Origin of the sequence: Shewanella sp. GutDb-MelDb, from assembly GCF_002836075.1 — a bacterium.
GTDB lineage: Bacteria > Pseudomonadota > Gammaproteobacteria > Enterobacterales > Shewanellaceae > Shewanella.
On sequence record NZ_PJBM01000223.1, the window covers coordinates 1 to 57,671 of the forward strand.

The following is a 57,671-nucleotide window of genomic DNA, read 5'->3' on the forward strand; positions in this document are numbered from 1 at the left end:
CAACCAAACTGCCAGTGCACTGCGTCAACTTAATGAAATCATGGCTCAAGAGAGTGAGTTTGAAAACAAAGGTCATCTCGTTAGCAGACAGCGATTACAAGGCCAAATTAGTGCGGACCACTTAGCATTTAGCTATCCAAATTCAGAACGGCCAATACTTCATCCATTATCAATAAAAATTGAACCTGGCGAACGGATTGCAATAATAGGCCGTAATGGTTCAGGTAAAAGTACTCTCGCTAAAGTGCTGGTTGGACTTTTTCAGCCTAGCAAGGGCAGTCTCACATACGACGGCCTAGATTCAGCTCAAATACACCCAAGTGATCTACGACGTAACTTCGGTTATTTACCGCAAGATATTACTTTGTTTCACGGCACCATTCGCGACAACATCCTCTTTGGAACACGACAAGTTACCGAACATCAGCTGATTAGGGCCGTACAGTTATCTGGGGTTAACTTGTTTACTAATCTAGAATCCGAAGGGCTCGATCAACAAGTGGGTGAAGGAGGCAGAGAGCTTTCTCGTGGTCAACGACAGACCATTGCATTAGCACGAGCAACGCTGAACGATCCCCCGGTATTATTAATGGATGAACCAACGGCCAGTTTAGACGCTAGAGCTGAAAAACAGTTTATTCAAGCTATGCACAATGTCAGTAAAGACCGAACGCTATTGCTTATTACCCACAAAATGCACTTATTGAATTTGGTTGACCGCATTATCGTATTAGACCGCGGCCACATTGTTGCCGACGGTGCTAAAGCTGATGTACTTAAAAAGCTAAATGAAGGCTTGCTTGCAGGAGCGGTAAATAAATGAGTAAGCATTTAACTTCACAAGACTTAGACATGGTTGACGATGTTTATGGCGCCATGATGGCCGATGCACCGACCAGCCATCGATTAACCATATGGGCGCTTGCATCGCTCGCCGTCACATTTTTGATTTGGGCCTACTTTGCTGAGTTGGATCAAGTCACGACAGGAATGGGAAAAGTCATTCCCTCTTCTCAAATCCAGATAATACAGAGCTTAGATGGCGGCATATTGCAAGATATGTACGTGCAAGAAGGCTTTATGGTGACCAAGGGACAAGCACTTGCACGCATTGATGCAACACGCTTTAAATCTGACTTTGCCCAGCAAGAGCAAGAGGTTAATAGTTTACTATCCAATGTCATCCGTTTAAAAACCGAGTTGAACAGTATCACTATTTCTAATATCGGCACTGACTGGAGAGAGCAAGTAAAAATACAACCTCATGTGCTAATTTTTCCTGAGTTATTAGAAGATAATGAGCCGGAGCTCACTAAGAGACAACGAGAAGAGTACCAAGGTCGGATTGATAACCTGAGTAACCAGCTCGAGATCCAAGCAAGACAGATCCAACAACGAAATCAAGAGATCCAAGAGTTAGCCTCTAAAATCAGAACACTCACAACAAGCTTCCAATTAGTCTCTAGAGAACTAGAGCTGACGAGGCCACTAGCAGATAAAGGGATTGTTCCCGAAGTTGAACTGCTCAAGCTGCAGCGAGTCGTAAACGACATTCAAGGAGAGCTGTCTTCATTACGGTTATTACGCCCAAAAGTGAAGTCAACCATGGATGAGGCCATTTTGAAGCGCAGAGAAACTGTGCTTATTTTTGCTGCGGATACTCGGGCTCAGTTAAATGAGATGCAAACCAAGCTGTCGCGTATGAATGAAGCACAAGTTGGCGCACAAGACAAAGTCAGTAAAGCTGAAATCACCTCCCCTGTTAACGGCACCATTAAAACGATTCACATTAATACGCTCGGCGGTGTTGTACAGCCTGGCGTTGATATTATTGAAATTGTTCCTTCAGAAGACAAGCTGCTTATTGAAACCAAGATTATCCCCAAAGACATCGCATTCTTACATCCGGGCCTTCCGGCAGTAGTCAAAATCACCGCTTATGACTTCACTCGATATGGTGGGTTAAATGGGGTTGTAGAGCATATTAGTGCTGATACTACACAAGATGAAGAGGGCAATAGTTTCTATATTGTAAAAGTTAGAACGGAGTTTTCTAGCTTAACAAAGGACGATGGCACGGAAATGCCTATCATACCAGGGATGTTAACCTCGGTTGATGTGATTACTGGGCAGAGATCTGTTTTAGAGTACATACTTAATCCAATATTACGGGCTAAAGATACGGCGCTCAGAGAGCGTTGAAGCCTTATAAAAAACGACCTGGAGGGGTTAACATGGACAGCAGCATAATGCGGCAGGTAAGACGTAGTGCCATTGCACTCGCCGTTGGCGCACTAATATTGCCCGCGTCGGCTTATAGCCAAACGTTAGAGCAAGCAGTAGCGCACACATTAGATACAAATCCTGAAATACGGATCGCATTTAATCGCTTTAAAGCACGAGAAGAGCAAGTTAACCAAGCTGTTGCAGGTTACATGCCTACCGTCGATATTTCTGGTGGTTACGGATGGGAGCAAACTAACAGCCCATCGACTCGTCGCCGTGCAGGCCAAGGTGACGTCGATGATGACGGTGTTATTGAGCTAGAACGAGGTGAAGCCGGTTTTAGTATTAAACAAATGCTATTTGATGGTTTTTATACCAGCAGCGAAGTTGATAGATATAGCTTTGAAGCCAGTGCAGAGCAATGGGCATTATTTGCGGCAGCCGAAGATATGGCGCTTGATGTGGTTAAGGTATACACCAACTACATCCGCAGTGAACAAGTGCTCACCTTGGCTGAGAAAAACCTCGAAAGCCATAAAGATATATATGATCAGATTAAACAAAGAACCGATTCAGGATTAAGCTCAACGGCAGATCTATCTCAAATCACCGGCCGTTTAGCACGTGCGAATGCCAATGTGATTTCTGCTCGCAATAATTTCTATGATGCCAGATCACAGTTCGTTCGCATTGTGGAGCAAGAGCCTGAAGATATGATCGTTCCAGTGCCTGATGCCGATATGTTACCAAGCGACCTCAGCACCAGTGTGATGATGGCGCAAGATAATCACCCGATCCTTAAATCAGCCTCAAGTGACATTCATGCCGCTGAGAATGAAAAAGATTCGGCTCAATCAAATTATTACCCTAAGTTTACCTTAGAGCTTGATGGTAATTGGAATAACGATCTTGACGGTGAAGACGGTTACTCATTGTTATCAAGTAACAATGTTGGTGGGCATAGTAACGATCTCGTTGCCATGATCAGAGTTAAGTACAACCTATTTGCGGGTGGCCGTGATTTGGCCCGAGAAAAAGAAGCAGCCTATAAAATAGGTGAAGCAAAAGAGATCCGTCAACGTGCGCATAGACAAGTCGTTGAAGGGGTTAACTTAGCTTGGAATGCATATGAGCTATTAACACCGCAAAAAATGTATATTCGTGACCACGTTATTGCAGCTAAAGACACGCAAGTAGCCTATAGCCAACAGTTCAATTTAGGTCAACGTACATTACTGGATTTGCTCGATACCGAAAATGAATTATTTGAAGCAAGAAAGGATTATTTAGTCTCTGAATATGACCAAATAGTGTCGCAATACCGCATTCTCAATGCGACAGGGCAATTACTTGATTCATTAAGAGTGACTCGCCCAGATGTATGGCAAGGTGAACGAGATTACGAAGGAGGAGTACCGCAATGAAAACCTTAATTATAATATTGAGTTTAGCCATATTAGGTGGCTGTTCAATGCGTGATACTGTATCAATGGACACGCCGACTAAGCAGGTTTACGATTTAAATGATATCGATCATGACGGTGTCATCGTAGCAAGAGAGCGTTGCACAGAAACAGAGCTTGGGGCAACTATCGATAACTATGGTTGTGGTAAAATCAAACCCATCAATGAACGTCAAGAGTTAAAGATTTTGTTTGCCAATGACTCTTACTACATCGATCCGGTTTACTATACCCAAGTAGAAATCATTGCCAGTTTTATGCAAAAGTTTCCCAATACACAAGCGGTTATTGAGGGCCATTGTAGTAAAACGGGATCTCATGATCATAACCAAGAACTATCGCAAAACAGAGCGAATGCCGTAAGTGCATTGCTAAGCGAGCGCTTTGATATTGAATCATCTCGTTTAAGTGCTGTAGGATATAGTTTTGATCGCCCAATCGATCCGACTCATACCGCTGCTGCGCATAAAGTGAATCGTCGAGTAATAGCGGAACTCACTGGTGATGACACCACTGCCGATATGAAATGGCATATATATACCGTAGATGAAGTTGTTAATTAGGAGACGAGCTAGCGCAGTATGAATGACAGGCTTTATAAATTAAAAAAATTAAAAAAAGTCTGTCAATTCAAATTGGCGGTATTGGCTTTGTCTGTGTCTTCTCTTTATCTAGACGCGAATCCAGTACCACAACTAGACTCTGCACATATTACCCAAACAATAGAATCTCAATATGGAGAGCGGGCGGGTAAACGTATTAGAGCTTGGTTTAAAATTCTTGACGAAGCGAGGGAATTACAAGATAGCGATAAAATATTGATGGTTAATAATTTTTTTAACCTCTTTCATTTTGTCGAAGATATAAAACTTTGGGGAAATAAGAATTATTGGGCTACGCCAATGGAGTTTATTGGCGTTAGCGGCGGGGATTGCGAAGATTTTTCTATCGCAAAGTATTTCACGTTGCTCCAACTTGGTGTTTCAGAAGATAAATTACGCATTACTATGGTTAAGGCAACCAGCGTAAACCAATACCATATGGTGCTTGCCTACTATGAAACTCCCTCTTCCATCCCCCTCGTTTTAGATAACCTTGATAAATCCATAAAACCAGCAACGCAGCGCAAGGATCTAATCCCGGTATACAGTTTTAACGGTCGACAATTGTGGCTAAATAAAGAAAAAGGACGAGGCGTTCTAGCAGGATCATCATCGAAACTTGCGAAGTGGAATGACCTAAAACAACGTTTAGGTGTTGAGCGACTCAAACAACCTAAACTAAAACTGGAGTAGTTAACAAGATGACACTGTTTCGACAGATATACACACTTCTGTTTGTTCTATTTTTGCTAGTGGTAGCGAGTTTAGGGTATGTGCAGTTTACCGAAACTCAGAGCTTTCTGACCAAGCAAATGGAATCTGACCTCAACAATACCAGCAATTCGCTCGGTATCATGCTGGTACCCGATTTAGAAGCGGGCGATATTGTCGGTGCAGAAACCTTAATCAATGTCATCTTCGAAGGGGGTTATTACCAAGAGGTCAAATTAACTTGGTTAGTCGATGGCAAACAGCAAGCTTGGCAAAATCCAGTCGCTATTGAAGGTGTGCCGCAGTGGTTTATTGACCTTGACCTCTTCAAGACAATTCGACGAGAAAGCACGATTACTTCAGGATGGATCCAACTAGCAAGACTAGAGATCACCGCCCACCCAGGTTTTGGTTACCATGAACTGTGGCGCACCATGACCAATGCAATCATTGTTTTTTCCATACTTTTTTTAATTGCAATTATTTTGGCCCGTGTTGGCCTTACGTGGATTTTGAAGCCATTACATGAAATTGCGGAACATGCTAAAGAGATAGCCAATAGAAAGTTTGGCCCTGATATGGTGGTGCCTAGAACCCTTGAGCTGAAATCAGTCGTTCAAGCCTTCAATAGCATGTCTGAGCAGCTCAAACAGATCTTTACCTCTCTTGATGAGGAGGTCGGCGAGCTGAGAAAGAAAAATCTAGTTGACCAAGTCTCTACCCTCCCCAATCGTCAATACATGATGGGTAGGTTGAATGGCTGGTTAAGCGAGCCGAAGAACGGTGCGCTTATTATGGCTAAAATGGACTGGCTTGAAGAGGTCCACAGTAAATATGGTTACCAAGTAAGAGATGAGACCATCAAGCTGTTAGCTGAAAAAATGAAGCAGCATTTAGACGGCGTGACCACATCCGTCATCGCCCGTATTGCCGCCTATGAGTTTGCGTTTCTGATCACAAGCTCTGAGCATGATCAAACCAGTAAATACTTGCAGACCCTTATTCGCACCATTAACCAAGAAATGTCTAAAGCCGGTTGTAAGCCAAATGAAGGCTTCGCACTAGGGATTGCAGAACGCATAGGTCAAATGACGGTTAGCGACATTTTGGCGCAGGCTGACAATGCACTGCAAAAATCACTGCAGGAAAATAAAGTATTCCATTGGTTTGAGACAAATGAGAAACAACTGTTTACTCGCGAGCAATGGCGAGAGCACCTCAGTACCGCAATTAGCGGTGGCAAGTTTAAGTTTAAGTGGCAACCTATATTACTTAATGACAATGATTCAGTACTACAAAGAGAGCTTTATTGTCAGCTAGAGATCGGTGATAAAAAAGTGTTTGCGGGTCAGTTCATGCCTTATATTGAACTATTATCGCTGGGCACTTTACTCGATAAATGTTTAATCGAAACTATTAGTGCAAAAGACTTACTCGGCCGTAATTTTGAACCTATTGCTATCAACCTAACGTTTGAAAGTATCAATGACATTGAGTTCCATCAGTGGCTCAATAAATTGCTGCGATCATCTGCGTTGAGAGAACGTATATGTTTTGATATACCAGAAGCGGCGGTATATAGCAGCCCAGAGGCTTGTGAAGCTCTGTGTACGGTTATTAGAGACAATGGTGCACACTTTGGTATCGATCATTTTGGTCGCCAGTTTGGCTCAATGCGCTACTTACAAAGCTTAAGACCTAGCTATGTTAAGTTAGATCAATCATTTGCATATTATGATGACAGTGAGCATAGCAGTGAGCTTTGCCGTGCCTTAATCAATGTAGCCAAAGGGCTAGACATTGAGGTTATCGTCACCGGCATAGAAGAGAAACAGCAGTTAGCGCGTTTCGTCCCCTTAAAGACCAATGCTTATATGGGCTATGTATCACCACCAATAGACATTGAGCTATAGCGAGGCACCTGCATAACCAAATTGATTAAGGCCTCAACAGAGGCCTTTTGTTTGTCTACAGTAAAATTTCAATCGCTTTGAACTCTAAAATTGCTTTCCTCAAAATACCAAATGTATTGAGTATGCTGTCAATCCAGCTGCACTCAAGCCTTAACTCATGCGCATTGATTGGATGAACATGATCGTTTTTCCGATCAATACACAGCAGAAGTGGAATATTCAAGTAAATTCAACACACAAAAAAGCCCTTGAATTGCTCGAAGGGCTTTCTAGTAAAGTGGTCGGCTATCGGTTCATAAAAAATGAGGATTTGAACCTGGCTTTAATCAAAACGAAAAAAGCCTCCTGATAAATCAGGAGGCTTTTCGAAAGTGGTCGGTCGTTAAAAGTAGGATTCGAAGCCTTTAATTCTAACCAACAAAAAAGCCCCTCGATTTCTCGAAGGGCTTTCTAGTAAAGTGGTCGGTGATAGAGGATTCGAACCTCTGACCCTCTGGTCCCAAACCAGATGCGCTACCGGGCTGCGCTAATCACCGTAAACTTTTTAAAGATGGTCGGTATCTTGTAAAAAGCAGGATTCGAACCTCTGACTCTCTGGTCCGCTCTTGCTTCAAATCAGGATGCGCTATCGGGCTGCGCTCTTATTTTACTAAGAATCCGAAAATCTTTTGTCTAACTAAATATCGAGTAAACTCGTTATCTTTTAAATGTGGTCGGTGATAGAGGATTCGAACCTCTGACCCTCTGGTCCCAAACCAGATGCGCTACCGGGCTGCGCTAATCACCGAACTTTTAAAACTATTCTAACAACACGAGGAAAAATGGGGTGACTGATGGGGCTCGAACCCACGACAACCGGAATCACAATCCGGGGCTCTACCAACTGAGCTACAATCACCACTGCTATTTCCTACTAACAAAACATCCGTTTCCTATCTGGTGCACCCAGAAGGATTCGAACCCTCGGCCTCACCCTCCGGAGGGGTGCGCTCTATCCAGCTGAGCTATGGGTGCCTTGCCTTGTTAGCGACGCATATAATATGGATAAAACACCCCCCCGTCTACACTTGATTTGCATTTTTCATCTGCTTGCTCAAGATTTGAGTCGTTTGTACGGTTTTATAGCACGATTGGACAAAAATAAAGCTTTGGATATAAACATTTTTCATGTTATTTATAAAGATTAGTTAAAATCATGATCGAAATAAAAATAGCGCTTGGCGGAAATGCATGTTTAGGGAAGAAACATTGCAGTCGACAGAAACTGTGAGATTGCACAAAAGGATTGCACGCTTAAAAGTATTGGCTCTTAAATACAAGCGCGCTGAGATCACTCAAAACGCTCTGTTGGATATTTCCAACTTAGCTGCCAGTGTCAGCACACCTGAAGAGTTTTACTCATCTTTGCATCAATCCCTCAAAAAGCTCATTGCTGCTGATAATTTCTTCATCGCGACACTAAATCCTGTTACGGGAAGAATTGAAATTCCCTTTTTTGCAGATGAAAAAGATCTACATCCACAAGATTGTTACCCCAATGAAGATCTATCCCAAATGCTTTATAGCGGTTTGACGGGTTATGTGCTTAAAACCGAACAAGCACTGGTTTGCAATAACGACACTTACCAACAGCTCGTCAACTCTAACGCTATTATGCCCAGAGGCAGCAACTGTCATCTGTGGGTAGGGGTTCCAATTAGGAGCGCAGAGTGCACCACTGGGGTGCTTGTGGTGCAAAGCTATGACTCCAACATCCACTATGGCGATATAGAAGTAGAACTGATGAACTTCATTAGCCATCATATCTCTGCTGTCGTTGAACGTTTGCAATATCAAGAGCAACTTGAGCTCGCTATCGAAACTCGCACCAAAGAGCTCAGCATTGCTTACAACAAGTTGAAACTTGAAGTCTATGAAAGACGAAGAGCCGAGCGATTGCAGCAGTCTTTGTTTGAGATTGCGGACCTCGCAACATCCAATATTGATAGCCTAGAGTTTTACGAAGAGCTTCATCGGGTCATTAGTCACCTTATCCCAATCAATAATTGCTTTATCTCGTTGCTTAACGAAGAACGAAACACTTTAAGTTTCCCCTACTTTGTTTCACAGTTTGATCTACCTTCTCCTAAGCCTAGAGCCGTTAGTGACGGGTTAACTGAGTACATTTTATTAAACCATAAACCTAGATTATTAGAGCGCAGTGACATTAATGCATTAATTCAATCAGGAGAGCTCTATTGTGAAGCCCCTGAACTCAATGACACCCAAGAGATAAACCAGTGGATAGGCTTACCATTATTGATCCACGGAAAAGTCAGTGGTTCGCTCACCATTTACAGTTACAGCTATAGCCAAAACTACCAAGAAAAAGACTTAGAGCTGCTTACCTTTGTCTCGCAGCATATCGCCACAGCGATAGAGAAAAAACTCTCGTCAGAGTCATTGCAACTCAGCTACGAACAATTAGAAGAGAAGGTACATGAGCGCACTCAAGCGCTTGCTTGTGTAAATGAGGATCTTGAAGAAGAGATCCATCAGCGTAAACGCATTGAGCGACAACTGGTACATGACGCCAAACACGATAACCTCACAGGGTTACCTAATCGCGCCATGTTTATGGAGCGTTTATCGCAAACAATTAAGCATGCTCGACGCCACACTCTCGACAAGTTTGCAGTGCTGTTTATCGACATGGATAGGTTTAAGCTGTTAAACGACACTTTAGGTCATCTAGAGGGCGACCGTTTTCTAATTGAAACAGCCAAACGCCTGCACTTCTGCATTCGCAGTAACGACATGCTAGCCCGTTTAGGCGGTGATGAGTTTGTTATCTTATTGGATTCCGTTGGCAATCAGAAAGATGCTGAAGATGTCGCTGAGCGTGTATTAGTTGAGTTGTCTCACCCCTTTACCCTTTCAAACCAACAAGTCAACTCCAGTGCCAGTATCGGAGTTGCCATGAGTGACTCAAGCAATTCAGACACGAGTGAGTCGGTGCTGCGCAACGCTGATAACGCAATGTACCAAGCGAAATCAAAAGGTAAAGGTTGCTACGTGATCTTTGATCACGGTAACAATAAGCAACAAGTCCAAGAACTTGAGCTAGAAAACGAACTCAAGATGGCACTTAAAAAAGGCGAGCTACAACTTAGCTACTTACCTATAATGGAACTCGACACTGAGCGGGTCATTGCATTTGAACCAAGATTATTTTGGCATCATCCAACGCTAGGCAAAGTGAAGCAATTGCAGCTCAATAACATTGCTGAGCACTGCAATTTGCTTATAGAGTTGGATAATTACCTGCTAGCAAGCATTAATGAGGGGTTTCAAACATTAGAACAGCAATTTGGCGTCGACTTCCATTTGCAGGTTTCAATATCAAGCCAGCATTTAAATCACAAGCATGCACTGAGATCATTAAAGAATAAGATTAAGCAATGCGGCTTTGATCTGAGCAAACTAACACTCTTTTTCAATGAGAAAGCCTTCGTACAAAATACCAATAACCACATTAACGCTTTTGAAATACTCAGCAGTCTCAACGTGCAGTTAGGGATAGAAGCTTACGGCAGCGCTCATAGCGCTATAAGCAGCTTAACCTTTTTACCTATTCAGTCATTAAAGCTAGATCCAAGCTACGCAACTCACCTCGAAAGTGAACAGTACCTCAAGCTTATAAAAGCCTATTACAGCGCCGCTCGTGCGCTAGAGCTTGAAATATTCGCGGTGGGAATTTGCAGTAAAGCACACTGCCAAGTGTTATCAGAGATAGGCTTTAAGAAAGGCCAAGGTATTGCGCTGGGTAAAGTATTTGAACTTAATAGCGCAAAAAACCAAGCGTGCGCTTAACGCAGCAGAATGCGGATCTGCTGCGCGGTAAAATATAAAACATTTACTTCTTAAACATATCTCTCAGGTTAGCAATATTGCTCTTACCTTTTTGCTGTAGTTGTTCTGCACTTTGCACTGGCTTACGATTTTCCCAGATCAAGTCATCTTGTGGTAACTCCATCAAAAAACGACTGGGTTCACAACGTATCGTTTCACCAAACTGTCGGCGCTCACGACAGATCACAAACCACAGCTCTCTTTGTGCTCGCGTGATCCCTACGTAGGCTAAGCGACGTTCTTCATCGACATTACCTTCATCAATACTGCTTTGATGAGGCAAAATGCGTTCTTCTGCGCCGACCATAAATACGAATGGGAACTCCAAGCCTTTTGATGCATGTAAGGTCATCAACTGCACTTGGTCTCCACCTTCATCTTCGCTATTACGCTCCATCATGTCGCGTAACGTTAAGCGAGCCACCACCTCCTGCAGTGTCATCCCCTCATCAAGATCGTCACCTTCAAGCATTTCAGTAACCCATCGGTACAGCTCCGAAATGTTTTTCATGCGCATCTCGGCAGCTTTAGCGCTGGTACTGGTTTCGTAGAGGTAGTCTTCGTAATTGATCTTTCTGATCAACTGCTTTACCGCTTCAACGGGCTCGCCGCGCAAAGCGACCTCTCCCGTTTCAACCACAAAACGGCCAAACTGGTACAAAGAAGCCATCGCCGCTGGAGGCAGTTCATGGTTCAGATCGGCCTCAAAAATGGCGGCAAACATTGAGATCTGTTTTTTGTTAGAGAAGTTACCTAAACGCTCTAATGTGGCAGGGCCAATACCTCGTTTAGGCAGGTTAACAATCCGTAAAAAGGCATTATCGTCATCAGGATTCACCACCAAGCGCAGGTAAGCCATGATGTCTTTAATCTCAGCTCGACCAAAAAAGGATGTCCCGCCGCTAAGCTTATAAGGGATACGGTTGGTCATTAGCGCCCGCTCGAGTAAACGAGACTGATGGTTACCACGGTACAAAATAGCGTAGGCACCATACTGGGTGCGCCCAACAAACTTATGTCGGATAATCTCCGCCACAACCCGTTCGGCTTCTTGCTCCTCATTTGCCGCAATTAATACCCGAATAGGCTCACCATAAGCGAGTTCGCTAAACAGGGCTTTTTCATAAATATGCGGGTTGTTGGCGATCAGTATGTTTGCGGCACGTAAAATACGCTGACTAGAGCGGTAATTTTGCTCCAGTTTTATCAATTTTAATTTAGGGAAATCTTTGCCAAGCAACACCAGGTTCTGCGGTTTAGCCCCGCGCCACGAGTAGATTGACTGATCGTCGTCACCCACCACGGTAAAACGAGCCCGCTCACCCACGAGCAACTTCACCATCTCGTATTGACTAGTGTTAGTGTCTTGATATTCATCCACCAGCATATATTTAAACCGAGTCTGCCAGCGCGTCCTCACCTCTTCATTTTGTCTAAGCAATAAAGTAGGCAACAGAATTAAATCATCGAAATCGAGCGCGTTATACGCTTTCATGTGCTGAGCATAGCGATGGTAAAGCACCGCAAATAACTGTTGCTGCTCATCCTTAGCAATCTTGGTGGCTTGCTCTGGAATAACCAAATCCCCTTTCCAATTGGAAATAGTGGTCGCCAGCGAACGTAATAGATCTTTATCCTCATCTAACTCGTCTTGCGTCAGCTCTTTCAGCAAAGATAAAGTGTCTTGATCATCAAACAGTGAGAATCCAGGCTTTAACCCAACCACTTTATGCTCACGCTTGATGATCTCTAACCCTAGAGTATGAAACGTCGAAATCCATAGACCACGAGCTTCTTTACGCCCCATAGACTTAGAGACACGCTCTTTCATCTCGCGCGCAGCCTTATTGGTAAAGGTCACAGCGGCAATATTGCGGGCCTTATAGCCACACTTGTCGACCAGATAACCAATCTTGTTAATAATCACTCTGGTTTTGCCACTACCTGCACCAGCAAGCACTAAACAAGGGCCACTGACATAGTGGACGGCTTCATTTTGTCCGGGATTGAGCTTCATCTGTACTTAACAACCAAGGTATATGAAAGGGGGTACTAGAAAACGAATGATAGCAGAAAGCTAAGGGCTGTAGATCTTCCGAGCTTAGTTTTTGTTTGACTCTTTACCGTAAAGAATAATGATTTTAGTACACAGCTTCAGCGATGATGCTTAGCGGGCTAAACGAAAAGCTCGTAACGCATTCTAGTCGTAAAAGAATAGAAGCATTGAAACGAACCCTAAGGGCCGCGCTTATAGCTGACGATACTCGTCACTATTTTTACAGACTATAATTAATAGAACATTATCTGCCTTTTGTAGTTCAATTTTGTAAAGAGTCTTCCGCACGCTTTATATTTCTTGCCAATTCTCGGTGTGATCACTAGACTAGTGAATGAACGTTCATTCATACCCTGGTAACAACTATGCCAAACAAACGTGACTTAATTTTAAGAGCGACAGAGAAGATTATCGCTTCTAGTGGTATTCAAGGCCTGTCAATGCAACAAGTGGCTAATGAAGCGGGTGTCGCGGCGGGCACAATCTATCGCTACTTTAAAGACAAAAACGAATTGATCTTAGAGCTTAGGAAGGACGTCCTAGCGCATGTTGCAGCCTTTATATTAGAAGACCACCAGCTTGGTACATTAGAGCAAAGGTTTAAACGTATATGGTTAAAAATGCATAGTTTTGGTAAACAGCGCACTCCAACAAATTTAAGCTATGAGCAGTATGCTCATCTACCTGAAATCAATAATGAAGAGATCCGCAATATCGAAATCACCCTGTTTGCACCACTAAAGCAACTTTTTGATGAGGGCAAAGCCGCTGGCATTATGCAGCCTTTGCACCCACGCGCCTTATATGCGCTCTCTATGGAACCTGCAATGGCCATCGCTCGAACAACTCGTCGTGGACAGATCCAGTATGAAGCCCATGAAATCGAACTTGCTTGCGATCTATGCTGGAAAACGATTCTAATCCCCATTAAACCCACTCATTAAAGGAGCTATCAGGACATGAAAAAATGGACCCTGGTAATGTTAATTATCGCCATACTCGCATTTGGTTCTGTCATTGGATTTAACCTGTTTGTAAAAGGTAAAATTGCCGATGCTATTGCTAATATGCCCGAGCCAGTCGCTCCAGTGACCGCTATCACTGTTGCATCAAACACTTGGCAGTCGACCATTAATGCCATTGGCTTTGTGGAGCCCAATCAAGGGGTCACTATCGCCAATGAACTTGCAGGTGTAGTGTCAGCAATTAAATTTGAAAACGGTAGCCGTGTTGAAACAGGCCAAATGCTGATTGAGCTCGATTCTAAAGTAGAGAAAGCCAACCTTAAGAGTAAGCAAGTACAGCTGCCTGCCGCGAGAGAAGACTTTAAGCGACTCACCAAATTGTACCAACAGAACTCAGTGTCTAAACAAGACCTTGATAACAGTGAATCAAAATACTTGGCACTTGTGGCTGATAGCGAAGGCTTAAGCGCCACAATTGGCCGCCGTGAAATCAGCGCTCCCTTTGGAGGCTTGGTGGGTATTCGTAACGTCAATTTAGGTGAGTACCTACAAACAGGCACTAAAATTGTGCGTCTTGAAGATATCAGCACCATGAAAATTCGTTTCACCATTCCACAAACGCAGTTACCGCATATCGCGACAGGACAAGCTGTGCATGTTTATGTTGACGCTTATCCGACCGAACCCTTTGAAGGCATAATATCGGCAATTGAACCCGCTGTTTTTTACCAAAGTGGTTTGATTCAAGTACAGGCACAAATTCCCAATACCGATTCAAAATTGCGTAGCGGGATGTTTGCTAAAGTCGACATCCTGTTGCCTGAACTCGTTGAGCAAATCGTGCTACCACAAACGGCCATCAGCTTTACCCTTTACGGCAACTCAGTTTATGTCATTGAAGACAAAGTCGAAGACGGCGAGCAAGTTAAACGCGTTAAACAGATCAACGTGAATGTCGTTGAACGTGGCATTCATAATGCGTTAGTGACAGGCGAGATAAAGCCTGGCGATATGATCGTCACCTCAGGCCAAGTTCGCTTGAGCAACAATAGCAAAATCAGTGTGAGTGAGGATAAAGCATTAACGCCTCCCGCCACATTGCCACAGCTATAAGCGGAGGTCAGAGTCATGCGCTTTACTGATATATTTATCCGCAGACCTGTGTTGGCTGCGTCAATTAGCTTTCTAATCCTATTACTTGGCTTTTATTCGCTAAACAGTATGCAGGTTCGAGAGTACCCTGAAATGACCAATACCGTGGTCACTGTCACCACCAGTTATTACGGTGCCGATTCAAACTTGATACAAGGCTTTATTACCCAGCCGCTTGAGCAAGCTTTAGCTCAAGCTGACAACGTTGATTTCATGACCTCAGACAGTTTTCTGGGTAGCTCAAAAATCACCGTTTACATGAAACTCAACACCGACCCCAATGGGGCATTGGCAGACATTCTCGCTAAAGTTAACTCAGTACGGTCGCAGCTTCCTAAAGAAGCAGAAGACCCAACGGTTGACATGTCTACCGGCTCGCAGACATCGGTGTTATACATCTCATTTTACAGTGAGCAAATTAACTCTAGCCAAATTACCGACTATCTTGAGCGCGTGGTAAAGCCAGAATTATTCACCATTGATGGTGTCGCCAAAGTCAACCTTTATGGCGGTATTAAGTACGCCATGCGCATTTGGTTAGATCCAGCACGTATGGGGGCTTTTAGCCTATCGTCGACCGACGTAATGAACGTACTACAAGCTAACAACTATCAATCTGCAGTGGGTCAGGCAAACAATACTTTCACCCTGTTTAATGGCACCGCAGACACCCAAGTCGCCACCGTTTCCGAGTTAGAAAAACTGGTGGTCGGCAGTCAGGACGGCCTGGTTATTCGTCTTGGTGATATTGCCGATGTCAGCTTAGAAAAAAGCCATGACGTTTACCGCGCACTCGCCGATGGGCAAGAAGCGGTTGTTATTGGCTTAGACGTCACCCCAACAGCTAACCCACTGATTGTGGCTGCTGATGCGCGTGCGATGATGCCAGATATCACCCGTAACCTGCCGGTATCAATGAAGGCGCGTATCCTTTATGACTCGTCACTGGCGATTGATGAATCGATCAATGAAGTGATCAAGACGATTGGCGAAGCGGCACTAATTGTGATTGTGGTTATCACCCTCTTCTTGGGCTCATTCAGGGCGGTCATTATTCCAATAGTCACCATCCCGTTGTCACTGATTGGTGTTGCCGTCGTCATGCTGATGTTTGGCTTTACACTCAACCTAATGACACTGCTGGCGATGGTGCTGGCGATTGGCTTAGTGGTGGATGACGCCATCGTGGTCGTTGAGAATGTCGACCGGCATATCAAACTTGGCGAAACCCCCTTTAGAGCAGCGATAATAGGTACCCGTGAAATAGCAGCTCCTGTTATCTCAATGACCATTACGTTAGCCGCAGTGTATGCACCAATTGCGTTAATGGGCGGAATAACTGGCTCTCTGTTTAAAGAGTTTGCACTCACCCTTGCTGGTGCGGTATTTATCTCCGGTATTGTGGCACTCACGTTATCGCCAATGATGTGCTCTAAGATCCTCAAAGCCCACTCTGAGCCGAATAGGTTCGAGCGTGGCGTTGAGCGTTTTCTTAATGGCCTCACCAACCGCTACAGCCGCATGTTAAGTGCAGTGCTTAATCACCGTCCGGTAATCGTCGCATTTGCCATAATTGTGTTTGCGTCTTTACCAGTGATGTTTAGCTTTATTCCCTCAGAGCTGGCTCCTAACGAAGACAAAAGCGTTGTGATGATGATGGGCACAGCACCTTCAAGTGCTAACTTGGATTATATTCAGTCCAATATGTCGATAGTCACAGACATGATCACTGCCCATCCAGAAGCGGCTGCATCACTTGCCTTTGTGGGTGTGCCAAATGCGAACCAAGCATTTGGTATCGCACCGCTGGTGCCTTGGAGTGAGCGAGATAAAAGCCAGAAAGAGATGCAAAAAATACTCGGGAAAGAAGTTAAAACGGTTCCTGGTATGGCGGTTACGACCTTCCAAATGCCTGAGCTTCCTGGTGCCTCTGGTGGCTTGCCAATACAATTTGTGATCACCAGTTCAGCATCGTTTGAGAGTCTGTTTCAAATTGGTAGTGGCGTACTTGAAAAAGTGCAGCAAAGCCCACTGTTTGTTTACTCAGAAATTAACCTTAAGTTTGATTCAGGCACCATGAAAATCCACATCAAACGTGATTTAGCCGGTGCTTATGGCATCACCATGCAAGATATTGGTATTACGCTAACCACAATGATGAGTGATGGTTATGTTAACCGTATCAACCTCGACGGGCGCTCATATGAGGTTATCCCTCAAGTTGACCGAAAATATCGTGCTAACCCTGAATCACTTGCAGGTTATTACGTCACCGCGGCCGACGGGCGCTCTATTCCGTTATCCAGCTTGGTCGACATAGAGATGATCTCAGAGCCACGATCATTACCGCACTTCAACCAAATGAATGCAGTAACGGTTGGCGGCGTAGCCACCCCAGGTGTTGCTATTGGTGATGCGATTGCCTTCCTGCAAAACATTGGTGATAACGATTTACCTAAAGGTTATAGCTACGACTTCCTTGGCGAAGCCCGTCAATACGTCACCGAAGGTTCAGCGCTATATGCGACATTTGCTTTAGCACTGGCGATTATCTTTTTGGTTCTCGCTAGCCAGTTCGAAAGCCTGAGAGACCCGCTAGTGATCTTGGTTTCTGTGCCATTAGCCATCAGTGGCGCGTTAATCGCACTTGGCTGGACCCACGTTATGGGGCTATCTTCGATGAATATCTACACCCAGGTCGGGCTCATAACCTTAGTTGGCCTTATTACCAAACACGGTATTTTAATGTGTGAAGTCGCCAAAGAGGAGCAACTGCATAACGGCTTAAGTAGAGTAGATGCTATTAAGCACGCAGCCACCATTAGATTGCGTCCGATCTTAATGACCACAGCAGCAATGATAGCGGGACTCATACCATTGCTCTTTGCTGTAGGTGCAGGAGCCGTTGCCCGTTTCAATATTGGACTGGTTATTGTCTCTGGCCTTGCCATCGGGACTATTTTCACCCTGTTTGTATTGCCCGTTATCTATACCTATTTGGCAGAAAAGCACCAGCCTTTGCCAGTATTTGATGAAGAGCTACAACCGGAGTCGTAATCCATAACCGACAGCATAAGGGCCCACGACGAGATATGGTTGTGGGCCTTTTTTTTATCTGTTGCCGAAGTGCCTCTACACGGCACTCAGCAAATGGTGAATCTTTTGGCAATCGCCATCTCCTAAGGTACAATAACTGCCATACTGAACAGGCACCCTAGCGGATATTAAAGATGATCAATCCAAAGAAAATCGAAGAAGTTGCCAAGCAACTTAGCGAAAGTCTACCCAGTGGACTAAAGCAGTTTGCCGGCGAATTTGAAGAACGCAGTAAGCAAGTTTTGCAAAACCAGCTACAGAAGTTAGATGTTGTTTCGCGTGAAGAGTTTGAAGTACAGCAGCATGTATTAATCAAAACCCGTGAAAAACTAGAAGCACTGCAAGCTCAAGTGGATGCACTAGAAGCTAAACTTAACGCTGAAGACTAATCTCAATATTATTTGACCCAAAAAAGCACCCTTTAAGCGGTGCTTTTTTATATTATGGCTATCCTGTTCTCAAATAAGCATATTTTAGTTTGGCTTGCGCTGTGCAAATAGAATTAGACACCCCGCCAGTAACACTAAGTCTTTAACAATAAACTGGCCACTCCCAGTCAAAACGGGAAAACCTAAGCTGGTTTCCACAGCTGGCAGCGTAATAATAAAAGTCTGTGTCGCAGCAAACGTTAACGCCGCCATCCCAAGCCCAAAAACATAAGTCTTATCAGACCAACGCCCTAACAGCATCCCCGTCACCGCGAGTAACTCGACCACACCAATGAAGTAAGATCCATGCAGCACGCTAAAGAGTGAGTAGATCCAGCTAAACAGCGGACTCGTGCTCATTAGCCCTTCAATACCATCCGCTTCAATTTGGGTAAACTTCATCGCTCCGATCCAAACCATCACCAATAGAATGCCAGCAAGCACCAGTTTCACCGCCACTTTGTTAACTATTGTATGGTTGGCATAATATGAGGCCAGATATAACGAAACGGCTGAGATCCCCAAATACTTAATCAGTCCCTGCCCTGCGCCAATCGCTGGAAATCCCCCTAACGCGTCAATCCAAACGGGATGAGTCACTAGCATGAATAACGGCACTGTCGCTAATGCAGCATAAACATAGAGCATGATCTGGCTCCAACGCTGAGTTGGCATCATAAGCGCAACAACGACAACTAATTGCAATATACCTAAGACAGCTGCTAACCAAGGCATCGTGGGGAGATTGATTTCAAACAGTTGCTTAGTGAAGTACAGACTATCGGCCGCGGTAAAGCGAGTTATGGCAGTGAGCAACAAAAAGCTGCCTAACAAGTAACGGGATATTGTTACGCTGCTTGCAACTGACAATGATTTGAATGAAGTTAGCATGTAGGGCTCTCAATCTTTTTCAATAGTTAAGTCCAGCAATAGACCCGCGCTGGTGCAAAAGCCTTTCAAACATTTTGATATCAGTTAAAGAAGTTTAATTTACACTTCATGTAATTGAACTAGCATAGCCTGCCGTTAATCATTAATCTGCCATGCCATATAACTCCAGTCCACTCCAGTTTCACAGAGTGCTTCTGGGTAACAGACAACAGCTACCATCTTGCTCACTGAGGCCCATATTGAACCCTTTACATCGTGACGCTAAAACCAGTTCCAAACTCCTACTCATAGGCTGGGCGATGTTGATCCTTATCCCTGCGAGCCTTTATATTTTTTCAGTCACCATGTTCCCGCGCATTGAGCTCGATACTCACTTTGCACAATTACTGTATTGGATCACCAGCACTGGCACTGCACCCTATGGCATCGCCACGGGTATTGTCATTCTTATCGCTTGTTATCGCAGTCTTGCTAAGCCTCAGTTTTTACAGCTAGTACTCGCCGTTTCCATCAGCATGGCTGCCACCCTAAGCCTTAATCATTTTTTAAAACCCTTTTTTGCCGAAGCAAGACCTTATGCTGCGCTACTCGCTCAAGAATCACTGCTCAATACCGATGACTTTTATCAACACAACAAAAAAAACAAACGAGCGATGATTAGCACTGCCGTTGAACAACTGGAAGTCGCTCGCAACGATATTAACTTAAGCTCTGCCATTAAAGGACATTGGCAGCACGAGGTTGGTTATTCTTTCCCCTCGGGTCACACATTATTTGCCGTCACCTTGGCGCTAGTGGTTAGTTTCTACCTGTTATTAGCAGGGCAAACTCTATTGCCAACAGCACTCTTTAGTTGGGCGATTGCAATGGGCTTTAGCCGCATGTGGCTCGGCATGCATTGGCCACAAGATGTTCTCGCCTCAACCGTCATTGGCGGTATTATCGCTTTAAGCAGCATTGCAGTGATACAAACACTGTTGATAAGAGTGAATAGGGTGCAGAAACTATCAGCAAACGAATAGCGGGTAAGCTCCAACATCTTGAACTTAAATAGAATAAGGGTATGCTGCCTAAGACGTTATCTGACTTTTAAGAGAAACCCCAATGGCTGACATTCAATTAGACAAAATTGATCTGCATATCCTCAAACTGGTGCAGCAACATGGAAAGTTGTCTAACCAAGAACTTGCTGAGAAAGTCGGTCTATCTCCTTCGCCTTGTTCTCGCAGAGTCAAAGCGTTAGAAGAAGCGGGTTATATTGCAGGCTATGCCACCTTGCTTAGCCCTGCACATTTTGACTTAGCGCTGACCGCTTATATTCATGTGCGACTCGAAAAGCATTCAAGTGAGACTTTAGAGGGATTTGAAGCCAAAGTGGCCTCTTATGACGAAGTACAAGAGTGCTGTTTACTGACGGGTAGTGATGCCGATTACCAATTAAAAGTATTGGTTAAAGACATGTCCGCTTTTAAAGTTTTTCTGCTCGATAAACTCACCACCAATGAAAAGATTGCCGGTGTACACTCAAGCTTTGTACTTAAACAGGTCAAAAACCAAACACAGATCCCGCTCCCTCAGTCTGCTGACTAAATTAGCGCAAACCAGCCTCCAGTCTTGCCTATTGCGACTATAATCTGTGGATTCGGTCGCACTTTTCTAATAAACCAATAAATGATTAAATTGCGCCACAAGGGCGGTAAACGCTCATCAACGCAAAATAAAATCGTCAATTTGTGAGTTTTAAGGCTTTAATCTTGGTTTTATGCAAAATTAAGATTAACTCTACTTGTATTACCGACATTAACGCCTATTGATTGCGTTGACCTACGTATTTAAAACTCTATCATGCGCGCTCTTTCATTGGTTCGAGATCATTTATGAGCACTGTAAAACAGGGGCATTTCAGCTCTAGAATTGGCTTTATCATGGCCGCTGCAGGCAGCGCTGTTGGCGTGGGTAATATTTGGGGTTTTCCTACGCAGGCAGCAACTCATGGTGGTGGCGCATTTTTACTGGTATATCTCATTTTGATCTTGCTGCTTGGTTACCCGATGTTACTTGCGGAGCTGATGATTGGTCGCCACGGTCAAACCAACCCGGCAGACGCCATGGCAAAAATCGCCAACAATCCTATGGCTAAAAAGATAGGTAAAACTATCGGTTTTATCTCCATTATTACCGCCACCCTCATCTGTACTTTTTACAGCATATTGTCAGGTTGGTTTGTGAGTTTCGCCCTCGCGCCAGTGGCACAAATGGCCAATCAGCAACAGGTATCGGCTTGGTTAATGGACTTTTCGCTTTCCCGCAATCTGGTGTTTACGCTGGTCTTTATCGCCATGGTCATTTTGGTTATTCGCCAAGGCGTGCAGCAAGGGATCGAGCGCTGGTCAAAACGATTAATGCCAATGTTATTGATTATTTTAGTCGCCGGGGTGGCTTACATATTAACGCAACCGGGTGCAATGCAAGGGCTTGAAGTATTACTCGTACCTGATTTTAGCCGAATATTTGAAGCCGACGTACTGGTTGGAGCCCTTGGACAAACCTTCTTCTCGCTCACCATAGGTACCGGTGCAATGATGGTTTACGGAGCCTATTTAAACCAAAATGAGGATCTCGGCAAGCTAACCGCTTATGTCACGTTAACCGACACCAGTGTTGCATTTTTAGCGGCATTAATGGTGATCCCAGCCATGTACGTTGCACAGCACAACGGCGTACAGATATTCGCAGAAGATGGCAGTTTGCTCAATTCAGACACCTTAGTGTTTACCGTATTACCCGCGCTATTTGATACATTAGGCGGTGTAAGTCAGTATCTACTCGCCATTATTTTCTTCATGTTGATGACCATTGCAGGCCTCACCTCTGCTATCTCTATTGTTGAGGTTCCCACCAGCTACATAGTAGAGAAAACATCACTAGGCCGCGATAAAGCAACGCTATTGGTTGGTGCCCTTATCGCTGTGTTATCTATGGTGGTGGTGTTTAACTTCAACACCCTATTTGGATTGATGATCACTTTAACCACCGAGCGAGCTCAGCCGTTAATCGCCTTAGGCATCGCCATCTTCTTGGGTTGGGTTTGGAGCCGTAACAAGTTGATTAACACCATTGCAGCGCAAGATGGAGTAAAAGCTGACAGCCTGTTTTGGAAGCTATGGCCAGTGTATGTCAAGTTCGTTTGCCCGCTGTTGATTATCGTCATTATCATGCAGTTGTTTACTAAATAGCATTTGTTAAGCCAACCATGACTAAGCCGTCTTTCACTCAGTGACTTATTACTCGAAAGCGATGCAGAGTTAGCATGAAAAATCCCCACTTAGGTGGGGATTTCTATTAAGCTTTACTACCACTAACTTAACCATGTCACTGCAGCAATTTTTTATATCGCTATTTTTATACTATTTTCATTTTACAGCTATTAAAGCAGCGATTAATTTAGTGAAAAAACTATTTTTATTTTTATTAATTAGCTTTTAAGAACAAGTTTATCCCGGCCGTCTGACTCGATAACCAATAGAATAAATAATATCTTCTCCACTACACTTACTATTTTCAAAATAGCTTTTTTCTGCACAATGACCATCTCCAGTCTCCAAGCAAAACTGAAATTGAGTACTGGTTTTAATCGGCTCTTGTATAATACCTTTCGATAATTCAGACCACTTCCATTGTTTTATACTTAATTTTGCTTGTTTAGCAAAGTACTTACTATTGGATGCGATTACTTTTATATCTCTAATTTCGTAATCTGGAGTGATGACATACTCTATTGAAGCGCAGCCCTCTTTTCCTTCTCTAGCAGTTTCAATGGGGTATTGAGGAGAAAAACGTTCTAGGCTTTCCCATTTTGTTGAGACCAATTCAGCTTCAATTAACTGTACATGTTGATACTGCTCTGTGGGTGCAGTCTTACAACCGGCTAAAACAAGTATCCCTACTATTCCTGAAATATATCGATTCATGCCAAACTCCTTTTGTATTCCTAACCGCTTATTCAATAGCAGCATGATAACGTCCTTGGCTGCTAGATTGACGTATCAAAATATCACTGTTAAGTAATTGTTGCAAAATAAATTTATCACGATAACCGTAAATAAAAATATCTTTACGAAGTCTATTAGTCAGTACGCAACAACTCTTCAGCTGCCATTAAACACTCATCTCCATCTAGGAGTCCGAATTAACAAACCTTATCTTCCCCGTTGGACATGTTCGCTTTCAGATGATTTCACCGCAGTGCTGAGGGATTAATTATTATAAAATCAAGGCGGGGACAAGAACTTTAGTAAAGCGCAACATTACATCCTAACAATTATGGCTCCAATGGCCTACGCATGTGCAGATATAACTGAGCCTTACTGCAAGTCAATCTAACCTCCATCAATGAAGATAAAGGAAGAAGCTACAATCTCGACCCACTTTTCAGCAGTGAGGGTGAGTTACAAATTAAAATCTATGTAACCATAAGCAACCCAATAAGCCTGATTGGTTAATACTTTACCCATCCCTTTACATGGTATTAATAATTGAGAACATCATCACAAGACTCAAAAAAACAATAAAGGTGAGTCTGATAAGTTACTAATAATTATTTTTTAATAAACAAGATGTTCTATGGTGCTGCAATGTGGAAACTCAGATAATTTTAGACAAAAATATTATGGAAAATCAGAATCAGCGACAATCAAAAGAAGTAACCTACCCAGATAGTTATAAAATTCTATCTACCACCGATCTTAATGGTTACATCACTCATGTGAACAAGGACTTCTTACAAACATGTGGTTATGAAAAGTCTGAGCTGGTCGGTAAACCTCATAATATTATTAGACATTCTGATATGCCCAAAGCAGCATTTAAAGATCTCTGGCAAACAGTTCAAGGTGGTCGTTCTTGGATGGGGCTGGTCAAAAATAAGTGCAAAGATGGCAGCTATTATTGGGTGAATGCTTTTGTCACACCGATAAGACATCAGGGAAAAGTCACCGAATACCAATCTGTAAGAACTAAACTAGAGCCATCACTAAAGGCGAGAGCTCAAGCCTGTTACGACGCCATTAATAGTGGTAAAAAAATTAAACCTAAAAATCGTCTCTCTATTGTTCAATCTTTAGGTCTTAGTTGGGCTATCTCATTGTTGATGATCTACTTAGCCACAATATCATCTATACCCGTTAGTCTGGGGTTAGGCGCTGTTGGTCTATTCAGTTTCTTTCTACCATTAAGACGGTTAAACACACGGCTTAATCATCTGATGACCATGAGTAAAAAGGTTCATGACTGCGCGCTAAATCAGGTCATTTATACTGGATATCAAGATGAATTATCCCACATTGAATTAAGCTTAAGAATGCAAAGAGCGGAGAGCCTAGCCATTTTAGGCCGAGTTAAGAACAGCTCTGAAGAGTTACAAGAGAGTATGGTGGAACATGATAAACAGAATAATTCCAATCAAATTCATCTAGTTGAGCAATCATCAAATCTTGAGCAGGTTGTTGTCGCCATTGGGCAGATGAATGAAGCAGTAACCGACATAGCAAAGAGTACCACCAGCTCCGCCGATGAAATTTCAACTTTGGTTGAAAAGATCGAAACCACTCAATCAGCATTGAAGACAAGCCAAACAACCACCTCTGAGATCACTGGGTTGTTGTCGGAGTCACATCAGTCAATTTCAGAGCTCGAATTACAGTGTGTAAAAGTAAAGTCGGTATTGGAAGTGATTGATAGCCTAGCCCAGCAGACAAACCTGCTGGCACTCAATGCGGCAATTGAAGCAGCACGCGCGGGTGAAGCTGGACGGGGTTTTGCGGTAGTTGCCGATGAGGTTAGAAGCTTGGCTAATCACTCTCAAACATCCGCCCATGAGATCCAGTCAATCATCGATACACTAAGCAAGACAACGGCACAAGCTGTCAGTCAAATGGAACAGAGTCACGAGTTGACTGAAAAAAGTGTTGAATCAAATCAGATATTATCTGACAGCTTGCAATCTGTTAGCGATGGTCTGCATCTGATGGAAGCCAACGGCGAACAGATAGCAGTTTGTGCTGAAGAGCAATCAACTGTCATTAATCAAGTTTACGCTAATGCGATGGATCTTAAATCGAGCACGAATATGTTCATAAAAAATTGTGAACATGCAGCAAGCTGCAGCAAAGAGGTTACGGCGCAAAGTGGTAGGCTATTGGAGTTGGTAGTACAGTTTGATCACTAACAAAGAAGAAGTCGCTACTTATTACCACACCTTGATTCAGAGACAAGTATTGAAGCCTTCATCCATATTGAACGGGTGGTTTTTTCTCAACATTGAATAAAAACATCTACCTATAAAAAGGCCAGTCACTAATGTGGCTGGCCTTAATTAAACACTATTGATAAGCGCTACGATGATGACATCGTTAACTCGAAAACCTAAAAAGTTCGCGAGTTACGCCAGCACCTCTTCAAGTGCCTTGATACATAGCGCGACATTTTCACGACGGGCAGCATAGCCCATTAAACCAATGCGCCAAGCTTTGCCTGCCAAAGTGCCAAGCCCAGCCCCTATCTCTAGGTTATAGTTTTCCAATAGCTGCTTGCGTATTTTAGCGTCATCTATTCCTTCAGGAATATAGACCGCATTAAGCTGAGGTAATCGAACCGCTTCAGCAACCACAAACTTAAGGCCTAATCGCTGCAAACCATGGCGCAACACTTGATGCATATCAGCGTGTCTCTGCCACGCTTGCTCCAACCCTTCAAGCGACAACAGACGCAATGACTCATGTAATGCATACAGTGCATTAACAGGTGCCGTATGGTGATAGCTGCGTTTCCCGCCACTTTCACCAGTCCAATAGCCCATTACCAAGGTTTGATCGAGAAACCAACTCTGTACAGGCGTCGTACGGGCTTTCATTTTCTCAACTGCAGCAGGAGAAAATGACACCGGTGACAAACCAGGTACACAGGATAGACACTTTTGGCTACCTGAATAGATAGCATCAATGCCCCATTCATCGACCCGAAGCTCAACGCCACCGAGAGACGTCACCGCATCAACAATCGATAAACAATCATGTTGTTTTGCCAAAGCACATAAAGCTTTAGCGTCAGACAAGGCGCCAGTTGAGGTTTCTGCGTGTACAAAAGCAAGAAACTTAGCATCAGGATTGGCCGCAAGTGCGCTAGCAACGTCATCAACTGAGACCGCTTCGCCCCATTTATTATCAACCATTACCGCAACGCCACCGCAGCGCTCGACGTTTTGGCGCATACGCTCACCAAATACACCATTACGACAAACAATCACTTTTTCACCGCGCTCAAGCAGATTAACAAAACAGGTTTCCATGCCTGCGCTACCAGGTGCTGACACCGCTAGCGTCATCTCATTGGTAGTTTGAAATGCATATTGGATCAGCGCCTTTAACTCATCCATCATGCCAATGAATAAGGGATCAAGATGACCAATAGTGGGTTTAGCTTGTGCAGCCAAGACTTCTGGATAAACGTCTGAAGGCCCGGGTCCCATCAGCACTCTGCGCGGTGGATTAAACGTTTCAGTATAGGGTGCTATTAACATTATATTTCCTTAGAAACAAAGTACGTTGGTGTGGTTAAGATTGAACTGCCTTGCCTAAACAAAAGCCCTCCGCTGACCGCAGTTATTATTATTATTTTCTTTAAGACCATATTACAAAACGAGACTTAACTCTATAAGTCTGCGAGAGTTTTATAAAAAAAGGACGCTTTCGCGTCCTTTTTTTAACAAACCACTTCAAAATGCTAAATTCTGCATTTTGAGAAGGTTCAATTATGGTCATTATCTTCAGTCGAAAATGATAATTTCAACTACAAAATTTTATATAAAAACCGCAATCTAGGCACGGTTATCGAGAAATAACCGATACGCTGGACTCTGGGTTTCCTCTTGATAGATGAAACCAAGCTCAATTAAAAACTGCTGAAAAGCAAGATTATCACTCTCTGGCACTTCAAAGCCGGCTAACACTCTGCCATAGGCAGCACCATGGTTACGGTAATGAAATAAGCTGATGTTCCACTTACTTTGCAGTGTGGTCAAAAACTTAAACAGTGCACCTGGGTGCTCTGGGAATTCAAAGCTAAATAAACGCTCTTCGAGCGGCTCAGGAGGATGTCCGCCAACCATATAGCGCACATGCAACTTAGCCGTTTCATCCCGGGAGAGATCCTGTACCCCAAAACCTTCAGATTCGAGGTTAGCGATAATCTCATTAAGCTCGCTTTGCCCTTCGGATATGCGAATACCCGCAAAAACAACCGCCTTATTACGACTACTGAACCGATAGTTAAACTCAGTCATCACCCGCTTATCGAGTAGCTCACAAAAACGCAGGAAGATCCCTGGACGCTCAGGTACCGTTACCGCAAGAATGGCTTCTTTTTGCTCGCCAAGCTCACAGCGCTCCGATACATAACGCAGGCTATGAAAATTGACATTAGCGCCGCTTAATATGGCGCCGAGCTTCTCGCCTTTGCCATTACTACCCACATATTTTTTAAGTCCCGCTAACGACAATGCACCTGAAGGCTCAGCTATCGCACGCGTATCTTCAAAAATATCTTTTACCGCTGCGCAAATTTCATCAGAGGTCACGGTGATAACATCATCAACATACTCGCGCGCTACCCTAAAGGGCTCTGCACCAATTTGCTTCACCGCCACACCATCGGCAAACAAACCCACTTGCGGCAGTATCACTCGCTCACCCGCATCGAGTGCCGCTTTCAAGCAGGCAGAATCTTCAGGTTCAACGCCAATGATCTTCACTTGTGGCCGCACCGCTTTGTAATAAGCAGCAATACCCGCAATTAAGCCACCACCGCCCACAGGAACAAATACTACTTCAAGATCGCGCTGTTGCTGTACCATCTCCTGCGCCACTGTCCCTTGTCCGGCGATAACCGCTTCATCATCAAATGGGGCAACGTAGACGCGCCCTTCTGTTTTAGCCAGATTCTGTGCGTAAGCATTGGCTTGATCGAAAGCCTGCCCATGCAAAACAACATTGCCACCGAGTCGCCTTACCGCATCAACTTTAATATCGGGGGTGGTTTCAGGCATAACAATAACCGCGCTAATACCACGCGCAGCAGCAGACATTGCCACCCCTTGCGCATGATTACCCGCCGACGCGCATACTACGCCACACTCACACTCTTCTTTTGTGAGCTCCGCAATCTTGTTATAAGCACCACGCAGCTTAAAAGAGTGCACTGGCTGCATATCTTCACGTTTAAGAAATACTTGGCAGCCAAGACGTCCAGAGAGCTTATTTAGGCTAGAAAGCGGCGTCACTTTAGCGACATCATAAACAGAAGATAGCAATATCTTTTGCAAATAATAATGCGCTAAGTCCAATTGTGGTTTTGATGCTACAGCCAACATAAACTACCTCTTAAGCCCATTAAATCGATTAAACCAGTTTACTGGTATCACGCACAGCACCTTTGTCGGCACTGGTCGCTAATAATGCGTACGCCTTTAGCGCCATCGACACTTGTCTTACGCGTCCTATTGGCTTCCACGCATTGGCGCCTAACGCCTCCATCGCTGTGCGACGCGCGGCTAGTTCAACATCACTAATGGCCAGTTTTATTGAACGAGCAGGGATATCAATCTCAATCCTGTCACCGGTATTCACTAAAGCAATCGTGCCACCCGCTGCCGCTTCTGGTGATACATGTCCAATCGATAATCCCGATGTGCCACCAGAGAAACGACCATCGGTGATCAACGCACACTTGTCCCCTAGGCCACGAGATTTAAGGTAACTTGTTGGGTAAAGCATCTCTTGCATACCAGGCCCACCTTTAGGGCCCTCATAACGAATAACTACGACATCACCCGCAACGACTTCGCCGCCTAAGATAGCAGCAACGGCATCATCTTGGCTTTCATAGACGCGTGCGCTACCGATAAATTTGTGATTTTCCACTTCAACACCGGCGGTTTTAACAATACAGCCATCTACCGCGATGTTACCGGATAGAACAGCGAGTCCACCCTCTTGGCTAAAGGCAAATTCACGAGTACGAATACAGCCCTCTTCGCGGTCAATATCAACACTGTCCCAACGGCAACTTTGGCTAAAGGCTTTAGTCGTTGGAATACCTGCAGGACCCGCGGAGAAAAATTTATGTACTGCAGCATCTTTGCTTTGAGCGATATCATATTTTGCCAGTACTTCAGCAAGGTTTTTACCGGCAACATGATAAGCGTCATTGTGCAGTAGACCGGCACGATCGAGTTCACCCAAAATACCCATTACGCCACCGGCGCGATGCACATCTTCCATATGGTATTTCGGTGTAGACGGCGCAACCTTACACAGGTGCGGTACTAGGCGAGATAGTCGGTCGATATCAGCCATGGTGAAATCAACTTCCGCTTCACTTGCCGCGGCAACCAAATGCAATACCGTGTTGCTCGAACCGCCCATGGCGATATCAAGTGTCATGGCATTTTCAAACGCATTAAAGTTAGCAATATTACGTGGCAATGCTGACTCATCGTCATCTCGATAATAACGCGTCGCAAGATCCATAATACGGCGACCCGCTTCTAAGAACAGTTCACGACGATCAGAGTGAGTCGCCAACATTGAACCATTACCCGGCAATGACAAACCTAGCGCTTCGGTTAAGCAGTTCATTGAGTTAGCGGTAAACATGCCAGAACATGAGCCACATGTTGGGCAAGCACTTCGCTCAATTTGCTCGCTGTCGGCATCCGACACACGTTCATCGGCGCCCGCCACCATAGCATCAACTAAATCAAGCTTAATAATTTTGTCTGACAGCTTAGTCTTACCCGCTTCCATCGGGCCACCAGAGACGAAAATGACTGGAATATTCAGTCTAAGCGCCGCCATCAACATGCCAGGAGTAATTTTGTCGCAGTTAGAGATACACACTAGCGCGTCGGCGCAGTGTGCATTCACCATATACTCAACGCTGTCGGCAATCAGCTCACGTGATGGCAAGCTGTAAAGCATGCCGCCATGGCCCATTGCGATACCGTCATCAACAGCAATGGTGTTGAACTCTTTAGCAATACCGCCCGCCTCTTCGATTGCGCCAGCCACTAAAGAACCCATATTTTTAAGATGAACGTGACCCGGCACAAACTGAGTAAACGAGTTAGAGATAGCGATAATTGGTTTACCAAAATCGCCATCTTTTACACCCGTGGCGCGCCAAAGTGCACGTGCTCCGGCCATGTTACGACCTTCGGTACTGGTTGCTGAACGTAATTTTGGCATTGCTATAATCCTTATTTAAAGAAGGCTTTAGGTTCTAAAAGACCCACCCTGACCTTCTATTTTAATTCTTTAACCAAAGGCATTTGCCTCAGATTTATATAATTCGTCTTAGCTTTCCCGGCTTTCATCAGCAAAGCGTCCGGACGTTCCGTAATCCGTCAGCGAAGCGTTCACCCGGCTTCTAACCGGCTCTAAGTCTGCTTCTAACCCGCTCTTACCGTCTTCTAACCGTCTTTAAATCTGCTTCCAACCCGCTCTTAATCGGCTTCTAACCGGCTCTAAGTCTGCTTCCAACCCGTTCTTAACCGGCTTTTAATCGTCTCTTAATCTGCTTCTAACCTATTTTTTCAACGGTTCTAACCAACCCCATTTATCTTCAGTTTGACCATTAAACAGACCAAAGAAACTCGCTTGAACTATTTTAGTGATGTCACCGCGCTTACCGTTGCCCACTTCGATGCGATCAACGCTGCGTACTGGAACAATCTCTGCTGCGGTGCCCGTCATAAAAATTTCGTCAGCCAAATAGAGAAATTCGCGAGACATGTTCTCTTCCACGACTTCATAGCCATTATCTCGGGCCAGAGTGATAATGGAATCGCGGGTTAACCCCATCAGAATAGCGGCAGTAGCGGGTGGTGTGTAGATTTTATTCTTCTTCACCACAAAAATATTTGCCCCCGCAGCTTCACTGACCAGACCGTTGGTGTCTAGTGCAATACCTTCATCAAAACCGTTACGCTTAGCTTCGGTAGAAATCAGTAGTGATGACAAATAATTGCCACCCGCTTTGGCGCCAGTAGGGATGGTATTTGGCGCTAAACGATTCCAAGAGGTGATTGCAACATCAACACCGGCATCCATACTGTCTTCACCTAGATAGGCGCCCCAAGGAAAAGCTGCCACTAATACATCGCACTGCGCATCTTTGGGGGGCGTAATGCCCATGCCGACATCACCGTAAAAAGCTAACGGGCGAATATAGGCGCTGGATAAACCGTTATCTAACACCGCATCACGACACGCTTGCATCAACTCATCAAAGCAATAAGGAATAGGCATGCGATAGATTTTTGCTGAATCAAACAAACGCTGTATATGCTCGGTCAATCTAAAGCCCGCTGGCCCTGCGGGGGTATCGTAAATACGAATACCTTCAAACACCGACGTACCGTAATGCAAAGCATGCGACATGACATGCACCTTGGCATCACCCCAAGGCATCATTTCACCATTAAACCAAATTAACTCAGCTGTTTTAGCGGCCATATTCTTATCCTTTTGCAGATTCGGTAGTCTTGTTTGTTTGACTTGCCAACACTTGGCAGTCCAGTACATCAATTAACTTTTTTATTTGATTGGTTAACAAAGCAATCGCTCTGTCGCTTTGCACTGACATATCAATACTGGTGGTGTTATTTTCGTTGAGCTGCATCTGTAAACTAGTGACTTTAAAACCGCGATGACGGACGACGCGCAACACCCGCTCTAATACTTCCGGTTGCTGCTGCACATTAATTGCTACTGAGTAGTGGCTCATGTTTGCTTCTCCATCTCATCCATCATGTCTTGGTTTGACGCCCCTGGCGGGACTAATGGCCATACATTGTGCGCATCATCTATCGACACGTGCAGTAGGAATGGCCCTTCACTATTGAGCATTTCATCTAAGCCTGCTTCAACTTCGCTGGCCAAGGTAATGTTACGCCCAGGAATATCAAAGGCAGATGCCATTTTGACAAAGTCTGGGTTATCAGAAAGGTCAGTTTCGCTATAACGCTCTTCAAAGAATAGCTGCTGCCATTGCTTAACCATGCCTAACTTTTGATTATCGACTAGCAAAATTTTAACCGGTAAACGTCGGCGCTTGATGGTGGTAAGCTCTTGCACGTTCATCATAAATGAACCATCACCCGACACTGCCACCACCATAGCACTTGGTCGCGCGACTTTGGCGCCAATCGCGGCAGGCAAGCCAAAGCCCATAGTGCCAAGCCCGGAACTTGAAAGGTGATCTTCTGGGCGACGAAAATACATGTGCTGCGCCACCCACATTTGGTGCTGACCCACATCGCAAGAAACCACACTATCTTCAGGTAGTTTTTGCGCTAAACGATGCAACATTGCTGGGGCATAAATCAATTCACCTGGACGGTCATAACGCCATGGGTGTTGCTCTTTTAAATTTTTAACTGCGTCTTGCCACGCTTCAATCTGCATACTTTGACTCAATGCAGGTAGGATTTGACGCAAATCGCCTGCAATGGCCACTTCTGGCATTCTTAATTTGCCCAGCTCAGCGGCATCAATATCGAGGTGAAGCACTTTGGCATTTTCAGCAAACGAGGCTAAACGCCCTGTCACACGGTCATCAAAGCGCGCACCCACTACGATCAGTAAATCGCATTGTTGCACCGCTAGATTGGCCGCTTTGGAGCCATGCATGCCTAGCATGCCGAGGTAGCTCGGGGTGTCGTAACTGACGGCGCCGAGCCCTTTTAAGGTCGCCACCGATGGAATGCCCGTCGCGGCAATAAACTGTCTTAGCGGCTCAACTGCACTCGCCATGCCCACGCCGCCGCCCACATACAGCATGGGCCGTGAAGAGTGAGCCAGCAGTGCATTAGCAGCATCGATTTGGGTTTGAGTATGTTCTGGTTCTGGCATTACGGCTTGCAACGGCGTTTTGTAATCCACTAGCGCAATTTGAATATCTTTAGGTATATCGACTAAAACGGGGCCAGGGCGACCAGACGCTGCAATTTCAAATGCTTTATATAGCGTGGGCACTAACTCTTCAACATTGGTCACCATAAAGCTGTGCTTGGTACACGACAGTGACATGCCTAGTACATCAATCTCTTGGAACGCATCGGTACCGATAACGGCGGTGGAAACCTGACCGGTAATCGCGACCACAGGAACAGAATCGAGCAACGCATCTGCAAGTGAGGTAATAAGATTAGTGGCTCCGGGGCCTGAAGTGGCAAAGCAAACGCCAGTCTTGCCACTTGAACGAGCATAACCTACAGCAGCAAATGCGGCGCCCTGCTCATGGCGACTCAATAGATGTTCAACAGAACTGCCATACAAGGCATCATAGATCGGCATAATCGCACCGCCTGGATAACCAAACACCGTCTTTACCCCGTGTGCCGCGATGGTTTTTATTACTGCGTCGGCGCCCCGTATCATCTGCCCTTGTTCCATCTGTTCTTGCTCCACTACTCAATGTATCGATAACTTGGTTACGGCTTAATGGCGACACTCAATAATTTCAGCAGGCCTTTAAACGAAAAAACCCCCGTTCCTTTCGGCGCGGGGGTTGTTTGCAATCTTAAACCTAATTAGGTGTGTCGATTTAGCATGCGCGCCCCCCGCTGTGATTTAATAATCACGACGGTAATAATCACAATAATAATTTGGGCGGCTTGGCTAAACATACGTGACTCGTATTCCTAATTTGGGTCTTTGCTTAAATTCGGTATCGGTCTTCGTCGATCAGACCACTATTAAGATTTACCACAAAGCGAATAAAAAACACAATGAAAACTTTTGCATTATTAATAACATTCAAGCATTAGCCTTAGGTTTCCGGCTAGCAACTCGGTGTAAGAATAACTGACTGCCGCCTCTATTTATTGTCGCTAAGGTGTTAATTGTTAATGTTTTATTAAAAATACCTTACTAATCATCGGCTGCTTTACTCGGTGTTATTTCAGCATTGCCTGCCACTCGATTGAGTTACAGGCTCCGCTTCAGATAATATTAAGCTTCTTCAACAATGCGTTGCATTTCGGTCATGTAACCGCGAAGTTCTGCGCCGACGAACTCAACGGCAGTGTTACGGATCTCATCATTAACTTCGATAAGACGAAGATTATCAACACCGTTACTGGTCTCTTTTAAGCCAGCACCTAGGTATTCTGATGACATGCTTTCAACATAACCGCGTAACATAGGCACCGCTGCGTGGTTGAATAGGTAACAACCGTATTCAGCCGTATCAGAGATCACTATGTTCATTTCGTAAAGACGCTTGCGAGCAATGGTGTTAGCGATAAGTGGCGTTTCATGCAGTGACTCATAGTAAGCAGACTCTTCAACAATACCCGCGGCAACCATAGTATCGAACGCAAGCTCTACGCCCGCTTTGATCATCGCAACCAAGAAGATACCTTTATCGAAATATGCCTGCTCGTCAATTTGCTCATCACACTGTGGTGCATTTTCAAAAGCCGTTTCATTGGTTTCGCTGCGCCATTTAAGCAAATTAGCATCGTCGTTAGCCCAGTCTTCCATCATGGTTTTAGAAAACTCGCCACCGATGATATCGTCCATGTGCTTTTCGAATAATGGCTTAAGGATCTCTTTCAACTCCTCTGCCATTTCAAACGCTTTAATCTTAGCTGGGTTAGAGAGTCTATCCATCATATTGGTAATACCACCGTGCTTAAGTGCCTCGGTAGTGGTTTCCCAACCTTGCTGAATTAACTTAGCTGCGTAGCCTGGCTCTACGCCATCGGCAACCATCTTCTCGTAACCCAAAATTGCGCCAGTTTGTAACATGCCGCAAAGAATTGTTTGCTCACCCATAAGGTCAGACTTAACTTCAGCGATGAAAGAGGAGTGCAATACGCCCGCTCTGTCGCCGCCCGTTGCGCTTGCATACGCCTTAGCGATATCAAAACCTTCAGCCTTTGGATCGTTTTCTGGATGAACCGCAATCAGTGTTGGCACGCCAAAGCCACGCTTGTACTCTTCACGTACTTCAGTACCAGGGCACTTAGGGGCAACCATAATGACGGTGATATCTGGGCGAACCTGCATGCCCTCTTCAACAATGTTAAAGCCGTGCGAGTAAGACAATGTCGCACCTTGCTTCATTAACGGCATAATAGTGGTAACGGCATTAGTGTGCTGCTTGTCTGGCGTTAGGTTTAACACCAAGTCAGCATCAGGAATTAACTCTTCAATCGTGCCAACACGGAAACCGTTGCCGGTAGCTTTTTGATATGAATCACGCTTCTCGCTAATCGCTTGTGCACGCAGGGCAAAAGAGATGTTGAGCCCAGAGTCACGCATGTTCAAACCTTGGTTTAAACCTTGTGCACCACAACCTAGGATGACAATGTTCCACCCCTTGATATGGTTGCAGCCTTCGCTGAACTCGCTACGATCCATAAAGCGGCATTGAGCCAGCTGTTCTAATTGTTGACGCAAATTCAGAGAGTTAAAATAGTTAGCCATCTGATATACCACCTTGATTCTGGATGTTTAAACGGGCCTGCTCAGTTGCGAGCTAAGCTGTGATTGAACTCACTATAGCGCAAGCTTTTCATTGCCGAAAATGATATATTCGGAACATGATGTTGCGCTTTGTGCAACATGGAAAGATAGCGGTCTCTTAACCCTTGCGGCTAGCAAACGCGATACACAGAGGATGAACCATTTGGATATTCGCACCATCAAGCTCTACTTACATCTGTCTGATAGTTTGCATTTTGCGCGCACTGCGCAAGCGATGCATGTCAGCCCATCAACGCTAAGTCGTGCAATGCAAAGATTAGAAGCAGAGGTAGGTGCGCAGCTGTTTCAGCGTGATAATCGCAGCGTGACGTTAACGAGTGCCGGCGTGGAGTATCGTCATTTTGCCGAGTTAACCTTGGATCACTGGGGCAAACTCAAAACCAAGATCGACCCTAAACAGGATTTATTAAGAGGTCGACTTAATCTTTATTGCTCAGTGACCGCCGCCTATAGTCATCTGCCCGGCTTACTTGACCGCTTTAGGCGAGAGCATCCATTAGTCGAAATAGCATTAACCACAGGTGATGCGGCTAATGCCGTCAACGAAATTCGCAATAATCGCGCTGATATCGCCATTGCAGCGCTACCTGATCCTTTTCCAGAAAACCTGCATTTTGCCAAAATAGATGACGTGCCACTGTCTATCATCGCACCCACTTTTCGCTGCCAAGTGCAAGAGCTGTTGACCGAATCCTACATCCCATGGGATCGTCTACCGTTTATCGTGCCTGAACATGGACCGGGTCGTAAACGTATCGACAACTGGTTTAAAGCACTTGGCTTAACGCCCAATATTTATGCTCAAGTGTCAGGACAAGAGGCAATAACCTCTATGGTCGCGCTCGGCTGTGGCGTCAGTATCACTCCCGAAGTGGTGATTAATAACAGTCCAGTAAGAGACCGAATTCAATTACTGTCATCGCCAATAGCCATTCCGCCATTCGAACTAGGGTGTTGTTGTAAACTTAAACGCTTAGCAGAGCCAGTAATTCAAGCTTTTTTAGATGCCATCTAACGATTCTGCTCAAGTAAGCACAAGTAATCTATACAAAAGAACAATCATCTCTACTACAATATAATGACCATTCCCTATAAAAATAACTATGAATACCATTGCGCTTACCTTGGTCTCTGTTGGTCTTCTAGGGCTATTACTCGCCCTATACCCAGCATTACAGATCTGTAATCAACCAAACTATCAACGTAATGGATGGCGCATTCTATTTGGAATGATCCTATTATTTATTATTGGATATTTAGGTTTTATCTGGATGTTATTTGATAGAGAAGCGAATAACCTAGAAATGATTGTCGCGGTAATATTTTTTGCAGGAGGCGGCTTTGTACTAACAATTATAAAAATGAGTAACAGTACTATAGGCGAATTACTGCTTACCCTAAAAGAGAAACACCATCAAGCACACCATGATGCGCTAACAGGCTTACCGAACCGTATCCAGTTTTATGAAACACTTGAACGGCTCACGATTGATACCAATATACCAACCTGCTGCATGATGATGGATGTCAATAATTTTAAAGTCATCAATGACACATACGGCCATGCATTTGGCGATTATGTACTGCAAGAAATAGCAAAACGTATTTTTGATGCTGTCCCCTCTGGAAATTTAGTCGCTCGCATTGGAGGCGATGAATTTACGGTCATACTCCCCAATAGCAACGCTGATGATGCCGTTAAAGTTGCCCAAGCGATTCAACAAAGCTTCCTAAGTGAGATCGTTTGTGACCCATTTCAACTTGTCGTAGGGATTAGTATTGGCATCGCCCAATACCCAATCCACGGAGAAAACAGAAAAGTCATTCTTAAATTTGCTGATATCGCCATGTATGAAGCCAAAAAGCGTGCAGATCACATTCAAGTTTTTCAAGATAATGCCGAACGACACAAAGTTAATGATTGATCACAAACAATCAAAAAGACTAGGGGCTTTTGATCTTTCACGGTTGTTTTTGCCGCAGTTTATTGGCTATTTTGACAAGGCGGAGGCTATGTCGTTTAGTTATTCTCTACAAATAGCCTACAACACCGTAAAAATAGCCAAGAAGCGCGGCCCTTAGGGTTCGTTTCAATAATTTTATTAATGCGTTACGAGCTTTTCGCTTAGCCAGCTAAGCATCATCGCTCAAGCCTTGTACTAAAACCATTGAATTCGAACAAAAACTAAGCTCGAAAGTTCAACAGCCCCTAGAAATAAGCCCCCTCTTAATCTTTCTCTTTTACGCCATTAATAATCAAATTACGCAGCCAACGGTGGCTGGGATCAAGATTAAAGTGCTTATGCCACACCAAAACATAGGCGCCGGGTTCAAGTTCAGTCGGCACGTCAAGCATCGTTAAGTCAAAGTCTGCTGCCATTTTAGTCGCATATTTTTTAGGCGCACATAAAATCAAATCACTGCTCTCACACAGGCCCATTGCACTATTAAAGTCAGTCATGTTAACCGCTATATCTCGATGCAAATACTTTAAACGCAATACATCATCCAACAGCCAGTGCTCAAGCCCGCCAAACGTAACCTGTAAATGACGATACTTTAGAAAAGTCTCTATATTCCAAGGCTCATTTAATAGCGGATGCTCATTTCTCACCAAACATACAGGATAGTCCCGGATCAATTCTGCATAGCCTAACTCTTCGGGTAAGTGATTCATATGTAACAAAGAACGGTTATCCCACTCGCGGCAAATAATGCCCATGTCAATTTCGCAGCGTAATAGCTTATCTAAGCTATCCAGTGACCATGTTTGACAATTGAGACTCACTTGTGGCGCTTGTTCAAGTAACTGAGGCATAAAGTAGGGAAATGTGAGCGAATAGGCAGTTTCAACCAAGTTGATTCGAAAACGGCGTCGGCTCTCGGCGGGTTCAAAGGTATTTGGACGAGTAAATTGATCTAGCCTTTGCAACACTTCGCGCAGCTCTGGGGCTAACTCTAATGCTCGTGGTGTTGCTTTTAGGCCATAAGCAGTGCGATCAAACAATTGATCATCGAAAGTTTCGCGTAACTTGCTCAACTGTTTACTGACCGCAGATTGACTCAGGTGCAGCCTCGACGCAGCAGCGGTAACACTTTGCTCTTCGAGCAACACCTCTAACACTCGCAATAAATTGAAATCTAGCTGTTTCACCCGTTACCTTCTCACATACCAAAACTGACTTGGCCTATGATAGTTTTTTTCAGGCATCAGCGGTGCTGTTTTCGAACATCAAAACAAATATAAGCACGATTATGAATACGCCATCCGCTCTCTAGTCCCGAGTCACGTTAGTTATCCACGGCGCCAGCGTCCTTTAATGTTGTCGATTTATTTAATGCATCTATGGCTCCAATGGCCTGCGTATATACAGATAGGGAAGAGTCTCACTGCTATTAGTCATTTTACAACAGTGACTTAAGAGTGATAAGTTAATCGGCGCAATCTAGCCAGATGGATCACGCCGCTAAGTGTTACGATCTCCAGAGCGGGTATATAGCGCTCACCATGGCACTTTTAACAGCACTCTCAACTACATGTTCCAGCATGTGATTGGAATGACTAACAAACGGACTTATAGGTCAAAAATGAAAATTGAAGTCATAAATAAAGAAGATAAGGCGGTTTTTGATACGCTTATCGAGGGGCTTAAACAGCACAAATACGAGCATATGGGGCCAGAAGAAACGGTCCCTCTTTCAGTCATCGCCCGAGATGAAGATGACAACATCATCGGCGGCGTTTCCGGACGAAGCATTTATCGAAACTTTCTCATCGAAGTGGTTTGGGTAAGTAAACAAGCAAGAGGCACAGGGCTTGGGCGTCAGTTAATGGATCAAGCAGAGATAGAAGCTAAAAAACGCGGATGTTTAACGGCGCAATTAGACACCTTATCTTTTCAAGCCCCTGTATTTTATAAAAAACTTGGTTTTGATATTGTCGGAACCGTCCCCGGATTTTCCGGCAGCCCAGAACGTTATTTTATGCTGAAGCAGTATTCAATGGAAGATAGCCAATGAAACCTTTTAAAAAACTAGAAACTAAAAACCTCGAATTAGTGTTAACCATTTCACGCCTGTTTCTCATCTTAGGAGCATTCGGAACGGCACTGATATTGGCAGTACTGATATTTACCATGTCTTTTATGAATACTATTGCTATGGGAGCGGTATATATGCAGTTTCTTCCTTACTGTTTCGTTTTAATCGTGACTGCTTGTTTACTCGCAGTATTGATTGCAATCGAAGAGTCTTATAGAAAGCGTAGCCTTACGCCTGAGCTAGAAAGCTAAAGATAGATCAACCTTGGCTGCCAATAGCTATGACCGGAATTGGCCATAGCTACATTAATACGGGGTTAGAACAGTGAAATAGTTTGGCGTTGGAGTCATCGCTGAAAGGCCAAGATTTATTAATTCTACTCTGCCCAAAAATTTTATTTAAAAAAAACGATCCCATCTTCAATTCCTACCGTATAGATAATCAAGTATGCATTAGCGTGGCAGTACAGCCCAAGTACATAAGCCTTTGAGGCTAACCAAGCTAATGATTGCTTAACCTTTTCCATCCTCCAAGTACCTTTACCCTCGGACCTCTGTTCGGGGGATTTTTTTGTCTGAAATAAAGCTAATTTTCGTCATTATTTCGCAACTCAATATATTTGTGGTGCCAATGTTTTGATCGCATGTGCAGACACTGCCGTATCTACACTCGATTTGAAAAGCGGGATCTTCTAGCACCAGAGTGTCTATTTAGTAAAGTCTACTCTGACCCCAATTGTTTGTTCGTCACGTTAGTTATCCATGGTTCCAAACGACTGCCCCATTTAATATCCACCGTATAACGCGGCGCAGTAATATCTTGGTAACCCAATCTGCTTAAGCCCGACAGATCCTCGGAATACTCCAGTGGCACCATAATGTTACTGACCAATAACTCTCTTAGTAATAAGCGGTAACTGTTGTTATTAACGTTGTAATAAGGCTTGGCTAGCCCCTTAACAAACAGCATATTATCTTGGCCAGAAAACTCAGCGGCTAAAGACTCATAGTCCAAGGCTGCTTTAACAAAAAATAGCCGACTATTGGTTAGCTTCTCCTTTTTCAAGCTAACAAGAGAGTCATCCTTTAAGCGAAGATTGTTCTCATTAGGCTGCTGGGTATAGGTTTCGAGTGCAGCCTGATAACGTAACTCTGCTTTGGTAATTTCAGCAGTGTGTAACGCTCCATCAAACTCTAATGCCCAATACAATTGACGTGACTGCGCGCCGTAGTACTCGTTGTCAGGCACCTCAAAACCAAGAGCTAACAACTGTGCTTGAGTCACCTCGGCCTCGTGTGAGTTATAGCCGTTGTAAGCGTTTTCAACCCTTGTTGCAGTGCGCCAATTCATACCAAGTAAAATGCCTGAATTCTCTTTATTCATGCCGCTGTTATAAGGTAAACCTAGCTCTCTTTCAGTCAGTGTTAACTCTGATGTCACCACGCCGATACGGTTATATGCCACACCACTTAGCGCTATGGCATTACTGCCAATAAGTATAACTAAACCAATCAATAAGGATTTTTTCATTACGTGGCTCCTTTGCTTAAGTCACTTAAACGAACTCGCTTAAACACCATCAGTGCCAGCAGGGCTGACAAGCCCAGAATGAAAAAGAATATATATTTCGGCATCCAATCCCACCACCAGTCAAAGAACTTGGTGTAGAGGAATAAAATAAAGAACACATTACCGGTATTGGTCACCTCGCCCCATTGGCGCTTAACCCCAAACCAAATAGCAGCCACCGAGAGCGCAAACCCTGTCAGTTGATAGCAGCCTTCTACCATCTCCGGTGACCAGCTTAAATAGCTTATTTCGCCCCAATTAGACAAGATTAGGATCGGTAGAAACAGCATGATCATTGCCATCACGTTATAAATCGAAGCGAAGCCACTGAAACGTCGATGATCGCTAAAATGGGGTAAGAGGAAGATAAGTAAACTAGGCAGTAGAAAGTTCTCTGGCCTTTCACCAAAGTTTATCCAATACATACCGGACCAACTGCCCACTTTCATCGCAATAAAACCACTGAGGCTGACGATGCCAAAGAACAGCAACAAGCGCGCATTACACGCATAAGCCAGCAAAAAGCTAAAAGCAGCCCACACAGCAAAGGCATTAGGTGACGGCGTAATATTAAATATCTGCCCCAACATAGAAAGGTTAAGCACAAAGCACGCAAGGCTTACCAAGGCGGCAATTTTTGAGTAATAAGCACTTTTCTCTGCTTGAGCCAGTTTCAATGACACTATGAACAGTAGGATGGGAGCTATCACTAAAATGCTGACTTGAACCGCAGTATTTAGGTAGCCCCAGAACTGATAGAACAGAAAGAAGATGCTGGTGGCCATTGCCAGCGCACCGAGCATGGAGGCAATTCTCATTCCTAAAGATAGCTGTTTAGATTGGCGACTAGTGTCAACATCATAGGTATCTGATAGGCGTTGCAATAATTGCTGGTGGTAGCCACTGAGCCTATTTTTCTGTTCAGCTGAAATTTCAATAACGTTATCATTTTCCAACTCATCCATCTCTTGTTGGAATGCATGAATTTGATCAACACGTTGCTGCGCATCACATTGAGAAAGCGAATTTTCTTCCATGGATTGATTCTCCTTAATCACACCTTATAGTGTCGTAATTGATAATAAAAACAACAAAAAATGGCCAATACAATGCATCTATCCTTTTTAGTCCGGACGCTCGGCTCTAGCAGTGATTAACGGTTCTAAAATGCAACCGACTCACCACTTTCACGTCGGTAACATCACAGCTGAGCTGCCGCAATAACAAGAATTTAAGTCGCATTTTTTATCCCTAAGACAGAGATTGCTATGTTTTGCTGATCACAAAAAAGCCTTTCATCAGAAAGGCTTTTATCTATCAATAAGCGGTCTTTAATAGAACCTTAAAGTAACATGTTCATTATTGGCTGCTGCCATGATGCTGCAGGCTTTCAATTCGTTCGGTTAACTCCGGGTGAGTACTCGCCCAACCAGGAATATCCAGCTCGTGCTCATTATGCAAAGCCTGGTAAAGCTGCACCAGCGATTCGGTGCTTTGATACCAGCTCTGTAAGTGCGTCGCCGCAAATTCATCAGCTTCGCGTTCGTGCTGACGCGAATAACTCAAGCTGGTGCCCAACACGGTAAAACTGACCAAGATGTCAGAGATCCCGCTGGTCTCGCCAACGATCAATGCTGCACTAATGGACAATATTGCTGACTGAACCAAATTAGTCAGAATATGCCGCTGCTGTACATGACCCAGCTCATGCAACATTACCGCCTCAAGTTGCGCATCATTCGTCGCCAGTTTGACCATTGCATCGGTCAAAATAACATGACCATCAACAAGCGCAAATGCGTTAGCCATCTCACCGGTTTGACGCAACATGAGTTTGGGCTGCTGCGAGAACCCCATCGCCTGACGGTCTAGCTTTCCGACCGTAGCGTTGAACATTCTCTGTAATTCAGCCTGCCTTTCTGGCGCTAATTCAGACTCCTTAAACCCCATATCATTGAGCATGTTCAAGCTATGCTCACCCACTTCGCGCTCAACCGATACTGGCAACATATGCGCAACAACCTTAGCAGCAGCAGGCACTGCGTAAACGAAAGTCGCATATCCCACAATGGCAGTAAACACGGTTGCCAGTATAATTAAACCAAGATTGCCCTCCAATTTTGCAATGAGAGGTTTTGGGCTATGCTCAGCAATCCAAGTATTAAGCCGCTGCGGTTCATTACAGACAAAAACAAAGCCACCATCAAAAGTAATGGTGCGAGCCATGCCTCCAATACTGCTACTCAGCAAAGTATGTTGTAACTGACATTGGCGACGACAACACTCACTGCTCAATGTCAGTTGTCCATGACTACCCAGCATTAAAGATGCTGGGTATTTGCTAGAGTTTTTAGGCGCAAGAACATGCCCATTAACCTGATGATTCACCTATTAGTCCTTATTAAATAATACCGAGATTAATATCAAACGCATCGGCGACTTCATCCGCAATAGCGGTACTGGTGTTGGCATTGTGATCATCGGCATTAAATTGGCTTAGATCACCTTCAACAGCCGTGACTGAAGCCATGTAACGAGCGGTGCGCACCGCCACCCACGCATGACCAAAGCCCAGAGTAAATAGAGTAATCAGTAAGTTGGTAAGGATAAGTCCAAAGAAGCTAGCCACCGTCATCGCTGACGCCAGCTGTAATTCACCATCAAGCTTGGTTTGGTTGAACAGATAATTTCGAGCGCGAACCCTGACATAAGCTGCCACAATGAAAATCAGCAATAAAAAGCCGAAGTAACCCGCAAAAATATACATCAGCATAGAGGGGTTATTCTGCAGCTCCTCACCGCTTGCTCCGCCAAAAGCTGCCATCAAGGTGCTAGCAATACCCGAGGCATACGCCACAGCCGCTAACCCGACCATTATCACGGCAAATATTACCGCAGCCGTTAATGCAATCTTTATGTATTCGCGCACTGCTAACTTAGCGCTAAATGCCTTACCACCATATCGGTAACCATTAACGATATATTGGCTAAAGCCCACTGTTACCCAGGCATACATCAATACACCAGCAGCGACAAAAAATAGCACTGCAAGCCCAATACCGACACTCATCATACTGTCAGATATCGCTTTAACACCAACAACAATGGCAGCCGTACCGCCGATGACAACCGCGTAAGCAATCAATGGTTTGAGTAACAGGCTAATATAAGCACCTGCGTAATCGCCCTGAAAATCGAAACGTACATTACGAAAACGCGTCACGCGGGCGTCGAAACGTGTATTACGCACCGCTAAGAAAGGCACAGCTATCATAAGCAATATTGCTGATACAATAGCCACGATGGGGTGAATACTATTTAAAACACTCCAAGCAATTAGGGCAAATATTGCGATGATACGCCCAATCAGTATTTGCATCGGTTTCGCTAAATACTCAAATCGATCGCCATCAAACTCGGTATTGCCATAAAAATAATTGTTGGTTCTGACTTTGGCCCATGCAGAGTAAATACCTAATGTGACGATACTCAGCAAGATATTAACGATCCAGATCCCGAAGAATTCAGACCCATTACCGTGAAATTTAAATTGAGATTTAGATTGAGATATTTTTTCTAGAGCGACACTGTTCGAGGATGAGTCAACTTGGCTCATGTTACTTTCCTTCCGTTGGAAATTGAGGTCACAATTAGAACCACAAATGCATAACAAATCAACAGCTTTGTAATTAATAAAGTAAATGTATCAAAAGAGTTCCCATCACTTAAACCACATTAAGTCATCCATTGCAGCCCAAAGCTAATTAGTCAGAATCAACCTCGATCGAGATTACCCCAGCAAGGCGTGAACAATTGGGGTCTGAACAATTGGGGTCAGTGTAAACTTTCTGCCCAATTTATTTCACTCTTTCACAACTCCAACATTAAACACTACTCATAAACCTAAGCACTCAACTCACAGACACCAATCTTCCCCGTTGGAAATTTCGCTTTTCAGAAATTTCGCCGGGGCGCTGAGGGATTGCCGAGGGGTACAAGCGCTTTACCCCTTGGCTCTGGTGTGGGCGAAGCGCCACGACCTTGGTCAAGCGCAGCTTGGTACTCTATTAGTTGTTAGACGCAGTCTAACGTTTAAGGTCAAGCGCAGCTTGATGCCTTTATCTGTAAACCCAAAATGAAACTCAAATCTAAAATAAATTCAAAACCCAAAAATTCATAACCTTAGCTAAACTTACCCCAGCCCACATTGGAATTTAGGACTATCCACCACTAAAACAAAAGGATTTGTTTATGGCACTCGCCTGTGTTGCAACCCGCGCAAGCTGCGGCGTCGACGCCCCTCTGGTCACCGTAGAAGTCCATTTAAGTAATGGCTTACCCGCCTTTTCATTAGTTGGACTCCCCGAAGCCTCCGTCAAAGAAGCAAAAGAACGCGTGCGCAGCGCGCTGATAAATGCGGGATTCGAGTTCCCAATGCGGCGCATTACCGTCAATTTAGCCCCAGCAGATCTGCCTAAACAGGGTGGCCGCTATGATCTGCCCATTGCGATTGGCATTCTCGCCGCCTCAAAACAGATCCCGCTCAAATCGATTGAACAACATGAATTTGTCGGTGAACTCGCCCTCTCTGGCCATGTGCGCTATTGCCAAGGAATACTGCCAGTGATTGTTGCGGCCAGCAAAGCAAACAACCGCATAATACTGCCGATTGATAATCGTGCCGATGCCGAATTGGTCGGTTTTGATAAAGTGTTTTTTGCTACTCATCTGCAATCATTAGCCGCTTACCTGCATGGACAGTCGGAGTTACCCAGCATCGATTTTGGCCTAGAATGGATAACGCCGACATCCAACACCGGCGAGCCCAGCAACAACTGCCTCAGCGAGGTGATTGGTCAACAACACGCTAAGCAAGCGCTAGAGATAGCGGCGGCGGGCAACCACAATTTGCTGATGCTCGGCCCACCAGGGACTGGCAAAACCATGTTGGCGAGTCGGATGATGCAGCTTTTACCGCCACTCAGTTATGAAGAGGCGCTTGAAGTTGCTTCAATCCACTCGGTTGCAGGACAAAATATGCAACGACAACAATTCTTTCAACGTCCTTTTAGAAGCCCGCACCATACAAGCTCAGCCATTTCATTGGTTGGCGGTGGTGCAATGCCAAAACCGGGCGAGATCTCCCTCGCCCATCGCGGGGTACTATTTTTAGATGAGGTGGCTGAGTTTCCTCGTAAAGTGCTCGATTGCCTGCGTGAGCCGATGGAGACTGGAGAAGTGAGTATTTCGCGAGCCGCGGCCAAGCTCAATTTTTTATGTCGATTTCAGCTGGTGGCCGCAATGAACCCGAGCCCCTGTGGCGATGTTAATAATGCCAGAGCGAGCAACGAGCAGATTATCCGTTACTTATCTAAACTTTCAGGGCCTTTTCTCGACCGTTTTGACTTAACCATTGATGTCCCTAAACTCCCTTTAGGCGCACTAAACAGTAGTAATACTCACGCAGAAACCAGTGCAACCATCGCCCAACGCGTACATGCAGCCAGAGAGGTTCAATTAGCACGTTCCGGCACACTCAACAGTGAACTAAGCGGTAAACAATTAAAGAATGAGGCTAGGTTTAGTGCGCCAGATCTGTTGTTTCTAGAGGAGAGTGTCAATCGATTAGGTTTATCGGTCCGCAGTTACCATCGACTGCAACGTGTCGCCCGCACGATTGCAGATCTGCAGCAGGAACAAGACGTATCGCGGGCCCATATTGCGCAAGCATTAGGTTACCGCGCCATAGACCGATTATTAACAAGCTTAAAACAGTACTAAGCTGAGTAATGCTTAACTGAATCATGCTTAGATCAACAAAGTGAGAATACAGCGACAACAGATAGGCTAAAACACTTTACTTGTTGGTTTTTTCGGCAAAAATTAACATCTAGATTGAGACAAACCACTACAACGAGTACTATAGGTCTCCGTTTTTTATCCTGGGGTCCTCAATGGGCGCAATTGTGTCACGCATTACGGGAAGTTTAGCGTTCTTCTTTTACATCATTAATACTGCATTTTGGGTTACTCCCATTTTAGTGGTCAGTATTTTCAAGCTAATTCCTCTCACTTTTACGCGTACCGCTTGTACTTATTTCCTCGATTTCTGTGCCAGCTCATGGATCCGTTGCAATGGGGTAGTTGAAGACATTTTCCATCCCGTCAACATTGATGTTCAAGGTGATGCACAATTATCACCAAAAGAGTGGTATATGGTGATTGCCAACCACCAATCTTGGGTCGATATTCTTATTTTACAACGGGTGTTAAATGGCAAAATTCCTTTTCTTAAATTTTTCCTGAAACAGCAATTAATCTTCGTTCCAGTTTTAGGACTCGCTTGGTGGGCGCTCGATTTTCCTTTTATGCGTCGTTATAGCACTGCACAGCTACGTAAAAATCCGAAGTTACGCGGTAAAGATATTGAGATAACACGTAAAGCCTGCGCTAAGTTTAAAAGTAAGCCAGTGAGTGTGATGAACTTTGTTGAGGGCACACGCTTTCACCCCGCTAAACATCAGAAACAAAACTCGCCTTTCACCCACTTGCTCAAGCCAAAAGCAGGCGGTATGGCGTTTGCGCTATCAGCAATGGGCGACCATATTCATAAGTTGGTTGATGTTTCTATTTGCTACCCTGACAAAGTGCCTACTTATTGGGAATTTATTAGTGGGCAACTTAAAGAGGTCAAAGTGCATATTCAAGTGCGCGAAATTGGCGAATCACTGCGTGGTGATTATATTAAAGATCGTGAGTTTAAGATTGAATTCCAAAACCAGCTGAATCAAATTTGGCAGCAGAAAGATCAAGTGCTTACTGAGTTAGCACAAGTGAAAACAACCAGAGAAGAGGCTTAGCGCAAGATGTTAAATTTTTTACCCGGCTCATTTTTATATTTTATGAGTACCACATTACTGATCATCAACACCATTGTGTGGACCTCACTGATCTCACTGGGCGGGATCATAAAACTGGTGGTTCCTTTTACAGCTGGACGCGTGTTACTCACGCGTCTAATGAACCGTTTTATGTGGGGATGGGCTACCTGTAATGGCGGTATTCTTATGCTGTTGGCCGATATGGAATGGGATGTTGAAGGCTTAGACAACCTCGATAAGAAAAGCTGGTACCTGCTTATTAGTAACCATTTAAGTGGTTTTGATATTGCAGTGCAAACTTATGTACTGCGTAACCATATTCCCATGCTTAAGTTCTTTTTGAAGCGTGAACTCATGTATGTGCCCTTTCTTGGTTTAGGTTGTTGGGCACTTGATATGCCTTTTATGAGTCGAACCAGCCCTGCTAAGTTGAAGAAAAACCCGAAGTTAAAAGGTAAGGATTTAGAGAGCACCCGTAAAGCCTGTAGAAAGTTTCGTTTTATGCCGACCTCGATTATCAACTATGTCGAAGGCAGTCGCTTTACCGAAGAAAAACATAGACGCCAAGACTCACCTTATCGCTATTTATTACGCCCAAAAGCAGGCGGTATTGCTTTCGCTTTATCAGCGATGGGAGAGCAGTTTACTAACGTGCTGAACGTGACTGTACTTTATCCTGAAGTGTTTAAGAAAGATGCTTTGCATGAAGTGATGCATGGTCGTTTGAAAAAAATTGTGGTGCGGATCAAAATCCTTCCTGTACCTGAAGTTGATAATAAGCGCTACTTCTCTGAGGCGAGTTATCGTGTCGAGTTTCAGCGCTGGTTAAACCGGCTCTGGCTAGAAAAAGATGAAGAGATCCACCAGCTAATGATAAAACATGGCGCGCCAACGGAACAAATTGCAGAGAAAAAGCCAGCAGAGTAAGCGATTGAACATTTGAATAAAGGCGCACTAACGGTGCGCCTTTTTATTGCTTGATCTACGCTAGCCATGGTTATCCAATCCAGCTCCCAAAGTCGCCCTTCGCTAAAGTTGCCTCTTACCTCTATTAGCATCATAAATAATTCATTTAATAATGGGTAATATTCACAATCGCTTTTTATAAGTAATGTCAGCTACTTAAAGTCCATTAATCACTTAAACAATATTGCTCATCTCATTTTATTAAAAATCAGTCAAACCCTTGAGCCCAACACCTAGACAGCAGTACGTTCGACCTATATATTAACACCGAAATTAACAGCTTGTTAACACTTGTTTCTACCGGGGTACATTAAATGCCGATAACTTGGTTCCATTTTAAAAATGCCTCTTTGACGTGTTTGCTATTATTGTCGGGGTCATTGCTAGGCTGCACCAACACCACCACGAAGCAACAAGACGTTAGGGTTCTCGATCTTGATAGCACCAGCTTTGCCCATTATTGGGTCACAAAAGATAAGCTAATTAATTGGCGTAAAAGCCTCGCTAAAGCCTCAGCAAGTAATGTCGAATTTGCAGAAACTAGTTACCAGATCTCTTTCGTGGTCGATAATGAGGGACAGATGCGTCAACTAGAGATCATCAATAACACCACCGGAGCGCTTTTAGATAAAGCGATTATGGCTGAGGTGTCTAATCAACAGTTTTATCCAACGGCGCAAAACAGTGCACGCCAAGCTGTACGCATTAATACCAGCTTTCGATTATAAGACAGAGCCATAAGATGTGATGTTTCAGCAGAAGCTCAAAGCTCTGCAGACCGTCTTTTTAAGGGGATGGAGAAGCGCTCTGCACTGAGCGATATTGAATAAGACAGCTATGCATTGAGTTAGCGATAAAAAATAGTCATAAAAAAAGCTCCCAATGGGAGCTTTTCATTTTGAATACCGACAGAAGTATTACGCCCGTCGTTCAACCAGTTTTACCCAGCCTTCAGGTCCTTCTATATGGCCCTTTTGGATCTCTGTCAGCACATTGTAGATACGCTTAGTATGCTCACCCACATTACCATCACCGACGGTAACAATGCGGTTATCTTCAAATATATAAGAGCCTACAGGCGATACTACCGCTGCAGTACCAAAACCACCCGCTTCAATAATTTCGCCAGACTCAATATCTGCAATAAATTTATCTAGCATGACCGTTTCTTGTCGAACATCACACCCCAGTAATTCACTTAAATCGAGAATTGACTGCGATGTAATAGACTTCAAAATGGTATCTGTAAACGTAGGAATAATGATGCTGCCATCTTTAAGCACATGGAAGTGGTTCATCGCACCCACTTCTTCAATTTGCTTGTTGTTAGCATCTAAATAAAGCACTTGCGCAGCGCCATATTCCGCCGCAGCTTTACCCGCTTTTAATGACGCGGCATAGTTACCCGCGGCTTTAGAAGCGCCCGTGCCACCTGAGACAGCACGATGGAAGCGCTCACTGATCAGCAAACGAATCGCTTTATCAAAACCGTCACTGTAATAAGGACCACTTGGGCTCAACATCACACAGAAAGTATATTCTTCGCTTGGGCTTACCGATAACCTGTCTTCAGTGGCAAACACAAAAGGTCGAATATAAAGACAGGCGTCTTCCTGCATTGGGAACCACAGTCTGTCGACATCAATGAGCGCATTAATAGCTTCGATTTGCGTTGCTTCAGGGATCGCCGGGATACAGATAATATCCGCTGAACGGTTTAAGCGTTCGGCGTTTTTATCAATGCGAAAGGTGTAGATTTCGCCATCTTCATGTTGAAATGCTTTTGCACCTTCAAACACAGATTGGCCATAATGCAATGCGATTGCACCAGGCGCGACTTGAAATGGACCGTATGGCACAACCCTAGGATCACACCACTCACCATCGCGATAATCCATTAAAAACATATGGTCAGTTCTGAGGTTTCCAAAGCCAACATTGGTGGTTGGTTGGAATTGCTCAGTACGGCGCTCTAACGCAGGTTTTAAATTATAGTTTATTTGCATTGCATACCACCTTGAATACTGACTGAGCAGACTATGCAGTGGTCACAAAAAAGTCAAGTAAAACGCGGGCTAGCATTAATTTATTCAGCATTTTAAGCGCTGGTAATAATGGACACTTGCAACTAGGGATAGGCGCGCTTTTACAACATCAACGATTGATTAGTGACCTTACTCCCTGCAATCGGATTTTTTCCCTATCGCTAAGCAATTTTCACAGCTTCGAATATTGCCATGCCCTTTATCGAGAAAGTCGCAGATCCGCGACGATAATCCCAGCATCATCTCTTGGCTTATAGGCTTTCGCCATTGGTAGCGATTCATTAAACGGCTGATATGTCGATGACCAAGCATATCTTCCGCGGTAAAATACTGCTCATCCATCAACTTACTTTCGAAGGAAGAGGTGATACCCGCAAGGAAAAAATACAACGCTTGGCTGAGATCCTTAATATCAGTTTCGGTTGCTTGCAAGTCACCTGATACAACCGCATCTTCTAATGGGCGTTTAATACGACTCCAAAACAAATTAACTCTATTTTTTAATACTTCAATTTTATCAGAGCTGGCTAATTGCCAGAACATACTATTAATTGATACCACTCGCAAAATGTTAAAGATTGGGCTTCTCTTCACAACTTCAAAGGTAAATAGTATCGCCAGCACTGAACGCTCATTAATAGTTAAGTCAGGATTTTCTTTTATAAAAGTCGGTATTTGGCTCGATATTGTATTTCTTAAAAATAAACACACTAGTACATCTTCTTTAGATTCAAAATATTTATATAAGGTATTGGTTGAGCACTCTGCACCTTTGGCTATCTGTGCGAATCTAAAAGACACAACCCCTTGTTTATCAATTAAATCCTCCGCGACATCGAGTAATTGATTACACCTGATCGCGTCACAATGACTACTGGGACAACGCATTATTTAAACCTATAAATACTATTTCAGCATCTATATTATTCTGCTCTCACCAATTAGATACATAAAAGAAACATTTTCTTGAACAACGCCACAAAAAACTTTACTACCTAATACAAAATGTGATTTCGCGCATCATTGACTTACAAGCAGAAGCATATTGTTAGCCCAAGTTAATTGGAGATTAAAATATGCAAACAAGACGTTCGTTTTTAAAGTTAGGCGCTGGAGCTGCAGCTGTTGGTGCATTCGCGCCACTTACCGTTAGCGCAAATTCTTCCGATGTAAAATGGGATGAAACACATGAAATCGTTATCGTGGGTTCTGGTTTCGCAGGACTTGCCGCCGCAGTCGAAGCCGGTAAATTAGGCGCCAAAGATATCGTCATATTTGAAAAGCTCGGCGTATACGGTGGTAACAGTACACTGAATGCTGGCCAAGCCTGTTTCGCAAATACCGATTTGCAAAAGCAATTGGGTATTGAAGATAGCGCTGAACTCATGGTTCAAGACCAACTTAAATCAGGGCGCGGTTATGCTAGCGAAGAACTGCTTACCCACAGCGCCGAGCTTGGACCTTATATTTACCAACTCACTAAAGATTGCGGCTGTGTTTACCGCGACCACATCATCAACACGGGTGGCACCAGTGCCACCCGTAGCCATCAAGTGGTTGAACGTAGTGGCTCAGGCTTTATTCGCCCTATGCTCAAAACAGCCCGTAGTTATGGTGTTAAAACCAAAATCCGTCATAAATTTGAACATCTCATCACGGCAAAAGATGGCACCGTACTCGGTATTCAAGTGCGCCGTGGCTATCACTTCGGCCATGAAGAGTCAGGCGAGCTCATCAATGTAAAAGCAGAAAAAGGCGTGTTAATAGCGACGGGTGGATTCGGTGCCAACGTCAGTTTCCGTCAAGCACTCGATCCTAATTTGGGTGCTGATGTCGGTTGTACCAATGCACGAGGTGCTACAGGTGATGGCCTAATCGCTATGCTCGCCGAAGGCGCGATGCCAGTGCATTTGAGCTTTATTCAATCAGGCCCTTGGGCATCACCTGACGAAGGTGGTTTTGGTTACGGCGCAGGGTTCTCACTCTATAACTTCCCACACTCTATCGCCATTGACCGCAATACCGGTCAACGCTTTATGAATGAAACAGCTGACCGTAAGACCCGTGCTGATTTAGAAGTGCTGCGTCGTGATAAAGAGGGTAAGCCTAACCCTGCACTGTTAATTGCGCCTAAGCATGAAGCAATGAAAGACCCTTCAATGCACAACGTATTGAAATATAACGTTGCCTGGGAATTTGACAGTGTCGACGCCATTGCTAAGCATTTTGACCTGCCGCTCACAGAACTTAAGAAACAAATAGAGGATTGGAACATCTACGTAAAAGCAGGTGAAGACCCTCAGTTTGGCAAACGCATGAATATGAGCACCGGCATCTACCTTACTGCGCCTTTTATCGTGCAGCGTTTATGGCCAAAAGTGCATTACTGCCAAGGCGGTATTCAAATCAATACCAAAGCAGAAGTGATTGCCGCTAAATCAGGCGAAAAAATCCCAGGGCTTTATGCCGCAGGTGAAGTATCCGGTGGTGTTCATGGTGTCAGTCGACTCGGTGGTTGTTCAACACCAGAGTGTATGGCATTTGGCGTTACTGCCGCCCGTTCAATCATGAAGGCATAAGGAATTTTTCGATGAAGACAGTTAACACATTACTTTTACTCGTCCTTGGCGCTTGTATTGCACTTTCAGCACAGGCACGTGACCAACGTGATTACCATGAAATGGTCTACGACTCAGGCTGTAAAACCTGTCATGACCAAGGCATGAAATCTTTCCCGTCTGATGATTCTTGCCTGCAATGCCATGACATGGCTGAACTGGCGCAGCAGACAAAACGTGAGGGCGATGAGGCGAGACAAAACCCCCATGACAGCATGCATTACGGCCAAGAAGCCCCTTGTATGGAGTGTCACGGTGAACATACACCGAAGCAAGCCATCTGCATGGATTGCCACAACTTTGATTTTCCAAAATTTAAGCAATAAAAACTGAAAAACCTAAAAAATATAAGGGATAGATGATGAAAAAGTTACTCGCAGTTTCTGCAATTTTAGTGACGGGTTGCGCCGTTGCCGGCGACAAGCCAGCCGACCAACCTTGGCACAATGAAAGACCAACGCTGTCTACCATCAATGCGCCAACGAAAGTCATGCCGATGGTATGTAAGCAAGAGCAAGCGATGGCTTACCTCAAAGAGCTACAGTCTGGCGAGAAAGATATTTATAACATCAAGTCAAACGATCATGGCGGTAAAGGCGCAAATGACTCTGGCTGGTTAACTTGGCGTGTAGATGATCCAAGCAACCTAATCCCTTGCCCTGCAGGCGGAGCCAGCGCGACTGAAGTTGGTATGTGCTGGAAAGAGCTAAACGATGAACCAACAGTTATTGGTTTAGTGCGTGTAGCACCGGGTACTGCAGCGCCTCATTACCATCGCGAAATGGAGTGTTACTACGGCATAAGTGGTCAAGGTCTTACTTGGGCACAAGAGCGTATGCAACCATTTGGACCTAAAGATTATATTGAAATCCCAAGTAAAGCGATGCACTACACACCGAACACCTATGATGACCAAGATTTGATCTACATGTACTGGTTCCCATTAGATGGCAAGTTCTCGACCTTTAAGTACCAGTGGCCACAAGATGTAGGTCCAGGTGAGCAACTGATGTTTGATTTCATCCCCTACACCAACTCTAAGCTAGTGCGTTCTGGCAACGGTGGTTATGGCTGGGATGTCGTTCAAAAATCTAAGTAATCGTACTTAACCCACAATAGAGCGTGAGGCCAAGTATCCTTGGCCTCCTTATACACTATGAAAAATCTTATCCTGGCGTTTAGTTTACTGTTTAGCTCCTCCCTTCTAGCAGAAGAGGCCGTATCAATCATGTGGCACAACTTGGCACCCGGCGCCGCCAACCTGCCAGTTGAAACCAATGTCAATCTAGCCCTAGACGGCAAGAAGGTGATTATTCCTGGTTTTGTGGTACCGCTGGATGGAAAAAATAGCGGTTACGTTAAAAACTTTCTGCTAACACCGCAGCAAGGTGCTTGCTTTCATAAGCCGCCGTCACCGTCGAATCAATTGATCCATGTTGCTTTTGACGTTCCCGTAGCAATCCCTGATTTACAGCAACCTATGTATATCGCGGGCACATTGACGGTGAAAAATGCCCAAGCTGGGTTTGCTAAAACCGGCTATCACTTAGAAGGCATTGAAGTCATCCCATACCCAGTGAAGATAAACACAATTGTTGATGAGCAAGAACACCAACACGAAGTCGCTAGATAGATAAGCAAAACAAAAGGTAATGATGATGAAAAAGACCACTCAATTTATGTTGTCAGCAGTGGCAACTATGATTGCACTTTCTGGCACCAGCGCTTTTGCCGAAGAGCAAGCAGACGGTATCAATATTGGCGGAGCCGTGCGCGTAAACTACGGCTATAAAGATTACAACGAAGCATCAAAAGATAAAGGCGGCGATTTAACCTTTGATATGGCGGCGCTTAAATTTAATGGTAAGAAAGGCGATTGGGGCTTAGCTGCCGAGTATCGCTTTACCTCTGATACCAACTACATAAAGTATGGCTACGCCTTTTACGATATTGACCCTAACTGGCAGCTACAGTTTGGTATCAACAAGGTGCCTTTTGGTAATGCTGAATTTATCTCCAACAGCTTTTGGTTCGGCCTACCCTATTACTTAGGCTTTGAAGATGACCATGATGTTGGTGTTAAAGCCACTTTCGAAAAAGATGCTTGGCATACCGATCTGGCCTTCTACAAGAATCCAGAGTACGGCCCAAGCGAAAATAAACGTTACGCCACAGACCTATATACCGGCACCATCAACGGCACCGAGTATAACAACGAAGAAACCAATCAAGTTAACGTGCGTCAAAGCTATACATTTGAGCATAATAGCGGCTTTACAACCCTAGGTGGCTCAGCTCAGTTTGGGCAGATCTATAACAGCAAAACGGGCAATAATGGCGATCGCTACGCTGTGGCTGTGCACTTAGACTCTAGCTTCAATGATTGGAATTTACAGCTACAAGCATTGCAGTATGAATATGATGCGGCAGATGCAGAAGACCCGAACAAGATTGGCGTTTCAGTCGTTAGTTGGCAGTACGAAATTGCTTCTAAAGGTCAGTCATACAGCGCAAACATCGCCAAGACATTCAACACCGATTGGGGCAGCGTGAAATGCTATAACGATTTTGGCCTAATGACACCGGATGTTGACGACGATGATTACGACAACAGCTTACAAAACGTGACAGGGTGCGCCATTGCTGCGGGTCCGACTTACACCATGGTCGATTTTATCATGGGTAAGAACATGACCTTCTCAACCGCCAATAACGACCATGTTGGTTTACCTGAAATGGGCGATGATTGGGACAAGCGCGTTAATATCAACTTCGGCTATTACTTCTAGCCAAGATTACTCTATCCATGGTGAGTTGAAGCTCGTTGCAATAGGTTTATCAATTGCCATAGATAGGGATTTTAGGACCGGTTTCATCTGCTCAAACATCACACCTACATTTAGGTCCAGCCCTCTCCCAGAGGGCTTTTTTCTATTTAAAATAAAACCTGTGTAATCACACTGCTAGATAAACTCAGAAAAATTATTCGCGGCAGTCATCACAACATAAAACATACAAATAAAAAACAATATAGGGCAACTGTTTAGAAAATCCTAAATAATCATAGACTCTGACTCGGAAAAATAATGTTAAATCGCCTCTCTATCGTACAAAGGATCTGGCTACTGTTAATCTTCATTGTGTTTGCGTTTATCGTAAGCTCTGGATATGAATCCTTTAACCAAAAATCACGCATGCTAATACAACGACAAGCTGAAATTAGCAGTGTCCTCAATTCTGGACTATCGCTACTTCAACGAGCTCAAGGATCTGTAGACCGAAATGAGTTAACACTGTTACAGGCGCAGGAAATGGTGAAATCAGAGATCTCAGCCATGAGATATCGAGGCCAAAACTACCTTTGGATATTTGACACTGAGGCGACACAATTGGCCCATGGCACCAGCCAAAAAGATGTCGGCAACAACCTGATTAACTTTACTGACCCTAACGGCAAAAAAGTCTATGTCGCCTTCCTTGACGTGATACGACAATATGGTGAAGGTTATGTCGATTATGTTTGGACTAAAACGGGCTCCAGCACTCC

The 57,671-nt window shown here is 44.4% G+C and carries 47 protein-coding genes and 4 tRNA genes (1 of these 51 running past the window's edge); 29 read left to right on the forward strand and 22 right to left on the reverse strand.

Annotated features, from left to right (window positions below):
- From CXF82_RS11060 to CXF82_RS11085, 6 genes are all read left to right on the forward strand, one after another.
- Positions 1–823, forward strand: an 823-nt coding sequence (locus CXF82_RS11060; protein ID WP_145991685.1) for an ATP-binding cassette domain-containing protein, incomplete at its 5' end; no start/stop codon positions are given.
- Positions 820–2,202, forward strand: coding sequence for an HlyD family type I secretion periplasmic adaptor subunit (locus tag CXF82_RS11065; protein ID WP_101089391.1), 1,383 nt, complete (start codon positions 820–822; stop codon positions 2,200–2,202). The genes CXF82_RS11060 and CXF82_RS11065, both read left to right, overlap by 4 nt.
- 32 nt (positions 2,203–2,234) lie before the next feature.
- Positions 2,235–3,650, forward strand: coding sequence for a TolC family outer membrane protein (locus CXF82_RS11070; protein ID WP_101089392.1), 1,416 nt, complete (start codon positions 2,235–2,237; stop codon positions 3,648–3,650).
- On the forward strand, positions 3,647–4,252 hold the full coding sequence (locus CXF82_RS11075) for an OmpA family protein (RefSeq protein WP_101089393.1): 606 nt from the start codon (positions 3,647–3,649) through the stop codon (positions 4,250–4,252). Before CXF82_RS11070 ends, CXF82_RS11075 begins: the two co-directional genes overlap by 4 nt.
- Positions 4,253–4,270: 18 nt before the next feature.
- Positions 4,271–4,984, forward strand: a complete 714-nt coding sequence (locus CXF82_RS11080) for a transglutaminase-like cysteine peptidase (RefSeq protein WP_101089394.1) — start codon at positions 4,271–4,273, stop codon at positions 4,982–4,984.
- An 8-nt stretch (positions 4,985–4,992) separates the two neighbouring features.
- A complete protein-coding gene (locus CXF82_RS11085; protein ID WP_101089395.1) occupies positions 4,993–6,915 on the forward strand; it encodes a bifunctional diguanylate cyclase/phosphodiesterase in 1,923 nt (640 codons plus the stop codon).
- A gap of 459 nt (positions 6,916–7,374) precedes the next feature.
- On the opposite strand, the gene CXF82_RS11090 is transcribed toward CXF82_RS11085, so the two are convergent.
- From CXF82_RS11090 to CXF82_RS11105, 4 genes are all read right to left on the reverse strand, one after another.
- Positions 7,375–7,451 (reverse strand) — tRNA-Pro (locus tag CXF82_RS11090).
- Positions 7,452–7,625: 174 nt separating this feature from the next.
- A tRNA-Pro gene (locus CXF82_RS11095) sits at positions 7,626–7,702 on the reverse strand.
- A gap of 35 nt (positions 7,703–7,737) precedes the next feature.
- Positions 7,738–7,813 (reverse strand) — tRNA-His (locus CXF82_RS11100).
- 39 nt (positions 7,814–7,852) lie between these two features.
- Positions 7,853–7,929: transfer RNA gene (locus tag CXF82_RS11105), tRNA-Arg, on the reverse strand.
- A 216-nt stretch (positions 7,930–8,145) separates the two neighbouring features.
- Between CXF82_RS11105 and CXF82_RS11110 the strand changes: the two genes are divergently transcribed.
- Positions 8,146–10,767: a bifunctional diguanylate cyclase/phosphodiesterase gene (locus tag CXF82_RS11110; protein WP_102044199.1), complete on the forward strand. Its 2,622-nt coding sequence runs from the start codon at positions 8,146–8,148 to the stop codon at positions 10,765–10,767.
- A gap of 43 nt (positions 10,768–10,810) precedes the next feature.
- On the opposite strand, the gene rep is transcribed toward CXF82_RS11110, so the two are convergent.
- Positions 10,811–12,823: a DNA helicase Rep gene (gene rep / locus CXF82_RS11115; protein ID WP_101089397.1), complete on the reverse strand. Its 2,013-nt coding sequence runs from the start codon at positions 12,821–12,823 to the stop codon at positions 10,811–10,813.
- 404 nt (positions 12,824–13,227) lie between these two features.
- Here rep and CXF82_RS11120 point away from each other — a divergent pair, with 404 nt between their 5' ends.
- The 4 genes from CXF82_RS11120 (at position 13,228) to CXF82_RS11135 (ending at position 18,464) form a co-directional block, all read left to right on the forward strand.
- A complete protein-coding gene (locus CXF82_RS11120; protein ID WP_180961202.1) occupies positions 13,228–13,806 on the forward strand; it encodes a TetR/AcrR family transcriptional regulator in 579 nt (192 codons plus the stop codon).
- Positions 13,807–13,821: 15 nt separating this feature from the next.
- Positions 13,822–14,940, forward strand: coding sequence for an efflux RND transporter periplasmic adaptor subunit (locus CXF82_RS11125; RefSeq protein ID WP_102044200.1), 1,119 nt, complete (start codon positions 13,822–13,824; stop codon positions 14,938–14,940).
- Between the two features lie 15 nt (positions 14,941–14,955).
- Entirely contained in the window at positions 14,956–18,036 is a 3,081-nt protein-coding gene (locus CXF82_RS11130; RefSeq protein ID WP_101089399.1) for a multidrug efflux RND transporter permease subunit, read from the forward strand.
- 173 nt (positions 18,037–18,209) lie between these two features.
- Positions 18,210–18,464 (forward strand): ubiquinone biosynthesis accessory factor UbiK, encoded by a 255-nt coding sequence (locus tag CXF82_RS11135; protein ID WP_101089400.1) that lies wholly within the window; start codon positions 18,210–18,212, stop codon positions 18,462–18,464.
- An 84-nt stretch (positions 18,465–18,548) separates the two neighbouring features.
- On the opposite strand, the gene CXF82_RS11140 is transcribed toward CXF82_RS11135, so the two are convergent.
- Positions 18,549–19,394: a DUF417 family protein gene (locus CXF82_RS11140; protein ID WP_102044201.1), complete on the reverse strand. Its 846-nt coding sequence runs from the start codon at positions 19,392–19,394 to the stop codon at positions 18,549–18,551.
- Between the two features lie 239 nt (positions 19,395–19,633).
- Here CXF82_RS11140 and CXF82_RS11145 point away from each other — a divergent pair, with 239 nt between their 5' ends.
- From CXF82_RS11145 to CXF82_RS11155, 3 genes are all read left to right on the forward strand, one after another.
- Positions 19,634–20,416: a phosphatase PAP2 family protein gene (locus tag CXF82_RS11145; protein WP_257982774.1), complete on the forward strand. Its 783-nt coding sequence runs from the start codon at positions 19,634–19,636 to the stop codon at positions 20,414–20,416.
- Between the two features lie 82 nt (positions 20,417–20,498).
- Positions 20,499–20,984, forward strand: a complete 486-nt coding sequence (locus CXF82_RS11150) for an Lrp/AsnC family transcriptional regulator (protein WP_101089403.1) — start codon at positions 20,499–20,501, stop codon at positions 20,982–20,984.
- A 287-nt stretch (positions 20,985–21,271) separates the two neighbouring features.
- Positions 21,272–22,630 carry a sodium-dependent transporter gene (locus tag CXF82_RS11155; RefSeq protein ID WP_102044203.1) on the forward strand — a complete coding sequence of 453 codons (1,359 nt, stop codon included), beginning with the start codon at positions 21,272–21,274 and terminating at the stop codon, positions 22,628–22,630.
- Between the two features lie 258 nt (positions 22,631–22,888).
- On the opposite strand, the gene CXF82_RS11160 is transcribed toward CXF82_RS11155, so the two are convergent.
- Positions 22,889–23,365, reverse strand: a complete 477-nt coding sequence (locus CXF82_RS11160; protein WP_180961034.1) for an energy transducer TonB — start codon at positions 23,363–23,365, stop codon at positions 22,889–22,891.
- A gap of 665 nt (positions 23,366–24,030) precedes the next feature.
- On the opposite strand from CXF82_RS11160, the gene CXF82_RS11165 reads away from it, so the two are divergent.
- Complete coding sequence (locus CXF82_RS11165; protein WP_232775174.1) at positions 24,031–25,620, forward strand: methyl-accepting chemotaxis protein; 1,590 nt, start codon at positions 24,031–24,033, stop codon at positions 25,618–25,620.
- 213 nt (positions 25,621–25,833) lie between these two features.
- Here CXF82_RS11165 and CXF82_RS11170 read toward each other — a convergent pair whose 3' ends face one another.
- The 7 genes from CXF82_RS11170 to ilvC form a co-directional block, all read right to left on the reverse strand.
- Positions 25,834–26,970 (reverse strand): pyridoxal-phosphate-dependent aminotransferase family protein, encoded by a 1,137-nt coding sequence (locus CXF82_RS11170; protein WP_102044204.1) that lies wholly within the window; start codon positions 26,968–26,970, stop codon positions 25,834–25,836.
- Positions 26,971–27,267: 297 nt separating this feature from the next.
- Complete coding sequence (gene ilvA / locus CXF82_RS11175) at positions 27,268–28,818, reverse strand: threonine ammonia-lyase, biosynthetic (RefSeq protein ID WP_102044205.1); 1,551 nt, start codon at positions 28,816–28,818, stop codon at positions 27,268–27,270.
- A gap of 28 nt (positions 28,819–28,846) precedes the next feature.
- Positions 28,847–30,694 (reverse strand): dihydroxy-acid dehydratase, encoded by a 1,848-nt coding sequence (gene ilvD / locus CXF82_RS11180; protein ID WP_101089409.1) that lies wholly within the window; start codon positions 30,692–30,694, stop codon positions 28,847–28,849.
- A 339-nt stretch (positions 30,695–31,033) separates the two neighbouring features.
- Complete coding sequence (locus CXF82_RS11185; RefSeq protein WP_101089410.1) at positions 31,034–31,963, reverse strand: branched-chain amino acid transaminase; 930 nt, start codon at positions 31,961–31,963, stop codon at positions 31,034–31,036.
- A gap of 4 nt (positions 31,964–31,967) precedes the next feature.
- Positions 31,968–32,234, reverse strand: a complete 267-nt coding sequence (ilvM, locus tag CXF82_RS11190; RefSeq protein WP_101089411.1) for an acetolactate synthase 2 small subunit — start codon at positions 32,232–32,234, stop codon at positions 31,968–31,970.
- Entirely contained in the window at positions 32,231–33,904 is a 1,674-nt protein-coding gene (ilvG, locus tag CXF82_RS11195) for an acetolactate synthase 2 catalytic subunit (RefSeq protein WP_180961033.1), read from the reverse strand. The genes ilvM and ilvG overlap by 4 nt, the downstream gene beginning before the upstream one ends.
- A 558-nt stretch (positions 33,905–34,462) precedes the next feature.
- Complete coding sequence (gene ilvC, locus CXF82_RS11205; RefSeq protein WP_101089413.1) at positions 34,463–35,944, reverse strand: ketol-acid reductoisomerase; 1,482 nt, start codon at positions 35,942–35,944, stop codon at positions 34,463–34,465.
- A 202-nt stretch (positions 35,945–36,146) separates the two neighbouring features.
- Here ilvC and ilvY point away from each other — a divergent pair, with 202 nt between their 5' ends.
- Together ilvY and CXF82_RS11215 are read left to right on the forward strand one after the other, a co-directional pair.
- The gene (ilvY, locus tag CXF82_RS11210; RefSeq protein ID WP_101089429.1) at positions 36,147–37,019 is read left to right on the forward strand and encodes an HTH-type transcriptional activator IlvY; all 873 of its coding nucleotides are present in this window, start codon (positions 36,147–36,149) and stop codon (positions 37,017–37,019) included.
- Positions 37,020–37,107: 88 nt separating this feature from the next.
- Positions 37,108–37,929 (forward strand): GGDEF domain-containing protein, encoded by an 822-nt coding sequence (locus tag CXF82_RS11215; protein ID WP_101089414.1) that lies wholly within the window; start codon positions 37,108–37,110, stop codon positions 37,927–37,929.
- 302 nt (positions 37,930–38,231) lie between these two features.
- On the opposite strand, the gene CXF82_RS11220 is transcribed toward CXF82_RS11215, so the two are convergent.
- On the reverse strand, positions 38,232–39,158 hold the full coding sequence (locus tag CXF82_RS11220; RefSeq protein ID WP_101089415.1) for a LysR family transcriptional regulator: 927 nt from the start codon (positions 39,156–39,158) through the stop codon (positions 38,232–38,234).
- Positions 39,159–39,592: 434 nt separating this feature from the next.
- On the opposite strand from CXF82_RS11220, the gene CXF82_RS11225 reads away from it, so the two are divergent.
- Together CXF82_RS11225 and CXF82_RS11230 are read left to right on the forward strand one after the other, a co-directional pair.
- Complete coding sequence (locus tag CXF82_RS11225) at positions 39,593–40,024, forward strand: GNAT family N-acetyltransferase (RefSeq protein ID WP_101089416.1); 432 nt, start codon at positions 39,593–39,595, stop codon at positions 40,022–40,024.
- The gene (locus tag CXF82_RS11230; protein ID WP_102044206.1) at positions 40,021–40,296 is read left to right on the forward strand and encodes a hypothetical protein; all 276 of its coding nucleotides are present in this window, start codon (positions 40,021–40,023) and stop codon (positions 40,294–40,296) included. The genes CXF82_RS11225 and CXF82_RS11230 overlap by 4 nt, the downstream gene beginning before the upstream one ends.
- A gap of 143 nt (positions 40,297–40,439) precedes the next feature.
- Here the strand turns inward: CXF82_RS11230 and CXF82_RS22595 are convergent, their stop codons facing one another.
- The 5 genes from CXF82_RS22595 to CXF82_RS11250 form a co-directional block, all read right to left on the reverse strand.
- Entirely contained in the window at positions 40,440–40,571 is a 132-nt protein-coding gene (locus CXF82_RS22595; protein WP_257982775.1) for a hypothetical protein, read from the reverse strand.
- Positions 40,572–40,765: 194 nt separating this feature from the next.
- A complete protein-coding gene (locus tag CXF82_RS11235; RefSeq protein WP_102044207.1) occupies positions 40,766–41,575 on the reverse strand; it encodes a DUF4824 family protein in 810 nt (269 codons plus the stop codon).
- Complete coding sequence (locus CXF82_RS11240; protein ID WP_102038774.1) at positions 41,575–42,651, reverse strand: DUF2157 domain-containing protein; 1,077 nt, start codon at positions 42,649–42,651, stop codon at positions 41,575–41,577. The genes CXF82_RS11235 and CXF82_RS11240 overlap by 1 nt, the downstream gene beginning before the upstream one ends.
- Positions 42,652–42,973: 322 nt before the next feature.
- Positions 42,974–44,002 (reverse strand): M48 family metallopeptidase, encoded by a 1,029-nt coding sequence (locus CXF82_RS11245; RefSeq protein ID WP_102044208.1) that lies wholly within the window; start codon positions 44,000–44,002, stop codon positions 42,974–42,976.
- A gap of 13 nt (positions 44,003–44,015) precedes the next feature.
- Positions 44,016–45,230, reverse strand: a complete 1,215-nt coding sequence (locus tag CXF82_RS11250) for a YjgN family protein (protein ID WP_102044209.1) — start codon at positions 45,228–45,230, stop codon at positions 44,016–44,018.
- Between the two features lie 635 nt (positions 45,231–45,865).
- Here CXF82_RS11250 and CXF82_RS11255 point away from each other — a divergent pair.
- The 4 genes from CXF82_RS11255 to CXF82_RS11270 all read left to right on the forward strand — a co-directional run bounded on the left by CXF82_RS11255 (position 45,866) and on the right by CXF82_RS11270 (position 50,189).
- Positions 45,866–47,395: a YifB family Mg chelatase-like AAA ATPase gene (locus tag CXF82_RS11255; RefSeq protein ID WP_102044210.1), complete on the forward strand. Its 1,530-nt coding sequence runs from the start codon at positions 45,866–45,868 to the stop codon at positions 47,393–47,395.
- A gap of 173 nt (positions 47,396–47,568) precedes the next feature.
- Positions 47,569–48,474, forward strand: a complete 906-nt coding sequence (locus tag CXF82_RS11260; RefSeq protein WP_101089597.1) for an acyltransferase — start codon at positions 47,569–47,571, stop codon at positions 48,472–48,474.
- Positions 48,475–48,480: 6 nt separating this feature from the next.
- Entirely contained in the window at positions 48,481–49,422 is a 942-nt protein-coding gene (locus tag CXF82_RS11265) for an acyltransferase (RefSeq protein WP_101089596.1), read from the forward strand.
- A 353-nt stretch (positions 49,423–49,775) separates the two neighbouring features.
- Positions 49,776–50,189 carry an energy transducer TonB gene (locus tag CXF82_RS11270; protein ID WP_101089595.1) on the forward strand — a complete coding sequence of 138 codons (414 nt, stop codon included), beginning with the start codon at positions 49,776–49,778 and terminating at the stop codon, positions 50,187–50,189.
- 189 nt (positions 50,190–50,378) lie between these two features.
- On the opposite strand, the gene CXF82_RS11275 is transcribed toward CXF82_RS11270, so the two are convergent.
- Both CXF82_RS11275 and CXF82_RS11280 read right to left on the reverse strand, forming a co-directional pair.
- Positions 50,379–51,467 (reverse strand): branched-chain amino acid aminotransferase, encoded by a 1,089-nt coding sequence (locus tag CXF82_RS11275; RefSeq protein WP_101089594.1) that lies wholly within the window; start codon positions 51,465–51,467, stop codon positions 50,379–50,381.
- Positions 51,468–51,635: 168 nt separating this feature from the next.
- Positions 51,636–52,394, reverse strand: a complete 759-nt coding sequence (locus CXF82_RS11280) for a TetR/AcrR family transcriptional regulator (RefSeq protein ID WP_101098065.1) — start codon at positions 52,392–52,394, stop codon at positions 51,636–51,638.
- A 188-nt stretch (positions 52,395–52,582) separates the two neighbouring features.
- Here CXF82_RS11280 and CXF82_RS11285 point away from each other — a divergent pair, with 188 nt between their 5' ends.
- The 6 genes from CXF82_RS11285 to CXF82_RS11310 all read left to right on the forward strand — a co-directional run.
- Positions 52,583–54,085 (forward strand): flavocytochrome c, encoded by a 1,503-nt coding sequence (locus tag CXF82_RS11285; protein ID WP_101089593.1) that lies wholly within the window; start codon positions 52,583–52,585, stop codon positions 54,083–54,085.
- A gap of 11 nt (positions 54,086–54,096) precedes the next feature.
- Complete coding sequence (locus CXF82_RS11290) at positions 54,097–54,450, forward strand: cytochrome c3 family protein (protein WP_102044211.1); 354 nt, start codon at positions 54,097–54,099, stop codon at positions 54,448–54,450.
- Positions 54,451–54,485: 35 nt separating this feature from the next.
- On the forward strand, positions 54,486–55,223 hold the full coding sequence (locus CXF82_RS11295) for a cupin domain-containing protein (protein ID WP_232775176.1): 738 nt from the start codon (positions 54,486–54,488) through the stop codon (positions 55,221–55,223).
- A gap of 57 nt (positions 55,224–55,280) precedes the next feature.
- Positions 55,281–55,757 (forward strand): DUF3299 domain-containing protein, encoded by a 477-nt coding sequence (locus CXF82_RS11300; protein ID WP_102038769.1) that lies wholly within the window; start codon positions 55,281–55,283, stop codon positions 55,755–55,757.
- 22 nt (positions 55,758–55,779) lie between these two features.
- Entirely contained in the window at positions 55,780–56,913 is a 1,134-nt protein-coding gene (locus CXF82_RS11305) for a hypothetical protein (protein WP_102044212.1), read from the forward strand.
- A gap of 297 nt (positions 56,914–57,210) precedes the next feature.
- On the forward strand, positions 57,211–57,671 hold the beginning of the coding sequence (locus CXF82_RS11310) for a methyl-accepting chemotaxis protein (protein WP_101089588.1). The gene runs 1,168 nt beyond the window's last position; 461 of the gene's 1,629 nt are visible here — the first part of the coding sequence; its start codon is at positions 57,211–57,213; the stop codon falls past the right edge of the window.

Bases quoted from the DNA above. Each gene is read 5' to 3' on its own strand.
- CXF82_RS11155 (WP_102044203.1), top strand. From the start codon at position 21,272: ATGAGCACTGTAAAACAGGGGCATTTCAGCTCTAGAATTGGCTTTATC.
- CXF82_RS11150 (WP_101089403.1), top strand. From the start codon at position 20,499: ATGGCTGACATTCAATTAGACAAAATTGATCTGCATATCCTCAAACTG.
- CXF82_RS11255 (WP_102044210.1), top strand. From the start codon at position 45,866: ATGGCACTCGCCTGTGTTGCAACCCGCGCAAGCTGCGGCGTCGACGCC.
- CXF82_RS11110 (WP_102044199.1), top strand. From the start codon at position 8,146: ATGTTTAGGGAAGAAACATTGCAGTCGACAGAAACTGTGAGATTGCAC.
- CXF82_RS11085 (WP_101089395.1), top strand. From the start codon at position 4,993: ATGACACTGTTTCGACAGATATACACACTTCTGTTTGTTCTATTTTTG.
- CXF82_RS11120 (WP_180961202.1), top strand. From the start codon at position 13,228: ATGCCAAACAAACGTGACTTAATTTTAAGAGCGACAGAGAAGATTATC.
- CXF82_RS11240 (WP_102038774.1), bottom strand. From the start codon at position 42,651: ATGGAAGAAAATTCGCTTTCTCAATGTGATGCGCAGCAACGTGTTGAT.
- CXF82_RS11125 (WP_102044200.1), top strand. From the start codon at position 13,822: ATGAAAAAATGGACCCTGGTAATGTTAATTATCGCCATACTCGCATTT.
- CXF82_RS11075 (WP_101089393.1), top strand. From the start codon at position 3,647: ATGAAAACCTTAATTATAATATTGAGTTTAGCCATATTAGGTGGCTGT.
- CXF82_RS11080 (WP_101089394.1), top strand. From the start codon at position 4,271: ATGAATGACAGGCTTTATAAATTAAAAAAATTAAAAAAAGTCTGTCAA.
- CXF82_RS11305 (WP_102044212.1), top strand. From the start codon at position 55,780: ATGATGAAAAAGACCACTCAATTTATGTTGTCAGCAGTGGCAACTATG.
- CXF82_RS11130 (WP_101089399.1), top strand. From the start codon at position 14,956: ATGCGCTTTACTGATATATTTATCCGCAGACCTGTGTTGGCTGCGTCA.
- CXF82_RS11070 (WP_101089392.1), top strand. From the start codon at position 2,235: ATGGACAGCAGCATAATGCGGCAGGTAAGACGTAGTGCCATTGCACTC.
- CXF82_RS11185 (WP_101089410.1), bottom strand. From the start codon at position 31,963: ATGGCCGCTAAAACAGCTGAGTTAATTTGGTTTAATGGTGAAATGATG.
- CXF82_RS11295 (WP_232775176.1), top strand. From the start codon at position 54,486: ATGAAAAAGTTACTCGCAGTTTCTGCAATTTTAGTGACGGGTTGCGCC.
- ilvG (WP_180961033.1), bottom strand. From the start codon at position 33,904: ATGGAACAAGGGCAGATGATACGGGGCGCCGACGCAGTAATAAAAACC.
- CXF82_RS11285 (WP_101089593.1), top strand. From the start codon at position 52,583: ATGCAAACAAGACGTTCGTTTTTAAAGTTAGGCGCTGGAGCTGCAGCT.
- rep (WP_101089397.1), bottom strand. From the start codon at position 12,823: ATGAAGCTCAATCCCGGACAAAATGAAGCCGTCCACTATGTCAGTGGC.
- CXF82_RS11265 (WP_101089596.1), top strand. From the start codon at position 48,481: ATGTTAAATTTTTTACCCGGCTCATTTTTATATTTTATGAGTACCACA.
- CXF82_RS11135 (WP_101089400.1), top strand. From the start codon at position 18,210: ATGATCAATCCAAAGAAAATCGAAGAAGTTGCCAAGCAACTTAGCGAA.
- ilvA (WP_102044205.1), bottom strand. From the start codon at position 28,818: ATGTTGGCTGTAGCATCAAAACCACAATTGGACTTAGCGCATTATTAT.
- CXF82_RS11260 (WP_101089597.1), top strand. From the start codon at position 47,569: ATGGGCGCAATTGTGTCACGCATTACGGGAAGTTTAGCGTTCTTCTTT.
- CXF82_RS11160 (WP_180961034.1), bottom strand. From the start codon at position 23,365: ATGAATCGATATATTTCAGGAATAGTAGGGATACTTGTTTTAGCCGGT.
- CXF82_RS11300 (WP_102038769.1), top strand. From the start codon at position 55,281: ATGAAAAATCTTATCCTGGCGTTTAGTTTACTGTTTAGCTCCTCCCTT.
- CXF82_RS11225 (WP_101089416.1), top strand. From the start codon at position 39,593: ATGAAAATTGAAGTCATAAATAAAGAAGATAAGGCGGTTTTTGATACG.
- CXF82_RS11290 (WP_102044211.1), top strand. From the start codon at position 54,097: ATGAAGACAGTTAACACATTACTTTTACTCGTCCTTGGCGCTTGTATT.
- CXF82_RS11140 (WP_102044201.1), bottom strand. From the start codon at position 19,394: ATGCTAACTTCATTCAAATCATTGTCAGTTGCAAGCAGCGTAACAATA.
- ilvD (WP_101089409.1), bottom strand. From the start codon at position 30,694: ATGCCAAAATTACGTTCAGCAACCAGTACCGAAGGTCGTAACATGGCC.
- CXF82_RS11235 (WP_102044207.1), bottom strand. From the start codon at position 41,575: ATGAAAAAATCCTTATTGATTGGTTTAGTTATACTTATTGGCAGTAAT.
- CXF82_RS11215 (WP_101089414.1), top strand. From the start codon at position 37,108: ATGAATACCATTGCGCTTACCTTGGTCTCTGTTGGTCTTCTAGGGCTA.
- CXF82_RS11230 (WP_102044206.1), top strand. From the start codon at position 40,021: ATGAAACCTTTTAAAAAACTAGAAACTAAAAACCTCGAATTAGTGTTA.
- ilvC (WP_101089413.1), bottom strand. From the start codon at position 35,944: ATGGCTAACTATTTTAACTCTCTGAATTTGCGTCAACAATTAGAACAG.
- CXF82_RS11250 (WP_102044209.1), bottom strand. From the start codon at position 45,230: ATGAGCCAAGTTGACTCATCCTCGAACAGTGTCGCTCTAGAAAAAATA.
- CXF82_RS11270 (WP_101089595.1), top strand. From the start codon at position 49,776: ATGCCGATAACTTGGTTCCATTTTAAAAATGCCTCTTTGACGTGTTTG.
- CXF82_RS11275 (WP_101089594.1), bottom strand. From the start codon at position 51,467: ATGCAAATAAACTATAATTTAAAACCTGCGTTAGAGCGCCGTACTGAG.
- ilvM (WP_101089411.1), bottom strand. From the start codon at position 32,234: ATGAGCCACTACTCAGTAGCAATTAATGTGCAGCAGCAACCGGAAGTA.
- CXF82_RS11170 (WP_102044204.1), bottom strand. From the start codon at position 26,970: ATGTTAATAGCACCCTATACTGAAACGTTTAATCCACCGCGCAGAGTG.
- CXF82_RS11280 (WP_101098065.1), bottom strand. From the start codon at position 52,394: ATGCGTTGTCCCAGTAGTCATTGTGACGCGATCAGGTGTAATCAATTA.
- CXF82_RS22595 (WP_257982775.1), bottom strand. From the start codon at position 40,571: ATGGAAAAGGTTAAGCAATCATTAGCTTGGTTAGCCTCAAAGGCTTAT.
- CXF82_RS11065 (WP_101089391.1), top strand. From the start codon at position 820: ATGAGTAAGCATTTAACTTCACAAGACTTAGACATGGTTGACGATGTT.